Source organism: Nonomuraea sp. NPDC050022 (assembly GCF_044460705.1).
GTDB lineage: Bacteria > Actinomycetota > Actinomycetes > Streptosporangiales > Streptosporangiaceae > Nonomuraea.
In genome coordinates, this window is sequence record NZ_JBITKE010000002.1 from 1 (window position 1) to 57,671 (window position 57,671).

At 68.9% G+C, this 57,671-nt stretch carries 48 protein-coding genes and 1 tRNA gene (1 of these 49 running past the window's edge); 27 read left to right on the plus strand and 22 right to left on the minus strand.

Going from position 1 to position 57,671, the window contains the following annotated elements; genetic code table 11:
* The 3 genes from iscB to ACIBO2_RS06570 all read left to right on the plus strand — a co-directional run.
* Positions 1-1,114: RNA-guided endonuclease IscB (iscB, locus tag ACIBO2_RS06560; protein WP_397295736.1), on the plus strand; the 1,114-nt coding region annotated here is incomplete at its 5' end.
* Positions 1,115-1,201: 87 nt separating this feature from the next.
* On the plus strand, positions 1,202-2,101 hold the full coding sequence (locus ACIBO2_RS06565) for a choline kinase family protein (protein ID WP_358538012.1): 900 nt from the start codon (positions 1,202-1,204) through the stop codon (positions 2,099-2,101).
* Between the two features lie 4 nt (positions 2,102-2,105).
* The gene (locus ACIBO2_RS06570; RefSeq protein WP_358538014.1) at positions 2,106-2,711 is read left to right on the plus strand and encodes a DUF4126 domain-containing protein; all 606 of its coding nucleotides are present in this window, start codon (positions 2,106-2,108) and stop codon (positions 2,709-2,711) included.
* Between the two features lie 54 nt (positions 2,712-2,765).
* Here ACIBO2_RS06570 and ACIBO2_RS06575 read toward each other — a convergent pair whose 3' ends face one another.
* From ACIBO2_RS06575 to ACIBO2_RS06585, 3 genes are read right to left on the minus strand one after another with little or no spacing between them, the layout of a single operon-like run.
* Positions 2,766-3,563, minus strand: a complete 798-nt coding sequence (locus ACIBO2_RS06575; RefSeq protein ID WP_358538016.1) for an alpha/beta hydrolase — start codon at positions 3,561-3,563, stop codon at positions 2,766-2,768.
* A gap of 3 nt (positions 3,564-3,566) precedes the next feature.
* Positions 3,567-4,487, minus strand: coding sequence for an alpha/beta hydrolase (locus ACIBO2_RS06580; protein WP_358538018.1), 921 nt, complete (start codon positions 4,485-4,487; stop codon positions 3,567-3,569).
* A gap of 3 nt (positions 4,488-4,490) precedes the next feature.
* The gene (locus ACIBO2_RS06585; RefSeq protein ID WP_358538020.1) at positions 4,491-5,249 is read right to left on the minus strand and encodes a glucose 1-dehydrogenase; all 759 of its coding nucleotides are present in this window, start codon (positions 5,247-5,249) and stop codon (positions 4,491-4,493) included.
* Between the two features lie 238 nt (positions 5,250-5,487).
* Between ACIBO2_RS06585 and ACIBO2_RS06590 the strand changes: the two genes are divergently transcribed.
* Both ACIBO2_RS06590 and ACIBO2_RS06595 read left to right on the plus strand, forming a co-directional pair.
* Complete coding sequence (locus ACIBO2_RS06590; RefSeq protein ID WP_358538022.1) at positions 5,488-6,084, plus strand: hypothetical protein; 597 nt, start codon at positions 5,488-5,490, stop codon at positions 6,082-6,084.
* Between the two features lie 58 nt (positions 6,085-6,142).
* Positions 6,143-6,730, plus strand: coding sequence for a Uma2 family endonuclease (locus tag ACIBO2_RS06595; protein WP_397295739.1), 588 nt, complete (start codon positions 6,143-6,145; stop codon positions 6,728-6,730).
* On the opposite strand, the gene ACIBO2_RS06600 is transcribed toward ACIBO2_RS06595, so the two are convergent.
* Both ACIBO2_RS06600 and ACIBO2_RS06605 read right to left on the minus strand, forming a co-directional pair.
* On the minus strand, positions 6,723-7,289 hold the full coding sequence (locus ACIBO2_RS06600; RefSeq protein WP_358538027.1) for a hypothetical protein: 567 nt from the start codon (positions 7,287-7,289) through the stop codon (positions 6,723-6,725). The two genes, ACIBO2_RS06595 and ACIBO2_RS06600, sit on opposite strands and share 8 nt — an antisense overlap.
* 274 nt (positions 7,290-7,563) lie before the next feature.
* On the minus strand, positions 7,564-8,622 hold the full coding sequence (locus ACIBO2_RS06605; RefSeq protein WP_397295741.1) for a WD40 repeat domain-containing protein: 1,059 nt from the start codon (positions 8,620-8,622) through the stop codon (positions 7,564-7,566).
* A 316-nt stretch (positions 8,623-8,938) separates the two neighbouring features.
* Here ACIBO2_RS06605 and ACIBO2_RS06610 point away from each other — a divergent pair, with 316 nt between their 5' ends.
* Positions 8,939-10,681, plus strand: coding sequence for a leucine-rich repeat domain-containing protein (locus ACIBO2_RS06610; protein ID WP_358538033.1), 1,743 nt, complete (start codon positions 8,939-8,941; stop codon positions 10,679-10,681).
* A gap of 50 nt (positions 10,682-10,731) precedes the next feature.
* On the opposite strand, the gene ACIBO2_RS06615 is transcribed toward ACIBO2_RS06610, so the two are convergent.
* Positions 10,732-11,427 (minus strand): IS5 family transposase, encoded by a 696-nt coding sequence (locus tag ACIBO2_RS06615; protein ID WP_358538035.1) that lies wholly within the window; start codon positions 11,425-11,427, stop codon positions 10,732-10,734.
* A gap of 317 nt (positions 11,428-11,744) precedes the next feature.
* Between ACIBO2_RS06615 and ACIBO2_RS06620 the strand changes: the two genes are divergently transcribed.
* From ACIBO2_RS06620 to ACIBO2_RS06630, 3 genes are all read left to right on the plus strand, one after another.
* The gene (locus tag ACIBO2_RS06620) at positions 11,745-12,614 is read left to right on the plus strand and encodes an RIO1 family regulatory kinase/ATPase (RefSeq protein WP_358538037.1); all 870 of its coding nucleotides are present in this window, start codon (positions 11,745-11,747) and stop codon (positions 12,612-12,614) included.
* A gap of 682 nt (positions 12,615-13,296) precedes the next feature.
* Positions 13,297-14,496 (plus strand): MFS transporter, encoded by a 1,200-nt coding sequence (locus ACIBO2_RS06625; protein ID WP_358538039.1) that lies wholly within the window; start codon positions 13,297-13,299, stop codon positions 14,494-14,496.
* Positions 14,493-15,338: a methyltransferase domain-containing protein gene (locus ACIBO2_RS06630; RefSeq protein ID WP_358538041.1), complete on the plus strand. Its 846-nt coding sequence runs from the start codon at positions 14,493-14,495 to the stop codon at positions 15,336-15,338. Before ACIBO2_RS06625 ends, ACIBO2_RS06630 begins: the two co-directional genes overlap by 4 nt.
* A 537-nt stretch (positions 15,339-15,875) precedes the next feature.
* Here ACIBO2_RS06630 and uvrB read toward each other — a convergent pair.
* Positions 15,876-17,984: an excinuclease ABC subunit UvrB gene (uvrB, locus tag ACIBO2_RS06635; protein ID WP_357946355.1), complete on the minus strand. Its 2,109-nt coding sequence runs from the start codon at positions 17,982-17,984 to the stop codon at positions 15,876-15,878.
* Positions 17,985-18,201: 217 nt separating this feature from the next.
* On the opposite strand from uvrB, the gene ACIBO2_RS06640 reads away from it, so the two are divergent.
* The 4 genes from ACIBO2_RS06640 to ACIBO2_RS06655 all read left to right on the plus strand — a co-directional run bounded on the left by ACIBO2_RS06640 (position 18,202) and on the right by ACIBO2_RS06655 (position 22,445).
* Complete coding sequence (locus tag ACIBO2_RS06640) at positions 18,202-18,744, plus strand: hypothetical protein (protein WP_358538043.1); 543 nt, start codon at positions 18,202-18,204, stop codon at positions 18,742-18,744.
* A gap of 117 nt (positions 18,745-18,861) precedes the next feature.
* Positions 18,862-20,439, plus strand: coding sequence for an SPFH domain-containing protein (locus tag ACIBO2_RS06645; protein ID WP_358538045.1), 1,578 nt, complete (start codon positions 18,862-18,864; stop codon positions 20,437-20,439).
* Positions 20,436-21,665 (plus strand): SPFH domain-containing protein, encoded by a 1,230-nt coding sequence (locus ACIBO2_RS06650; RefSeq protein ID WP_357945627.1) that lies wholly within the window; start codon positions 20,436-20,438, stop codon positions 21,663-21,665. The genes ACIBO2_RS06645 and ACIBO2_RS06650 overlap by 4 nt, the downstream gene beginning before the upstream one ends.
* Positions 21,666-21,674: 9 nt before the next feature.
* The gene (locus tag ACIBO2_RS06655) at positions 21,675-22,445 is read left to right on the plus strand and encodes a sporulation protein (RefSeq protein WP_358538047.1); all 771 of its coding nucleotides are present in this window, start codon (positions 21,675-21,677) and stop codon (positions 22,443-22,445) included.
* A gap of 91 nt (positions 22,446-22,536) precedes the next feature.
* Here the strand turns inward: ACIBO2_RS06655 and ACIBO2_RS06660 are convergent, their stop codons facing one another.
* Positions 22,537-23,397: a PIG-L family deacetylase gene (locus ACIBO2_RS06660; protein ID WP_358538049.1), complete on the minus strand. Its 861-nt coding sequence runs from the start codon at positions 23,395-23,397 to the stop codon at positions 22,537-22,539.
* A gap of 210 nt (positions 23,398-23,607) precedes the next feature.
* Here ACIBO2_RS06660 and ACIBO2_RS06665 point away from each other — a divergent pair, with 210 nt between their 5' ends.
* From ACIBO2_RS06665 to ACIBO2_RS06675, 3 genes are read left to right on the plus strand one after another with little or no spacing between them, the layout of a single operon-like run.
* On the plus strand, positions 23,608-24,648 hold the full coding sequence (locus ACIBO2_RS06665) for a hypothetical protein (protein ID WP_358538051.1): 1,041 nt from the start codon (positions 23,608-23,610) through the stop codon (positions 24,646-24,648).
* A 56-nt stretch (positions 24,649-24,704) separates the two neighbouring features.
* Positions 24,705-25,322 (plus strand): hypothetical protein, encoded by a 618-nt coding sequence (locus ACIBO2_RS06670; protein WP_358538053.1) that lies wholly within the window; start codon positions 24,705-24,707, stop codon positions 25,320-25,322.
* Positions 25,323-25,332: 10 nt separating this feature from the next.
* Complete coding sequence (locus ACIBO2_RS06675; RefSeq protein ID WP_358538056.1) at positions 25,333-26,157, plus strand: inositol monophosphatase family protein; 825 nt, start codon at positions 25,333-25,335, stop codon at positions 26,155-26,157.
* Here the strand turns inward: ACIBO2_RS06675 and ACIBO2_RS06680 are convergent.
* Positions 26,144-27,310 carry an SLC13 family permease gene (locus tag ACIBO2_RS06680; protein WP_358538059.1) on the minus strand — a complete coding sequence of 389 codons (1,167 nt, stop codon included), beginning with the start codon at positions 27,308-27,310 and terminating at the stop codon, positions 26,144-26,146. The genes ACIBO2_RS06675 and ACIBO2_RS06680 overlap by 14 nt on opposite strands.
* Positions 27,311-27,480: 170 nt before the next feature.
* Between ACIBO2_RS06680 and ACIBO2_RS06685 the strand changes: the two genes are divergently transcribed.
* Positions 27,481-33,048, plus strand: coding sequence for a TIR domain-containing protein (locus ACIBO2_RS06685; protein WP_397295748.1), 5,568 nt, complete (start codon positions 27,481-27,483; stop codon positions 33,046-33,048).
* A gap of 62 nt (positions 33,049-33,110) precedes the next feature.
* On the opposite strand, the gene coaE is transcribed toward ACIBO2_RS06685, so the two are convergent.
* From coaE to polA, 6 genes are all read right to left on the minus strand, one after another.
* Positions 33,111-33,713 (minus strand): dephospho-CoA kinase, encoded by a 603-nt coding sequence (gene coaE, locus ACIBO2_RS06690; RefSeq protein ID WP_358538063.1) that lies wholly within the window; start codon positions 33,711-33,713, stop codon positions 33,111-33,113.
* Between the two features lie 26 nt (positions 33,714-33,739).
* On the minus strand, positions 33,740-34,186 hold the full coding sequence (locus ACIBO2_RS06695) for a GNAT family N-acetyltransferase (protein WP_358538065.1): 447 nt from the start codon (positions 34,184-34,186) through the stop codon (positions 33,740-33,742).
* Between the two features lie 125 nt (positions 34,187-34,311).
* Positions 34,312-35,493, minus strand: a complete 1,182-nt coding sequence (locus tag ACIBO2_RS06700) for an epoxide hydrolase family protein (RefSeq protein ID WP_358538067.1) — start codon at positions 35,491-35,493, stop codon at positions 34,312-34,314.
* Positions 35,494-35,600: 107 nt separating this feature from the next.
* Positions 35,601-37,088 (minus strand): 30S ribosomal protein S1, encoded by a 1,488-nt coding sequence (gene rpsA, locus ACIBO2_RS06705; RefSeq protein WP_225291707.1) that lies wholly within the window; start codon positions 37,086-37,088, stop codon positions 35,601-35,603.
* Positions 37,089-37,288: 200 nt separating this feature from the next.
* Positions 37,289-38,344, minus strand: a complete 1,056-nt coding sequence (locus ACIBO2_RS06710; RefSeq protein ID WP_358538070.1) for a polysaccharide deacetylase family protein — start codon at positions 38,342-38,344, stop codon at positions 37,289-37,291.
* A 330-nt stretch (positions 38,345-38,674) separates the two neighbouring features.
* Positions 38,675-41,365: a DNA polymerase I gene (gene polA / locus ACIBO2_RS06715; protein ID WP_358538072.1), complete on the minus strand. Its 2,691-nt coding sequence runs from the start codon at positions 41,363-41,365 to the stop codon at positions 38,675-38,677.
* A 131-nt stretch (positions 41,366-41,496) separates the two neighbouring features.
* Between polA and ACIBO2_RS06720 the strand changes: the two genes are divergently transcribed.
* The 6 genes from ACIBO2_RS06720 to ACIBO2_RS06745 all read left to right on the plus strand — a co-directional run bounded on the left by ACIBO2_RS06720 (position 41,497) and on the right by ACIBO2_RS06745 (position 46,768).
* Positions 41,497-41,841 (plus strand): PaaI family thioesterase, encoded by a 345-nt coding sequence (locus ACIBO2_RS06720; RefSeq protein ID WP_225291836.1) that lies wholly within the window; start codon positions 41,497-41,499, stop codon positions 41,839-41,841.
* Positions 41,842-42,255: 414 nt separating this feature from the next.
* Positions 42,256-43,545 (plus strand): branched-chain amino acid ABC transporter permease, encoded by a 1,290-nt coding sequence (locus tag ACIBO2_RS06725; RefSeq protein ID WP_358538074.1) that lies wholly within the window; start codon positions 42,256-42,258, stop codon positions 43,543-43,545.
* Positions 43,546-43,558: 13 nt separating this feature from the next.
* The gene (locus tag ACIBO2_RS06730) at positions 43,559-44,545 is read left to right on the plus strand and encodes a branched-chain amino acid ABC transporter permease (protein WP_358538076.1); all 987 of its coding nucleotides are present in this window, start codon (positions 43,559-43,561) and stop codon (positions 44,543-44,545) included.
* Positions 44,535-45,500 (plus strand): ABC transporter ATP-binding protein, encoded by a 966-nt coding sequence (locus tag ACIBO2_RS06735; protein WP_358538078.1) that lies wholly within the window; start codon positions 44,535-44,537, stop codon positions 45,498-45,500. Before ACIBO2_RS06730 ends, ACIBO2_RS06735 begins: the two co-directional genes overlap by 11 nt.
* Complete coding sequence (locus ACIBO2_RS06740) at positions 45,497-46,306, plus strand: ABC transporter ATP-binding protein (protein WP_397295753.1); 810 nt, start codon at positions 45,497-45,499, stop codon at positions 46,304-46,306. Before ACIBO2_RS06735 ends, ACIBO2_RS06740 begins: the two co-directional genes overlap by 4 nt.
* 60 nt (positions 46,307-46,366) lie before the next feature.
* Positions 46,367-46,768, plus strand: coding sequence for a hypothetical protein (locus ACIBO2_RS06745; RefSeq protein ID WP_357945579.1), 402 nt, complete (start codon positions 46,367-46,369; stop codon positions 46,766-46,768).
* Between the two features lie 96 nt (positions 46,769-46,864).
* Here the strand turns inward: ACIBO2_RS06745 and ACIBO2_RS06750 are convergent, their stop codons facing one another.
* The gene (locus tag ACIBO2_RS06750) at positions 46,865-48,160 is read right to left on the minus strand and encodes an ABC transporter substrate-binding protein (protein ID WP_397295755.1); all 1,296 of its coding nucleotides are present in this window, start codon (positions 48,158-48,160) and stop codon (positions 46,865-46,867) included.
* A 188-nt stretch (positions 48,161-48,348) separates the two neighbouring features.
* Between ACIBO2_RS06750 and ACIBO2_RS06755 the strand changes: the two genes are divergently transcribed.
* A complete protein-coding gene (locus ACIBO2_RS06755) occupies positions 48,349-49,209 on the plus strand; it encodes a hypothetical protein (protein WP_397295757.1) in 861 nt (286 codons plus the stop codon).
* 26 nt (positions 49,210-49,235) lie between these two features.
* Here the strand turns inward: ACIBO2_RS06755 and ACIBO2_RS06760 are convergent, their stop codons facing one another.
* From ACIBO2_RS06760 to ACIBO2_RS06770, 3 genes are all read right to left on the minus strand, one after another.
* Complete coding sequence (locus ACIBO2_RS06760) at positions 49,236-50,519, minus strand: ABC transporter substrate-binding protein (RefSeq protein ID WP_397295759.1); 1,284 nt, start codon at positions 50,517-50,519, stop codon at positions 49,236-49,238.
* Between the two features lie 294 nt (positions 50,520-50,813).
* Positions 50,814-52,109, minus strand: coding sequence for an ABC transporter substrate-binding protein (locus ACIBO2_RS06765; protein WP_358538087.1), 1,296 nt, complete (start codon positions 52,107-52,109; stop codon positions 50,814-50,816).
* Positions 52,110-52,258: 149 nt separating this feature from the next.
* Complete coding sequence (locus ACIBO2_RS06770) at positions 52,259-52,843, minus strand: response regulator (protein ID WP_357945566.1); 585 nt, start codon at positions 52,841-52,843, stop codon at positions 52,259-52,261.
* 116 nt (positions 52,844-52,959) lie between these two features.
* On the opposite strand from ACIBO2_RS06770, the gene ACIBO2_RS06775 reads away from it, so the two are divergent.
* A tRNA-Leu gene (locus tag ACIBO2_RS06775) sits at positions 52,960-53,033 on the plus strand.
* A 252-nt stretch (positions 53,034-53,285) separates the two neighbouring features.
* On the opposite strand, the gene ACIBO2_RS06780 is transcribed toward ACIBO2_RS06775, so the two are convergent.
* The gene (locus ACIBO2_RS06780; RefSeq protein WP_358538089.1) at positions 53,286-53,882 is read right to left on the minus strand and encodes a TIGR03086 family metal-binding protein; all 597 of its coding nucleotides are present in this window, start codon (positions 53,880-53,882) and stop codon (positions 53,286-53,288) included.
* Positions 53,876-54,811, minus strand: coding sequence for an SDR family NAD(P)-dependent oxidoreductase (locus ACIBO2_RS06785; RefSeq protein ID WP_358538091.1), 936 nt, complete (start codon positions 54,809-54,811; stop codon positions 53,876-53,878). Before ACIBO2_RS06785 ends, ACIBO2_RS06780 begins: the two co-directional genes overlap by 7 nt.
* 70 nt (positions 54,812-54,881) lie before the next feature.
* Here ACIBO2_RS06785 and ACIBO2_RS06790 point away from each other — a divergent pair, with 70 nt between their 5' ends.
* Together ACIBO2_RS06790 and dapD are read left to right on the plus strand one after the other, a co-directional pair.
* A complete protein-coding gene (locus ACIBO2_RS06790) occupies positions 54,882-55,952 on the plus strand; it encodes a LysR family transcriptional regulator (protein ID WP_397295763.1) in 1,071 nt (356 codons plus the stop codon).
* Between the two features lie 90 nt (positions 55,953-56,042).
* Entirely contained in the window at positions 56,043-57,005 is a 963-nt protein-coding gene (dapD, locus tag ACIBO2_RS06795; protein WP_358438795.1) for a 2,3,4,5-tetrahydropyridine-2,6-dicarboxylate N-succinyltransferase, read from the plus strand.
* 553 nt (positions 57,006-57,558) lie between these two features.
* On the opposite strand, the gene pyk is transcribed toward dapD, so the two are convergent.
* Positions 57,559-57,671: the end of a pyruvate kinase gene (gene pyk, locus ACIBO2_RS06800; protein ID WP_225291721.1), read on the minus strand. It continues 1,315 nt past the right edge of the window; 113 of the gene's 1,428 nt are visible here — the last part of the coding sequence; the start codon falls outside the window, past its right edge — the gene reads right to left on this strand; the stop codon is at positions 57,559-57,561.

Genomic DNA, 57,671 nt, shown 5'->3' on the forward strand with positions numbered 1-57,671 from the left:
TCGGGGCGCGGCGATCCGCGACAAGCTCACCGCCCGCTCCAACTACCGGCGCAGCAGAAGGTCGCGCAAGCTGCGCTACCGCGCGCCTCGATTCCGCAACCGCACCAGGCCCAAGGGCTGGCTCGCGCCGTCCCTGCGGCACCGCCTGGACACCACCATGTCGTGGCTGGCCCGGCTGGCCCGGCTGGCCCGGCTGGCCCGGCTGGCCCGGCTGGCCCGGCTGGCCCGGCTGGCCCGGCTGGGCCGGTGGGCACCCGTGCGCGCCATCCACGTCGAACGCGTCGCCTTCGACACCCACGCCATCTCGGCGGGCAAGCCCCTGGAAGGCACCGACTACCAGCACGGGACACTGGCCGGATACGAGGCCCGCCAATACCTGCTGGAGAAATGGGGCCGGACCTGCGCCTACTGCGGCAAGGCGGGTACGCCGTTGCAGGTCGAGCACATCCACCCCAAAGCGCGCGGCGGCTCCGACCGGATCGCCAACCTGACATTGGCGTGCCGGCCGTGCAACCAGGCCAAGAACACCACGCCCGTCGAACAGTTCCTGCGCAGCAAGCCCGCACTGCTGGCGCGCATCCTCAAGCAGGCCAAGGCCCCGCTCCGAGACGCCGCAGCGGTCAACGCCACCCGCTGGGCGCTGTGGCGGGCGCTCACAGAGACGACTCTGCCCGTGGCCACCGGATCGGGCGGGCGCACCAAATGGAACCGCTCCCGCACGAACGCGCCGAAGTCCCACACCCTGGACGCCCTGCACGTCGGCGAACTCGAGCAGGTGACCGGATGGCCAGACCGCATCCTGGTCGTCAAGGCCACCGGACGCGGCACCTACGGCCGAACCCGCACCGACCGATACGAGTTCCCCCGCCTGCGACTTCCCCGCATCAAGCACGTCCACGGATTCGCCACCGGCGACCTCGTCCGCGCCACCCTCACCAAAGGCAAGCACACCGGAGTCCACACCGGACGCGTCGCCGTCCGCACCACAGGCTCCTTCAACATCACCACCGCGACCGGCACCCACCAAGGCATCAACCACAAACACATCCGCCTGCTCCAAAGAGCCGACGGCTACGGCTACACCACGAGTCAGGAGACCACCATTGAACGGTGAACCTCAGGGCACATTCAGGCCCTTGAGGGCCCTCCCGCTCCCGATTCCTCTCCGGCTCGAACGCCGGGGAATCCACGGGTGGTTCTGATGACCGAGATCCTCGACCGCATCCCCCTGCTGTCCGGCGTGCCGCGTTCCGTCGAGGAGCTGCCCGGCGGGCTGACCAACCACAACTACAAGGTGACCGTTCCCGGCGGGGCCTATGTGGCGCGGGTGTCGGCCAGTGAGGGATCGCTGCTGGCGATCGATCGGGACGTCGAGCACTCCTGCTCGCTGGCCGCCGCGCGGATCGGGGTGGGGGCGCCGGTGCACGACTATCTGCCGGAGCTCGGGGTGCTGATCGTGGGTTTCCTGCCGGGCCGGACGTTCACGGAGGCCGATCTGCGCGATCCGGCGAACCTGCGGCGGCTGGCCGAGGTGTGCGGTCGGCTGCACGCGGGGCCCCGGTTCGAGCGGGACTTCGACATGTTCGAGATTCAGCGGGGGTATCTGGAGATCGTCCAGAGCCGCGGATACCGCCTTCCGGCGAAATATCTCGACTTCATGCCCGAGGTCGAGCGGATTAGGAAATGTCTGGATATTCGGGATGTGGGGCGGGTGCCGTGTCACAACGATCTGCTGCCCGGCAACATCATCGACGACGGCGAGCGGCTCTGGCTGATCGACTACGAGTACGCCGGCAACAACGACCCCTGCTTCGAGCTCGGCAACATCTGGAGCGAGTCGGACCTGTCCCTGGACCTGCTGGACGAGCTCGTCACGGCCTACTACGGCCGCCGCCTGCGCCACAAGATCGCGCGGGCGCGGCTGCTCGGGCTCATGTCCAAGTACGGCTGGACGCTGTGGGCCTCGATCCAGGACGGCGCCAACCAGAGCATCGACTTCGACTTCTGGTCGTGGGGCATGGAGAAGTACGAGCGGGCGGTGGCCGAGTTCACCGGATCCGATCTGCCCCGCCTCATGGACGAGGCGACCCGGGCAGACTAGAAACATGTTCGCCGCACTGACAGGGCTTGGACTGTCCACCGCCGCCGGGCTGAACGCCTACATCCCGCTCCTCGTGGTGGGCATCGTGGCCAACTTCACCGACAAGGTGAAGCTGCCCGACGGCTACGGGTGGCTGTCCAACTGGGGCGTGCTCGCCATCATCGCGGTGCTGCTGGTCGCGGAGATGGTGCTCGACAAGGTCCCGGCCGTCGACAGCATCAACGACGCCATTCAGACAGCCGTACGACCGGCGGCCGGCGGCGTGGTCTTCAGCGCCACGAACGCGGCGTCGGAACTGGACCACTCGACCTGGATGGCCGAGCACCCGTGGGCGGGATGGCTGCTGGGCATCCTGGTGGCGCTGGCCGTACACGCGCTGAAGGCGACGGCCCGTCCGATGATCAATGTGGGGACGGGGGGCGTGGGCGCGCCCGTCGCCAGCACGGTGGAGGACGTCGGGTCGCTCGGCATGAGCTTGATCGCGGTGTTCCTGCCTCTGCTGGTCATCGTCGCACTGCTGGCGCTGGCCCTGCTCGCCTGGTGGACGATCAGGAGGGTACGCCGCTACCGCGCCGCCCGCCGGGCCAGACGGACGTCAGGAAGCCCGTAGCGGTTGGGTGGCCCGTAGCGGTTAGGAGGCCCGTAACGACCGGCACGAAACGGATCAGGATGCCCGTAACCAGCGGCGCAGGACGAGGAGGAACTCGCCGGGGCGCTCCTCGTGCAGCCGGTGGCTGGATCCCTCCCAGCACACCACTTTCGAGGCCGGATGCTTGCAGAGCCCCGACTCCCAGGCCGCGCGTTCCGGGTCGGACCAGATCGACAGCACCGGGCACTCCCTGCGGGCCAGGTAGTCGTCGCTCGCCGGCCGCATCCCGACCGCGTCGGGCTCCGTGAACATGGCCTCGAACGCCTGGAGCAGCACGTGCGGCGCCATGCCGTACAGCCGGCGCTTGTGCCAGCGCCTGATGACGGCCGGGGTGGCGGCGTTGGTGCACCACTCGTCGAGCCGCTCGGCGGCGGCGTGCGCGTGCGGACCGCGCAGCGCGGCGACCGTCTCCGGGAAGGTCCGCGCGACGTCCGCCGTGATGCCGTAACCGGGATCGAGGGCGACCAGCTTGCGTACCTTGTCCGGATGCTCGACGGCCAGGATGGAGACGACCTGCCCGCCCATGGAGTGGCCGATCGCGATCACCTCGGGGATGGCGAGCCCGTCCAGCAGCGCGGCGAGGTCGGCGGCCATCTGGCGCGGCGTGTTGCCCTCGTCGGGCACCGAGGAGTAGCCGTGCCCGCGCAGGTCCACCGCGATCACCCGGTGCTTGCCGGCGAGCGCGTCGATGTGCCAGGACCACTGGTGGGAGTCCGTACCCCAGCCGTGGACGAGCAGCAGCGGCGGCCCGTCACCCTTGCCGTCGTCGGTGTAAAAGAGCCGAATGTCCTGCCCTAAATCGGCATAAGGCATCTTTTACCCCACCCGCTCCTTGATCGTGGCGCAGACCCGCCCCTCGGCCTCCTTGGCGACGGGCAGCATGGCGCCCAGCCCGAAGGACCCGTGGAACATCCCGGAGTAACGCACGCTCTGCGTGTCCACCCCGGCCGCGCGCAGCCGCTCCGCGTACGCCTCGCCCTCGTCCCTGAGCGGATCGTGCTCCGCCGTGATCACCAGCGCGGGCGGCAGCCCGCTCACGTCCGCGTTGATCGGCGAGCTGTACGGCTCGGCGCGCCTCGCGTGGTCGGGCTGGTAGCAGTCCCAGTACCACCGCATGTGCGCCGCGGTCAGGAAGTATCCCTCCGCGTTCTCCGCGTGCGAGGGCGCGTCCTGGGCGGCGTCGGTGACGGGATAGACCAGCACCTGCAGCGCGATCGGCGGCCCACCCTCGTCCCTGGCCTTCAAGCAGGTCACGGTCGCCAGATTCCCGCCCGCGCTGTCACCGGCGACCACCAGCCTGCCGGGATCCGCGCCCAGCTCGCGGGCGTGCTCGTACACCCAGCGGGTCGCGGCGTAGGCGTCCTCGACGGCGGCCGGATACGGATGCTCCGGCGCCAGCCGGTAGTCGACGGACACCACGATCACGTCGGCGTCCGTGCAGATCAGTCGGCAGACGGGGTCGTGCGTGTCCAAGGTGCACAGCGTGAACCCACCGCCGTGGAAGTACACGACCACCGGCCGCGTCGCTCGCCCCGTCGGCGGCCAGTAGACACGCACGGGCAGGTCCCCCGCCATGCGGTTCTCCACCCGGCCCACCTTGTACGGTTCCGCCTCCGGCTGGGGCATCTCGGCCAGGATCCGCCGGGCCTCGGCGGCGTCCGTCACCTCGGTGCCCACCTTGGGGAAGACCGCCGTCATCACGTCGATGACCGCCCTGGTGACCTCGTCGATCGCCATCGTTCACTCAGCCTCCGTCCGCGGGAGCATGGCGGTCTCGCCCGCCGTCCAGCCGCCGTCCACCGCCAGCTCGGCGCCCGTCACGTATGAGGCGGCGTCGGACAGCAGAAACGCGATGGCCTCCGCCACCTCCTCGGGCTCACCGCATCGCCCAGCCGCGGCCAGCGGAAACGCGCCTTCGCCTGAGACTGCGCCGTGCCGGAGCGTCATCGGGGTGACGATCATCCCGGGATGTACGGAGTTGACCCTGATCCGGTGGGGGGCGTACTCGATCGCGGCAATCTTGGTGAGGCCGCGGACACCCCATTTGGACGCACCGTAGCCGCCGGTGCCGGGCAGCGCCGTCAGCCCGGCCGCCGACGACAGGTTCACGATCGACCCGCCGCCTGACGCGCGCATCGGCGCGACCACGGACTTGAGCCCGAGGAAGACGCCGACGAGGTTCACCTTGAGCACGCGCTCGAAGTCATCGAGCGTGTACTGCTCCAGGAGCGCCGAGCGGGCGATGCCCGCGTTGTTGACCAGCCCGTCGATCCGGCCGTATCCGTCCAGGACTTCCTCGACCACATCAGCCCACTGATCCTCTTTCGTCACATCGTGCGGGATGAATCGCGATTCGAGGTCTTTCGCGGTGGCGGTGCCGTCCTCCACCAGGACATCGGTGATCACGACGCTCGCTCCCGCCGCGACGCAGCGGCGGGCCGTCGCGGCCCCCATGCCCCTGGCGCCGCCGGTGATGAGCACTACCTTGCCGTCAAGCATGCGTGGCTCCTTCGCGGTAGGTGAACTGAATCACGCACCGGCGGCAACAATCAAGAGCTTGCTTGGTAGTGCGGAGCCCGCATGGCTACTCGCGGAGTCCGTGCCGCTACGCGAGGCCCGCCTGAGGAGCCCGCGTCGCTACGTGGAGCATGTTCGGAGAGCCTGCTCGGCCACGCACCCGCCCCGCGCTCGCACTATCCTCTAGGAAACGGCCGATCAGCAGGAGGTGGCGAGGGCGATGATGGAGGTCATTCTCATCATCCTGGCGATCCTGGCCTTCCTCGGCCTGGTGGCCGGCGTCGGCATCTACTTCCTGGTCAAGCTGGGCCAGAAGGCGGCGATCAAGGCCAAGCAGGCGGCGACCCAGCTGACCACGCACGTCAACGCCATGGGCGCCGGCGACGCAGGGGAGGTCGAACGCCTCCGTCTCGACCTGCGCCGTGAGGTCTCGATCACCCGCCAGGCCGTCGAACAGGCCCAACGCCAGGGCTGGGGCCTCGGCGACCTCCCCCGGCTCCTGGCCGACCTGTCCGCGCAGGCCGACGTACATGACGGGCAACTCGCCATGTACGCCCAGCAACGCCGCGCCTCGCCGTACGTCGACCACGTCACGCTCGATCGCCTACGCGAGCACCAGGCAAAGCTGACCGCCATGTGCGCCCGCATCCGCGCCGACCTCCTCGGCGACCAGCTTCAGCACGCCTCGGCCGGAATCGACGACCTCCACTCCCGCACGGAGCTGGAGATCGAGGCCCGCCGCCGTCCCCCGGACCCGCTCGACGAGATCGACGAGCTCTATCGCAAGAGCACTCAGGAACGCCGAGACCTCACCTGACGGTTACCTGACGTGGCATAATGGCTTCGTTAAGTGAGCTTCTTTGAGGAGACGTGTGATGACCGCGGCATTTCCTGAGTGGTTCTATCCCGGCCCTCCCGGCGGATGGACCGCCGACATGCTCGATCACCTTCCCCCCGACGCGCCCAAGCACGTCGAGCTGATCGATGGGTCACTCATCTTGATGTCGCCACAGGCGGGCTTCCACATGCTCGCCGTCAACTTGCTCATCGACCGCACCCTCGGGATTAAAACCCCTCTCGGTCTCATGACCGCCCGTGAGATGACCATAACTCTGGGCATGCGGCAGCGGCCGGAACCGGATGTTCTCGTGGTCAACAGTTCCGCGTTCGCCAGCCGAGTCACCTCCTTCGCTCCCGACGACGTCCATCTGGTCGTTGAAGTGGTCTCCACAGAGTCGAGGGAAAGAGATAGGACCACCAAGCCAATCAAGTACTCGGACGCGGGCATCAAGCACTTCTGGCGGGTGGAGGAAGAAGAAGAACTGGTTCCCGTCGTCTACACGTTCGAGCTCGAGCCAACGGTCCGCGCCTATGTGCCCACCGGCATCCATCGCAAGCGTCTACAGGCCGACATCGGTTTCCCCGTGGACATCGACCTCGATCTGGGCAAGTTCATCAGCTGACGTCGCGCCCCCAGACTCGGTGGATGAACGCGTCATACTCCTCCGCGCTGGCACCGTTGTTGAGCATGGCGCGTGCCGCCTGTGCCTGCCGCGTCGTGGGCAGCCGCCCTTCGAGCAGGATCGGCAGCGAGAGCCGCCGCGCCAGCAGTTCAACGGCCGAGATCCCATAGGGCCTGCGCACCACGGCCACGTTGACGCGCAACGCGTGCTCGTTCCCAGGCGCGACTCCCGGCCGATCGATCTCGATCGCGACATAACGGAAGCCATTGGCCACGTCACACGGCCCACACCCGGCCGGGCCCCGGCTCAGCCGACCACCGCATTCGGGGCAGGTGAGGCGGTCGTAGGCCGCATCGACCACCCGCCATGGGTGCCTGTCGGGCTCGTCGACCACCATCTCGGCGATGGCCCGCTCGTCCGGCTGCTCGGCCGTACCGAACTCCTGCTCCAGGAACGCCCGCCAACCCTCCTCGACGATCAGGTCCACCAGCCGGGCGCATCGAACACACTCCGACGCCCCGGCCGGTTCCCAATGGAAGCACTCCTCGCATCGTCGCACTCCAGCACCATACGAGCGACGGCGAACGGCCTCACCTGATTATTCAGTCATGGCCCGAGAGCCTGCCGGAGCGAAGGACGGCAGGGCATGTGGTGAGTGATGCGGCTGCTGTGCGGCTGCTGTGCGGCAGATCCGCCTGTGTGACGACGCGTGTAGCTGCCAGCGCCTTACCGAATGGCAGGACTGCCCATGATGGTCCCGCCAGGCTCCGGCCGCCTGATCTCGACTGATGTGAGGGTCCCGCCGCCGGACGGCTCCGATCAGCGGGTCGGCGTCAGGTCCCACAGATGGACGGCGCTGTCCGACCTCGAAGTGACGGCGGCCGGCGTGCCCGCGACCTCGGTGGCCGACTCGAGGGAGTGGCCGGTGAGCGGCTCGCCGATCTGCTCTCCGCGCGCCAGGTCCCACACGAGGGTCTCGCGGTCGCCCCGGTCAGGGCGATTGCGCGGCCGCCCACGGTCGTGGTGACCACGCGCTCGATGTCGCCGGTGTGCCCGGTCAGCGGCGCCCCGATCGGCTCCTGGGCCGCGAGGTCCCAGGCGCGCAGGCGGGGGCCGTCGGCGGCCAGTACCACTGTGCGGCCCGCCACCTCGGTGATCGCGATGCCGCCGACGGGAGACTCCAGCCCCGGCAAGTCCGCGCCGAGCTGCTCGCCGCTCAGAACGTCCCAGGCCTGGAGGAACGGGTCATCCCCGCCGGTCACGGCGACAGGGTGGCCGTCTACCACGGCGGCGGCCATCTCCCCGTTGTAGGCGCCCTGCCGCTCGATCACCTTCACACCGGTGGTCAGCTCCCAGGCCAGCAGCAGGCCCGTCTCGCAGCTACTGACAGCGAGGAGGCCGCGCTCGGACCGGACGGTCGTGAGCGAGCAGACCGCGAGCACGTGACCGATCATGACCGAGCCGATCCGCCGCCCGGTACGCAGGTCCCAGGCCCGCACGATCCCGCCGCTGATGTCGTCGCCGTCCTCGTAGCGGAAGTCGAACCGGCCACCGCCGGTGACGACCACGGGCCGCCCGTCGACCTCCGCCACGGCCACGCGTGTGGCGATGAGGGAGGGCTCGGTGACGAGCCTTCTCCGCTCGTCCTCAGGATCGTCGTCGTCCCAGTGCCCGTTCTCGATATACCAGTTGTCATCGGGCCCGGCCGCGTCGAGGTCCAGCGGGCGGCTGACGCATCTGCCGCCTCGGAGATCACACGTCCACAGCACCCCCTCCTCATCGACGCTGACCGTGACGGGGGAGCCGTCCAGTTCGATCACCGGCGTACCGGAATAGGTGGCACGGCCATGCGAATGGCCCACATAACCGCGCATCATGCGCTCATCGGACATACACCGAACCCTAATGATCTGCACTGACGAGACCCCCAGATAACATCGTTCAGCAGACGGGCGGCCGCAATGATGGCCTGGGTCCGCCGGCGCGCCGACGCGATCTCACCCCTCGCCTAGGGCGCGTTTTAGAACGCTGTCGCGTTGATCGCGCCACGCCGGGATGATCTCGGTGTGGCGCGTGGGGATCTCACCGATGAACAGTGGGCTGTGTTGAACTTCTGCTACCGGTATCGACGGCGGGGCGGCCAGCAGCCTCACGACGGCGCTGGACTTTCCCGTAGGGCTGTCACAGCGCGGACCTATGCTCGTCGCCATGTCGCTATCCGCCACCCCCGCATCCCTGTCCTATGCCGACGCCGACGCCCGTCTGAGCGGCGCGTTGTCCGCCGCGTTCGAGAGTGAAGGAGAGTCGTCCGACTATGACAGCGTGCTGTTCTTCGACGGCGATCTCGCGGTCGACGGGGACTTCCTGGACGCCGTCAATGCCCTGCGAAGCGGGGACGACGAGGACGACGTCGAGCTGATCGTGATCACCGGCAATCTGACGGTCAACGGCCCGATCGCGCTCTATGAGGACCAGCCCGGACTCTACGTCGGCGGTCGCACCGAGGCCGAGACCCTGGAGGCCGGCGACTGCGAGATCTACATCCACGACGGCGCCTTCACGCACCTCGTCTACGGCTATTACAACCACGGCTGGCTACGGACCGGGACCGTCGAGACCCCTTGGGTGATCGACTTCGAACACGCCATGGACGTGGACGCCGTCGGCGGGCGCTGGGTGGACAACTTCGGCGACGCCAAGGACGCCGACTACGCCAAGCCGGGCATCATCGAGGCGTTCGTGCCCGAGGTCGTCGACGCGGAGGACCGCTGTCTGGACATCGATGCGTTCCTGGACCGGCTGCGGGCCGGGCTGCCGGTCCTGCGGCCCGGAGCCCGGACGGCGGCCGAGTCGGCCGACGCCGACGTGTCCCGGTCCCGGGCCGACCGGGTGGAAAACCTCGACCTGACCGGTCGCAACCTCAAGGAGTTTCCCGCCGAGGTGCTCCAGATGCCGTGGCTTCGTACCCTGATCCTGGACGGCAACCCGATCGGCGAGCTGCCCGAGGCGCTCGGGACGCTCACCCGGCTGGAGCACCTGTCGGTGCGCAACTGCGAGCTGACCGCCCTGCCGGAATCGATCGGCGACCTGGCCGCGCTCCGGGTGCTGTGCGTCGCCAGCAACCGGGACACGGACCGGGACACGGTCGAGTTCACCCTGCCGGCCGCCATCGGCCGGCTCACCGCCCTGGAGGAACTCGACATCTCCTACCTGTCCGTCTCCGTCGACACGGAGTCGGAGTCGGAGTGGAACCTGCCGGAGGTGACGCGGTTCGTCCTGCCGGACGCCTTCGGCGACCTGGTCGCGCTGCGCAAGCTGGTCGCCGACGGGACCGACGTCGTGTTCCCCGACTCCGCGCACGGGCTGGCCGCCGTCGAGGAGGTGTCCATAACCGGCGGGAGCCACTACTTCCTGCGGACCTTCCCCGAGGCCGTCACTACCTTCCCGAACCTGCGCCGGCTCGACCTGAGCGGCAACTACTTCGACACCGTCCCCGACAGCCTGCTGCGGTTGACCCGCCTCGAAGAGCTCGACCTCGGCGACAGCCTCGGTCTGCTGCGCGACCCGCTGCCCGACCTCGGCCGCCTGCCCGCGCTGCGGGTCCTCGGCTTCGGCGGACACAGCCGCCGCGCTAGCACGCCCCTGCCGTCGCATGATTTCCTGCGGGAGCTGTTCGCCATGGAGCTGCCCGGACTGGAGGAGCTCCGGATCAGCCAGTGGCAGCGGAACACCAAGCGCCTCAAGCTCAAGCCCGAGCACTTCGCCGGGATCGGGACGTTTCGTCGACTGCGGATCGTCGACCTGAGGTTCAATCAGCTCAACGACCTGCCGGCGGATTTCGACACGCTCCCCGATCTGGCGGTGGCCAACTTGTACGGCAACCTGTTCCCAGAGGCGGTCCGCGACCGGATCACCGCCGCACACCCGACCGCCCAGATCGACTTCGAGTAGGCGTTCGAGGTCGGCGTGGCCGGCATGACAGTGGAGCCGGTCACCGGGGATCACAGCCACTCACCAATCGCCGCGATCTGTACGGTGGCCAAGTAGCGGACGGCGAGCTTGTCGTATCGGGTGGCCACGGCCCGGTGCCGCTTGAGCCGGTTGATCCCGCACTCCACGGCGTGCCGCAGCTTGTAGTCCTCCCGGTCGAATACCGGCGGTCGACCGCCGGCGCTGCCGCGGCGTTTCCGCCCGGCAATCTGGTCGCGGCGCTCCGGGATCGTGGCCCGGATGCCCCGACGTCGCAGGTAGACGCGGTTGGCCTTCGAGCAGTACGCCTTGTCGGCCCGCACCCGATCCGGGCGGCAGCGGGGACGGCCAGCACCCAGGCGGGGCACCCGAATCGCCTCCAACACGGGCACGAACTGTGGACTGTCGCCCCGCTGCCCAGCGGTGACGACCAGGGACAACAGGCGCTGTCCGTGTTCGCAGGCCAGATGAATCTTGCTGGTCAGGCCGCCGCGGGAGCGGCCCAGGCCGTGGTCGGCCGGTTCGATGTCCACCCCGCCCGGCGGCTCCTTCTGGGCTGCGCCGTCGCGGCGGGCGCCGGCGGCGTGCTGATGGGCCCGGCTGATCGTGGAGTCCACCGACACGTCCCAGATAATCCGCCCGGCAGCATCGGCCCTGGTCTGCAGCTTGATGAGCAGCATGGCCCACACGCTCGCTGTGACCGGGCGAGATGTGCGGCAGGATCTCATCCGGCACGTCTCGATCCTGGTACCGCAGCTCCAGCACCGCTCTGGTGGGTCGGCGTGCGGGAGGAGGCCGAAAATTCAGTTGCCGTGGCCAGGCCCCGCTCGGCATACTCAGCCAGGCTGACCACAGCGCGTTACGCAACCGTGTAATCAGTGCATTTCACAGCGCGTATCGCAGCCTGTGCATGGAGGGCGAAGGGAGGTTGAGACCGTGATGACGACTGTTCGCGTGCCGTTTTCCGCGTCCTCTGACCTCCCCACCGGGATCTCGCCAAGCTGATCGCTGCGCCGGTGGGCCTCATTTCTGGAGAAATCCCGCCGTGCCTAAGCACTCCTCGCCCCGCCGCCGGGGCAAGTACGCCCTCGACGCCGACGATCTCGAATGGCTCGACAGCGCCCCCATCGACGACGGACCACCCACTGGCGACCGCTGGTCGACCTGGGATCAGAGCACGCCCACCGAGCGCGGCCCGAAGCCGCACCCGGACTGGCTCATCACCGAGCTCGCCGCCGTGGACACCGAGCTGGGCATCCTCAAAACCGGCAAGGAAGCCGACGTCCACCTGCTCTCCCGCGGTGTGCCGGACACCGACCGCGTCTGCCTGCTGGCCGCCAAGCGCTACCGCTCAGCGGAGCACCGGTTGTTCCACCGGGACGCCGGCTACCTGGAAGGCCGCAGCACCCGCGAAAGCCGCATGAATCGGGCCATGGCCAACCGGACCGCCTTCGGCAAACAGCTCATCGCCGGCCAGTGGGCCGCGGCCGAATTCGGCGCTTTGTGTCGCTTGACCGAACTCGGCCTGCCAGTCCCCTATCCGGTCCAGATCGTCGGCACCGAGATCCTCCAAGAGTTTGTCGGTACCCCGGACGGCTACGCGGCACCCCGTCTCGCCAACGTCTCGGATGATCTGGACGATCTATGGGCGCAGCTGGTGGAGGCGCTGGTGGTCCTGGCCAGAGAGGGTCTGGCCCACGGCGACCTGTCGGCGTACAACCTGCTGGTCCACGAAGGCAGGCTGGTCATCATCGACCTTCCCCAGATCGTCGACGTGATCTCCCACCCCACGGGCCCGCACTTCCTCGACCGGGACGCCCGCAACGTGGCCACCTGGTTCGCCTCGAAGGGCGTCGCGTCGGCAGACCCCGACGCCCTCTCCGTCCTGCTCCAGTCGGAGGCCGGGATGCTCTGACGCCCGCCAAAAGGCGAGGGCCGGAGACGGCAGCGTAGCGACGCTAAAGAGATGCTACAGAAAGATCAGCGGACGAGGCGTCGCCGGCAAATGATCGCGTCAGCAAGCGTCATGTATGCCCAGCGAATGTCGTAACGGACCGTCCAGCGGATACGCAGGCGACCAGGCTCGGCCCGATTATGGGCCGCCCTTGAGCGCCCGGACGCGGGAGCTGTCGATCACGCTTGGGACCAGTCGAGCTGGACTCTGACGGATCGGGAGCCAAGCACTTGCACTACCACTTCGCCCGGTAACAAGCACGTGTCCACCAGAACCGCTACCAGGCGAGATATGCCCTCACCGTTTGATCGCTCCGGTCGCAGAGGCGAGCAACACCTTTACCATTTGGGGCTTTGGTCACGAGGACGGAGACATTCGGCGGTTGCCGAAAAAGTGGAACATATGACTATATGATCTAGTCGCTTGGGATGCTGAGCGATCAGCATGCCGAAGAGCCGAGAGGGAGGTGCTTCATGACCCGCAAGGACACCGTCTGGGATTGATCCAAGATGAGCTGACAGCGGCCGGCACACAGCCTTCGGCGGTGAGCCGGCCCTCTTCATGAGCGCATTGCGGAGAATGGATGAGGCGTCCAGCGACGGATGAGGAACGGCCGGCGGGCTATCGGGATCTGTTCGTTCTGGTGGAGTACCGTGCAGTCTTCACCGCGAGCGTGCTCTCCTGGATCGGGGACTATCTGTGCAAGGCCGCGGTAGCGCTGCTGGTCTTCGATCGCACCGGCTCGGTGCTGGCCTCGGCAGCGGCCTTCGCCGTGGGGTATCTGCCATGGCTCACCGCAGGGCCCTTACTCGCGGCAGTGGCCGAACGGTATCCCTCGCGCTCAGTGATGATCTTCTGCGATCTGGTCAGAGCGGCGCTCATCGGGCTGATCGCGATCCCCGGCGTGCCTGTGGCGGTCCTGCTGGTGCTGCTGTTCGCCAGTGGGTTGTTCGCCCCACCGTTCGAGGCCGCCCGTTCCTCTCAGCTCCCGCACATCCTGACCGGCGACCTGTACCCGCTCGGCATCGCCTTCAACAACGCCATCTTCCACCTGGCCCAGGTCTTCGGGTACGCCTCCGGCGGAATGATCGCCGGCTACAACCCGCATGCCGCGCTACTGCTGAACGCCGGTACCTTCGTCGGCTCGGCGTTCCTGCTGCGCCGTTACGTCAAGCTCCGGCCGGCGACACTCGGGGCCACCCACCGCCCTGGCCTGTGGCGGGAGACTGGACAAGGGTACGCCGTCGTCTTCGGCGACCCAGTGATGCGGGCCATCGCGCTCATAACCTTCGCAACGGTCACCTTCGTCATCGTTCCGGAGGGCCTGGCGGCGGCCTGGGCGTCCGAAATCGACGGCGGCGGCGCGGCACAGGGGTTCATCATGGCCGCGAACCCTCTTGGTGTCGCCATCGGCGGCCTGATACTGACCCGGCTGCTGCGCTCGCGTACCAAGACCCGGCTGATCCGCCCCCTAGCGGTCCTGGCCCCCCTCACGCTGGTCCCCGCGCTGCTCGACCCGCCGCTCGCCGGCGTACTGCTCCTGGCCGCCGCTTCCGGCGTGGTCATGTCGCTGCTGCTGCCCGCCGCTCAGGCGCTGTTCAAGAGCGTGCTTCCCACCGAATACCGGGCCCGGGCGTTCGGCGTCATGAACAGCGGCATCCAGATCGCCCAGGGCACCGCGATCCTGGCCACCGGCGCCCTCAGCGAACGCTTTTCCACCTCTACTGTCATCGGGGCATGGTGTGGCGCCGGGGTTGTCCTGATGATCTTCGTCACATTCCGGCCGCTCGTGCGCCCCGAACCATCGGCTCCTTCACCCGATCCAGCAGAGAGAACACGATGAACGCTCCCACCGTCCGCGCCCTCGGCGACGTCGCAGATGAGGCCGGCGACAAGGCAACGGAAGAAGGCCAGCAGGCAGAACGGACGGCATTTGGTCCCCGTAAGGGGGACGCGATCGGGGACATGCTGCGCGATGCCTACCAGGCATCGCTGGAGTCGGCTGCCACCCCGGTCTTCCATATCGCGGAACGCAGCGACGGGCTGGTGAAGCCCGTGCCCGTCGAACCATGGATCGCCCCGGTCGACCAATGGCCGGACAGTGAGCGCCAAGCGCTGGACTTGCTCAAGGGCAGAGTTCTGGACGTCGGCGCCGGCGGAGGACGGGCCGCACGCGCGTTGCTCGATCGGGGCCACGCCGTTACAGCGATCGACATCTCACCGGGCGCGCTCGAAGTGTGCCGGCGGCAAGGGGTACGTTCCGCCGTTCTTGGCACGGTCCACGAGCATGCCGCGACGGGAGAGCGATACGACAGCTTCCTGCTCCTGGGCGCCAACCTCGGTTTGCTGGAGAGCCGGGAAAGGGCGCCGGAATTCCTGCGGGCGCTAGCAGCGATGGCCGCGCCCGGCGCCATCATCGTCGGCCAAGCCCGGAACCTGACGGACTCCGCCGATCCTCTGCACCTGCCCTACAACGAACAGAACCTACGGGCGGGCCGCATAGCCGGACATCGCACCATGCGGGTCCGCTACCGCGACGTCGCGACGCCCTGGTTCGACTACCTCAGCCTGGCACCACGCGAACTCGCCGAACTCGCCAACGGAACCGGCTGGGAACTCGCCGACATCGTCTCCTTCGAGAGCTCAACGGCCGTATACCTCGCGACCCTCCGCCAACGGAAATGACCGGGCGACGGAAGCACGAGCGTTGACCCCTGACAGCCCGCGCCTACCCCGGTGCGCCGGACCAGACGGCTGAACTTGTCATGGTCGTCGTACAGGCACTCGAGTCGCTTGCGGGGCCGCCCTACTCGGCCCCGCGCTGGCGGGATCGCTTGGATCAGGGACACGACCCTAGATCATTTAGTTGGGCCCCTATAACCCACTTTCCGGCCCCTGTCACAGCGGCCGGTAAGCCCGCTCTCCGGCCGCTGTGACAGCTGCGGCCGTGGGCTCGGGGCCGGAGCGGTGGAGAGTATGTGCAGGTCTCGATGGTGGTGCCGCCAAGGAAGCTCGCTCCGGCCAGCTGGCCCGGCGAAGCGTGCTTGGGAAGGCGTCCGAGCGCAGCGAGGCCCCTCAGGGGGCGGGCGTCAGCCCGCCTGGGAGGACGTCCGGAGCGAAGCGGAGGCCCATTGTGGGCGGGCGGGCATCAGACGGCCAACCACCGAATCGGGTGGGGAGAAAGAACGCCCGCAGCGAAGCGGACGCCCTTTCTCCGGTCGGCTACTGGACGCCTGCCTCCCGCATGTCGCGCAGCTCCCGCTTGAGCTCCTTGATCTCGTCGCGCAGTCGGGCGGCCACCTCGAACTGCAGGTCGGCCGCCGACTGGTGCATCTGCTCGGTCAGCGACTCGATCAACGACTCCATCTGTGCCCGGGGCATCTCCCCCGCGATGGTCTTGGCGTGCTGCCCGGCCTGGCGGGCGGCGAACCCGGGCACGGGTGCCTTGCCGCGCGACTGCTGGCGGCCGCCGCCGAGGAGGCGGTCGGTGTCGGCGTCCTCGCGCTGCAGCGAGTCGAGGATGTCGGCGATCTTCTTGCGGAGTGGCTGCGGGTCGATGCCGTTGGCCTGGTTGTAGGCGATCTGCTTGGCCCGCCGCCGGTTGGTCTCGTCGATGGCCCGCTCCATCGACGGGGTGACCTTGTCGGCGTACATGTGGACCTGTCCTGAGACGTTTCGGGCGGCCCGGCCGATGGTCTGGATCAGGGAGGTCTCCGAGCGGAGGAAGCCTTCCTTGTCGGCGTCGAGGATGGCCACCAGCGACACCTCGGGCAGGTCGAGGCCCTCGCGCAGGAGGTTGATGCCGACCAGCACGTCGTATTCGCCGGAGCGGAGCTCGCGCAGCAGCTCGATGCGGCGCAGCGTGTCGACCTCGCTGTGCAGGTAGCGGACCCGGATGCCCAGCTCGAGCAGGTAGTCGGTGAGGTCTTCCGACATCTTCTTGGTCAGCGTGGTGACCAGGACCCGCTCGTCGCGGTCGGCGCGCTCGCGGATCTCGTGGACCAGGTCGTCGATCTGCCCCTTGGTGGGCTTGACGATCACTTCGGGGTCGACCAGCCCGGTCGGCCGGATGACCTGCTCGACCACGTCGCCCTTGACCCGGCCCAGCTCGTAGGAGCCGGGCGTGGCCGACAGGTAGACGGTCTGGCCGATGCGCTCCAGGAACTCCTCCCACTTCAGCGGCCGGTTGTCGAGCGCCGACGGCAGGCGGAAGCCGTGGTCGACCAGGGTGCGCTTGCGGGAGGCGTCGCCCTCGTACATGGCGCCGATCTGCGGCACGGTCTGGTGGGACTCGTCGAGGACCAGCAGGAAGTCTTCCGGGAAGTAGTCGAGCAGCGTGTTGGGCGCGCTGCCCGCCTCGCGGCCGTCCATGTGGCGCGAGTAGTTTTCGATGCCCGAGCAGGTGCCGATCTGGCGCATCATCTCGATGTCGTAGGTGGTGCGCATGCGCAGCCGCTGCGCCTCCAGCAGTTTGCCCTGCCGCTCCAGCTCCGACAGCCGCTCGGCCAGCTCCGCCTCGATGCCGTTGACGGCCATCGCCATCCGCGCCTCGCCGGCGACGTAGTGGGAGGCGGGGAAGATGTAGAGCTCCTCGTCCTCGGTGATGACCTCGCCGGTCAGCGGGTGCATGGTGGACAGCTTCTCGATCTCGTCGCCGAACATCTCGATGCGTACGGCCAGCTCTTCGTACTTCGGGATGATCTCGATCGTGTCGCCGCGCACCCGGAAGGTGCCCCGCGTGAAGGCGAGGTCGTTGCGGGTGTACTGCATGTCGACCAGGCGGCGCAGCAGCTGGTCGCGGTCGACGTCCATGCCGACCCGGAGCCTGGCCATGCGGTCGACGTATTCCTGCGGCGTGCCCAGGCCGTAGATGCAGGACACGGAGGCCACCACGATCGTGTCGCGGCGGGTCAGCAGCGAGTTGGTCGCCGAGTGGCGCAACCGCTCGACCTCGTCGTTGATCGAGGAGTCCTTCTCGATGTACGTGTCGCTCTGCGGGACATACGCCTCAGGCTGGTAGTAATCGTAGTAAGAGACGAAATATTCAACCGCGTTGTTGGGCAGCATCTCCCGCAGCTCGTTGGCGAACTGCGCGGCGAGTGTCTTGTTGGGCTGCATGACCAGCGCGGGCCGCTGCAGCCGCTCGATCAGCCAGGCGATCGAGGCCGTCTTGCCGGTGCCCGTGGCGCCCAGCAGGACGTTGTCCTTCTCCCCGGCCTTGACGCGGCGCTCCAGCTCGGCGATGGCCGTCGGCTGGTCGCCGGAGGGAGTCATCTCGGTGACGACCTCGAAGGGCGCCACCTTCCGCTGCAAATCAGTGACCGGTCGCATGATGCCACTGTAGGCGGCGCCACTGACAGAAACCGTCACCTGGTCAGGGGGGCCCTTCAGAAGGCTGCGGGTGACACCGCGTTCGGCGCGCAGCGACGCGATGCGGTTGGGGACGATCTCACTCATCGCCGCCGTCTTCTCAGCCGATGCGCTGCCGTGTTCGGTCACGGCGCAGGCACTGTACGTGAAAACGCTTCCTCACTATGGTGATCCCCTAATGAGGGGAATCATTGCGATATTTGCGGTCCTGCTGTTGACGGGGTGTCCGACGGAGGAGCCGAAGGACTGGCTGCTCAAGGATCCGAGCCGCTGGCCACTGGCCGCGTTGCTGGGTTCGGCATCCAGGTCGGGGATACCGGACGGGGCGGAGAGGGTGCTGGCACGGATCCAGGTCGCGAAGTACGACCTGGTCCCCTGGATCCACAGCAAGGGCGTGTGCGGGCTCGCCGATCAGGGGTCCTCCGGCTACACCTTCAACATGAGCCAAGACCTGACGAAGTCCGAGGGGAACGTCACCACAACGGAGGAGGGTTTCGCGGGGCCCAAGGAACTCATGACCGGAAGCAACATGGAGAGCAGCGTGACGCTGTGGTGCTCCCCCACCCGGATGTTCGTCATCGTCGAGGCCAAGGACCTCGGAAAGGTGCGGATTTACGGGAACGCGGCGGCCAAGACGACCAAAGGGAAGCTGACGGTCGTGGTGGGCACGCCGGAGGCGGTCAAGCAGTCACTCCCCGACGCGACCATGATCGGTCGCTAGCCCCGTTTCCGCATGTGAGCGCCAAGCACCTCACCCTGGAGCAGCTCCACCTTGCAAGCGAACCGAAAGCGACACCCGATACGGTCGAATCCGCCCGTAGCGGAAGAGGAAGGTGCAATGTCACGACCCAGAGAGGCGTTGATCCAGGCAGGTCAGGGCATAGCCCAGGCGGTCGTACAAGGCGGTGATGTCCGTCAAGCCGTCGGCCAGGCGGTGGACCAGGCGGGCCAGCTGGCCGGTCAGGTCCAGGTTCAGGGCTTCGCGCTGAACCCGTACGACTTCGCGGCGGCCCGTGACGGCGGCGTGTCGGTGGGCACGCTGATCGAGGCCCGGTCCGCGTCGCTGAACGAGGCCGGCGAGATCATCAACCGCAGCTTCGCCGAGAACGGCATGCACGTGATCTCGCCGGTGGTGATCCCCAAGGGGACCACCGCGAAGGTGGTCGTGCCGCTGGGCATCCTGGTGGTGCTCGGCCTGATCGGCGCGCTCGGCAACGTCATCCCCCGAACCGATGTGTTCTTCGGCCCGCACTACTGGATCGTCCTGGTCCTGGCGGCCGCCTTCCTGTGGTGGCGCCGCAGCGTGGTGATGGTGCCCGAGGGCTGCAAGGCGCTGATCACCAAGTTCGGCAAGCTGGTGCAGATCGCCGACCCCGGCCGGGTGACGCTGTTCAACCCGTGGAAGCGGGTCAGCTACATCGTCAACACCACCCGTGAATACCCGTTCAACGCCCCCATCAGCGAGGCCCCCACGCAACAGGGCGTCAAGGCGAGCGTCGACCTGTTCCTGCAGTTCAGGATCGAGAACCCGGCGGAGTTCATCTTCGTGCTCGGCTCGGTCAGCGGCTTCCAGTCCAAGCTGCAGAACGCCATCAGCGAGGTCACGCGCTCCCTCATCTACGCCCAGCGGGCCGAGGACATCTACGACCTCGTGGGCGAGAGCACGCTGGGCATGCTGGACAACCTCAACCAGCAGTTCCTGCCCGCCGTACGCCTCACCGACGTGAACATCACGCACGCCGAGCCGTCCAGCCAGGAGTACCGGATGGACCTGGCCGCCCCCGAGATGGTGCGCGTCGCCAAGGAGGCCTACACCTACGAGTACGAGCTGCAGCTGCGCAAGGAGCAGAACGAGGGCGACCTGATCAAGGAGCTGGCCGGACTGCAGGAGACGCTGAGCGCGATCCAGGCGGAGATCGCCGGCTACCAGGCGCGCATGGACACGGCGCTGGAGCGGGCCTCCCACCAGGCCAAGGCGCAGGCCAGGCAGCGCCTGGTCGAGGCGGAGTCCTCCGCCAACGCCAACTCGGCGCTGCTGGAGGCGCAGGCGCTCGACATCAGGGCGCTCAGCGCGGCCGAGGCGCCGGAGATCCTCGACTACCGCTTCCAGCAGGACCTGCTGGACAAGCTGGAGTCGGTCGCGACCCGGCTGCCGCAGGTGGTGCAGGTGGGCGAGCACACTGACATCGACTTCCTGGCGCTGGCCCAGCAACTGGTCGGCGGCAAGGGGGCGGCGCTGTTCTCGGCCGAGGACATGGCCGCGATCCGGGGCCGGCTGGCCGAGATCGGCGAGCGCGTGGCGGGCAGGGAGGCGGAGATCACCGCACTGCTCAAGAAGGTCGCCGAAGAGGTGAGCGAGGCGCCCGAGCCCGCGCTCGCCGCCACGCTGCCGACCATCGAGGGTGAGGTCCGATGAGCCGCGAGTTCTCGAAGATCAAGGAGTCGCTGGCCTCCTGGTCCGACATCCGCCAGCTGCTGCGCGGCGGTGAGCAGGGCCAGCTCGTGCCGGTCGTGATCCCCAAGGACAGGCGCGGCTTCGCCTGGATGGCTCTGGTCTTCATCGCCGTCTACTTCGCCGGGATGGCGGTGATGGGCAACCTCGTCGTGACGGCCTCGCTGGGCGCGTTGTTCTTCCTCGCCGTCGCGCTGGTGTGGATGTGGCGCCGGGCGATCATCGAGATCGAGGAGGGCACCACCGGCGTACGCAGCCGCTGGGGCGCCATCACCGGCACGCTCCCGCCGGGCCGCCACTACCTGTGGCTGCCGTGGGACCGGGTGGACGCGGTCGTCGACACCTCCACCGAGATCCCGTACTCGGCGCCGATCGTGGCCTGCCCGACGGCGGAGAACGTACCGCTGAAGTCGATCGAGTTCTTCCTCAAGTTCCGCATCGTGGACCCGGTCGCGTTCGTCCGCACGATCGGCGCGGGCAACTTCGACCTGGTGTTGTCGAGCGCCGTACAGGACGCGATCAGGCAGCGCAGCCGCAAGGTCAACACCGAGCGCGCGTACGACCTGCGCGGCTCCGACGTAGGCGACATGCAGGAGGCGCTCAACCGCCAGCTCGGCCGCTACGGGGTGCGCATCACCGGCGCGAACATCCCCGACGTGCAGCTGCCCGACCAGTACCAGCAGCACCTGGCCACCCGCGAGAAGGTGGCCAAGGAGCTGTCGGCCTACGAGCGCGAGTGGGAGCTGACCCGCAAGCGCCGCATCGACACCCTGCTCATGGAGATCGAGCGCTCCAAGAAGACCCGCGACGCCCGCGTGGTCGAGGTCAAGGCCGCGCACAACACCGCGCGCAAGGACGTGGCGCGCATGCTGGAAGAGCAGGAGACGGAGGCCCAGCGGGTGCGCTGGGAGATCGAGGCGCGCGGCCGCGCCGAGCTGACCGCGGCCGAGAACGAGGCCAAGGCCCTGCGCAGGCTGGCCGACTCCTACCGCGACAACCGGGCCGTGCTGCAGTACGAGCTGGCCCGCAGGCGCCTGGACGTGGGTGCCAAACTGGCGGAGAACGCCCCGCAACCCCTGGTGGTCCGCACCCAGCAGGGATCCGGCGACTCCGCGCTGTCGACCTTGCTCCTGGCCCAGTTGCTCCCCCGCTTCTCGGGCCATCACAACGGAGAGACCCCCGGGTCATAGGAGAACCCCATGGTGTTCCGCAAACTGATGGCCGCGTTCGGCGCGGGCGTCGAAGTAGACACGGTCCTGGCCGGCAGCGGTGTACGGCCCGGTGAGACGTTACGCGGAGTGGTGAACTTCCGCGGCGGCGGCGCCGACTACAAGGTCGAGGGCATCTACCTCGACCTGACCGCGGTGGTCGAGGTGGAGCGTGGCGACGAGGAGTACAAGACCACCTACGGCTTCCTTCGCCAGCAGGTCGCCGGGACCTTCCAGCTCAGCGCCGGCGCGCAGCACAGCCAGCCGTTCGAGATCGTCATCCCCTGGGAGACGCCGATCAGCGCCATCGGCGGTCATCCGCTGCACGGCATGCGGCTGGGCGTGCAGACGGAGCTGGCGCTGGCCGGCGCGATGGACAAGGGCGACCTCGACCCGCTGTTCGTCAACCCGCTGCCCGCGCAGGAGCACGTCATCGCCGCGCTCGACCGCCTGGGTTTCGGCTTCAAGAAGGCCGACCTCGAACGCGGCACGCTGCGCGGCTCGACGATGCCGTTCTTCCAGGAGATCGAGTACTACGCGGGCGGGGAGTGGCGGCGGCACTTCAACGAGCTGGAGCTGACGTTCATCGCCGGGCCGCGGCAGATGGACGTCATCCTGGAGGCCGACAAGCGCGGCGGCTTCCTGACCTCCAGCCACGACGCCTACAACCGGTTCACGGTCCGCTACGACGACCCGAGCGGGGCCGACCAGGCGCTCCGGCACGCTCTGGAGCAGATGGCGCGCCGGCGCGGCTGGCTCTAGGCCACGTAGCGGCCGACAGCCACCTCCGGACGCCGGGCGGCGTGGAGCGACAGCTCACGCCGCCCGGCGTCGGCGTCCTGGAGCCTGGACATCAGTGGCGATGGCTGTGGGTCGTGACCTTGTACATCCGGTCGTACCAGGCCCGGTAGTGCCAGCCGGACCTGGCCCGGTAGTCGTGGCGCCGGTAGACGCCGAAGATCTCCCGCTTGAGCTCCCGCCACCGCTGCGGCACGTTGGGCGCCCAGGTCGTCATCGGGTAGCCACGGTAGGCCACCAGGCGCACCCGCCGATCCGCGGCAGCGGCGGCGGCGAAGCGGGCCGAGGCCACGTGGTCGGGGTGGTCGCACAGGCGGCAGCGCGGCGGCGGGTCGGGGTCCAGGGTGCGGATGACGTTCGCCTGATATCTGGCGTAGACGGCACGCAGCATCGCCACCACGTTCTCCCGGCTCACGCACCGCCGCTCGGCGGGGTCGAAGACGCGTACGCAGCCACGCCCGGCCCACAGCCGGGTCAGCGCGTCACGGCCGCCGTCGGCCCGCGGGTCGCCGCCGTCCGGCAGCCCGGCATAGATCAGGATCACCTTCGGCCGCTCGACCAGGGAGTCCACCTTGACGGGCAGCCCCCCGGCGGTGATCACCGTGCTGCGCCATTCGTCGCGCACCCCCGCCAGGTGGGCGTACGCGGCGCGCAGGCCCTCGACGCGGTCGCGTGCGTACATGTACGGGTCATGATGGTCGTCCAGCCCCGCGGTGCCCTCGCCCGCGGTGAGGTAGACGGTCACGCTCGGCCGCTCCCCCAGCACCCCGCCGTAGAGGTCGGGGCTCATGAACAGCAGATCGTCGTCCGGATGGGCGACGACCTGCACGAACCGTTCCCCCAGGACCAGCTCGTCGGACACCGTGGCGGCGATGGCCGGCGGCACGGGACACACCGTGTAGACGACCAGCGCCATCGCCAAAGAACCCGAGCGCAAGCTCGGTATTAACCCCTTCATCCCCACCCCCCGTCCAGTAAGCGTAAAGATCTCGCGATCTCCACGCCCTACCTTTAAGGGGGATATGTCAGGTCATACTCAGGGAGGAGGCCTGCTCTTTCCGCGCACTTGGCGGGGTCGTTACCATGATTTCGGGAACTGACTGATCGTCGGATGCGGGGCAATGCGATGGCACGGTTCACGGCGGCGCTGAAGCGGATCGCCCCATGGGCGGCGCAGAACGCCGACGGCGCGATCGCACTCGGTCTGGCCATTGTAGTCGGCGTGCTCGGGATCATGCCGGACGGCATCTTCGGCAAGGAAGGCGACAAGGTCCAGGATCAGCTGGTCAGCGCCGCGACCCTGGTGATCCTGGCACTGGTGGCCACCGCGCTGCTGCGCGACCGGGTGCGTCAGGCGCCGTTGGAGGAGACCGTCACCTCCGGCGCGCTCGCCCAGCTGCCCGTGCGGCTGGCCCGGCTCGAGGCGATCGAGGACCTGGTCACCGGCACGCGGCGGGCTCTCGACTCGCTCCAGCTGGTCAGGGTGCTCGGCAGCAGGCAGGAGATCGCGCAGGCGCACGCCGACGCCCGCAAGGACACCACGCGGTGGAGCTTCAAGGGCGGCACCGGCACCTACCTGCGCGCGGTCACGCTGCCCGAGTGCGTGGCGGCGGCCAGGAAGGTCAAGCGCCACCTCACGGTCAGGGTCGAGATCATCGACCCGGCCAACGTCGAGGTGTGCGAGACCTACGCCCACTACCGCCGCTCCCTGTCCGACGCGCCCGACGGCACCGGCGAGACCTGGACGGCCGACCGGGTCAGGAAGGAGTCGTACGCCACGATCCTGGCCGCCTTCTGGCACCGCCAGCGCTACGGGCTGCTCGACATCGGCATCGGCCTGTCCTCCACGATGACGACCTTCCGCTGGGACCTGTCGGCCACCCGCCTGATCATGACGGTCGAGGACCCCAACCGGGCGATGACCGCGCTGGCCGACACCTTCTACTACGAGAACTGCGACACCGAACTGCGGCTCAGCTTCGAGCAGGCCCGGCTGGTGCCGCTGGAGATGTACAAGAAGGTGCCGCTGAGCGACGAGCCCACGGTCGAGGAGGTGCAGGAGCTGTTCACCCGGATCTCGATCCCGCTGCCTAGGTCCTACGACGACCGCGACGTCGTCGACATCGCCCGCAAGGCGCTGCGCGCCAGGAATCCGTACGACGCATGAGCCGTCGCGATATGAGCAGTCGTGATATGAGCAGTCGTGATATGAGCAGTCGTGATATGAGCAGTCACGGTGCCTACCAGCAGCTCGCCCAAGGACAGGCGCGGCCGTGGGCGCTGGCGGCACTGTCGGGCACCGGCATCAGGGCCGTACGCCACCCGCTCGGTTTCGTCTGCCTGCCGCTGGAGCGTGACGGCGGCGAGGGGGTATGTCTCCATCTGTGGTCGGCCAGGTTCACGCACGCGCGGAGCACCACGTCGGGCATCCACTGCCACAGCTGGGACCTGCTCAGCCATGTGCTCTACGGGCAGGTGCGCAACGTGCACGCGGTGGTCACCGACGCGGTGCGCGACCCGACCCACCGGGTGTTCGAGGTGGTCAGCGGCGCCGACGGCGACCGCATCACGCCCACCCGCCGGACCGTACGTCAGGAGACAGGGCTGGTGGAGGAGTTCGGCCCCGGCGACACCTACACGCTGGCGGCCGGCCGGTTCCACAGCAGCGTCGTGCCGGCGGGCGGCGAGGCGGCCACGATCGCGCTCGGCCGCGGCCGGCCGGGCAGCCGCGACCTGTCGCTGGGCCCGCTCGGCACCGGCGACCACCATGTGTCCAGGCAACCGCTCGACGACGAGGAGACGGCACTCGCCGTCAGCCTGATAGCCGCCCACCTGAGTTGAGGGGCCCCGAATGGATCTGGATCACGCTCGCGCGGTCGCCGTCACCGCCGCCGAGGCCGCGGGCGAACTACTCGTGTCCGGCACCCGCGGCGTGCTCGGCGCCCGGCCGAAGGGCGGTTCGGGCGACGTCGTCACCGAGCTCGACCTGGCCTCGGAGAAACTGCTGGTCGAGCACATCCTCACCGCCTTCCCGGCGCACTCCGTCATCGCCGAGGAGTCGGGCCTGCTCGGCGCCGCCGACGGTGAGTGGACGTGGCTGATCGACCCGCTCGACGGCACCAACAACGTGGTGATCGGCCTGCCCGCCTACGTCGTCGGCCTGGCCCTGTGCCGCTCGGGACGCCCCATGCTGGGCGTGGTGCACGACCCGGTCTCGGCTCAGACCTGGTCGGCGATCCGCGACCGCGGCGCGATCACGTCCTCCGGGATGCGGCTGGCCCCGCCGCACAACCCCTCGCCGCACGGCCCGCTGCTGGCGTGGACCCAGGGCTACTCGGTGTCCAGGGGCGACGCGACCGTACGGGCCATCAAGTACGCCCTGGAGCTGAGCGCCCGTCGGATGCTGCAACTGTGGGCCCCGCTGCTGGCCTGGGCGATGCTGGCCAGGGGAGACATCGACGGCATCGTCGGCTACCGGGCCGAGGCGGTGGATCTGCCCGCGGGCGCGCTGCTCGCGCGGGAGGCGGGCATCGAGATCCGGGCGCTCGACGGCGGGCCGTTCGAGGAGGGGATCGACGGCACGCCCGACGACCGCAGCTTCGTCGCCACCCACCCGAGCGCCATGCCCGGCCTCCTCGATGTGCTCCGCGGGAGTGGAGCGGTCAGCCGAACGTGACAAGGGCCCACACGCTGGCGAGCAGGCCGACGATCGCCAGCCCTGTGCCGGTGGCCAGGAAGCGGCGCATCGGTACGGACACGTCGTGACGGCGGCACGACTCGAACCAGAGCAGCGTCGCCAGTGACGCCCACGGCGTGACGACCGGCCCCACGTTGGTGCCGACCAGCAGGGCCAGCAACCGGTCCTGGTCGCTCGACGGGATGACCTCGGCGATGGCCTGGAAGGCGGGCAGGTTGTTGATCAGGTTGGACAGCCCGGCACCCACCGCCGCCGTCCGGTAGGGGTCACCCTCGGCGCCGATCATCCAGCGCATCAGGTCGGCCAGGCCGTAGCGGCTGAGGGTGGGCACCACCAGGAACAGGCCCGTCACGAAGATGAGCAGCTGCCAGGGGATCAGGCTCCAGGTCAGCCGGGCGCGGTCGCGTACCAAGAAGGCCACCACGATGACCAGCGCCGCCACCGAGGCGGCCACGCCGACCTGGACCTTGACCAGCAGCGCGCCGATGAACAGTAAGCAGCCCACGGCCGCGGCGGCGAACAGCACGCGGTCGGCGACCGGCTCCAGCAGCGGCGGCGTGTAGCGCAGATCGCGACGCTGGCCCCGGCGCCAGAAGAAGACCCACAGGAAGGCCATCGTCACGGCGATCGAGACGATCTGCGGCACCCACATCCGCCCGGCGAACTGCTGGGTGTCGAGCGCGATCTTGTTGATGCCGAGCAGGTTCGTCAGGTTGGAGACCGGGAGCAGCAGGCTGGCGGTATTGGCCAGCCAGATCGTGGTCATCGCCAGGGGCAGGGCGGCGATGCGCGCCCTGGGGGCCAGCGCCAGCATGACCGGGGTGAGCAGCACCGCGGTCGTATCGAGATTCAGAAATATCGTAATAAATGAGGCGAAGGCTGTGCACAGGAAGAAGAGCGCGACGTAGTTGCCCCGCCCCAAGACCGCCATCCGCGCCGCGATGGCGTCGAAGACCTGGGCCTCCTTGGTCAGCTCCGCCAGCACGATGATGCCCACCAGGAAGACGAGCAACGGCCCGATCTCATCCAGGCTGTCCACGGCTTCGCGCCACGGCAGCAGCCCGGTCGCCACGAAGACGAGGCCGAGCCCGAGCAGCCCAATCCTGATCCAGTCGAGCACACCAAGACGCACCTGTCGATGATCGCACAACCCTGTTTATGGCCTCACTCCGTGAGGCGGGCTCGGTCGCCCAATGCCGCCGTCTTCCCCCGTCGCTCTGGTCGCTACGCTCCCGGCGCTCCTCCTCCAGACGACGGCGCTCCCTCGCCTGAAAGCACGCCCCCACAGGGGATACTGAGGGAATGGCACGTGACGGCAAGCCGACAGAGATCTTCGTCAGCTACTCCCCCGCCGACACGGCTTGGGCGACCTGGATCGCCTGGGAGTTGGAGGCGGCTGGCTACCGGACCATGATCCAGGCGTGGGACTTCGTGCCCGGCACGAACTTCATCGACTTCATGGACCGCGGCGTCAGCGAGGCGCAGGTGGTGGTGGCCGTGCTCTCGCGCAACTACCTGACCTCGCGCTACGGCCGCATGGAGTGGCAGGCCGCGCTCCGCGCCGACCCCGACAACCCGTCCAACAAGCTGATCACGATCCGGCTCGAGGACGTACGCCTCGAAGGGCTGCTGTCCACGATCACCTGGGTGGACCTGCTCGGCGTCACCGATTCCGGCCAGGCCAGGGCGCTGCTGCTGGGCCGGGTCAGGGAGGCCATGTCGGGCCGGGCCAAGCCGGAGGCGGCGCCCGCCTTCCCGACGGGCGCGGGCCTGCCGCTGCCCGCGCCGACCCTGCCGCCGCCTGGCGAGCGCTCGCGGGCCCGGCGTACCCCGGTGTCGGCGCCGAAGTTCCCGCCGTCGGCCACCGCCGACCACGGCCGCGAGTCGCTGACCGTGCTGCACATCGGCGGCCCCCGGTTCGGCCGGGCGCTGCCCGATCCGGGCGAGCCGTTCACGCCCGAGGACATGCAGGCACGGATCTGGGCGGATCTCACCGAGATGTACGACAGGGGCATGCCACGCCCGGATCTCATGGTGGTCACCGGCGACCTGACCGAGTCGGGCAGCCTGGGGCAGTTCGGGCAGGCGACCCGCTTCATCACCGACCTGCGGCTGCTGGTCGGCCTGGAGCCGCACCGGCTGGTGATCGTGCCGGGCCCGCGTGACGTCACCAAGGCCGCGGCCAGCGCCTACTTCCTCACCTGCGAGGCCGACGACGTCTCCCCGCAGCCGCCCTACTGGCCGAAGTGGCGGCATTTCGCGGGCCTGTTCGGCGAGGTGTACCAAGGTCTGGACGACCGGGTGTTCGACGGCGGCCAGCCGTGGACGCTGTTCGAGGTGCCCGACCTGAAGGTGGTCGTCGCCGGGCTCAACTCGACGATGGCCATGAGCCACCTCGAACGCGACGCCTATCCCCTGCTCGGCGAGGGGCAGGCCGCCTGGTTCGCCGAGCGGCTGCGCCCCTACGAGGAGAGCGCCTGGCTGCGGCTCGGCGCGATCGGGCACCCGCCGTCGGCCCTGCGCGACGCGCCGACCTACGACCGGATCCTCGCCCGGCGGCTCAACCTGCTCTTCCAGGGCGCGGGAGAGGCCGGTGAGGCCGCCGTCGCCGCGCCGCGCTCCGGCCATCACCAGGTCGTCGAGATCACCGCCGGCGGCCTGCGCACCTGGCTGCCCGGCGCCGACCGACCCGAGCGCGTCTCCCACAGCTGGCGGGCCGCCCAGGCCACCTTCACCGGAGAGGCCCCTGCCGCCCGCGCCCCCGAACCCGCGCCGGTCGAGCGCGAGCCGGGCCCGGTGGACCTGCTGCTCGATCGGATCACCGAGGTCTGCGAGGCCCGGCACGAGCGGGCCAGGATCCGCCGGTTCACCACCCACCTGGTCGTCACGCATCCCGAGGACGGGTTCGTCCGGCAGACGATGATCGGCGCGCACGTGGGCGAGCTGACCGCCGCCGAAGCCGATGATTTCGTCCGGCGGGCGCACGCCGCCGACCTCGCCGCCGAGCTCGTCTACCAGGGGCCGCCCCCGGCCAGGTCGCTGCGCGACGAGCTCATGCGCAGAGGGGTGCGGCTGCGCAGCTTCACCGAATTCCAGGGCCTGCTGGACCTGTCGGGTTATGTCGCCGAGCAGACGGCCCGGCTCACCAACGACCGCCGCTACCCGCCCAGCCTGTACGTCCCCCAGCGCTACCGCGAGCTCGACCGCCCCGGACACCAGGTCAGAGAGGGCCTGACCGACGAGCTGATGCGGCTGCTGGCCGCCGACCACGGCCGGTTCCTGCTGCTGCTGGGCGATTTCGGCCACGGCAAGACGTTCGCGCTGCGCGAGCTGGCCAGGCGCATCCCCGCCGAGCTGCCGCACCTGACGCCGATCCTGATCGAGCTGCGGGCGCTGGACAAGGCGCACTCCGTGGACGCGCTGGTCGCCGCCCACCTGGCCGGCCACGGGGAGGAGTTCATCGACCTCAAGGCGTTCCGTTACCTGCTGCGGCAGGGGCGGATCGTGCTGCTGTTCGACGGGTTCGACGAGCTGGTCACCCGGCTCACCTATGACCGGGCGGCCGATCACCTGTCGACGTTACTCGCCGCGGCCGAGGACAAGGCGAAGATCGTGGTCGCCAGCCGTACCCAGCACTTCAAGTCGCACTCCCAGGTGCTCACCTCGCTCGGCGAGATGGTCGGCGTGCTGCCGCAGCGGCGGGTGCTCAGCGTCGAGGACTTCACGCACGACCAGATCCGCGCCTACCTGGCCAACCGCTTCGTCGACGGCGACGCGGCGGCGGCGCGCATGTCGCTGATGGAGAGCATCACGGACCTGCTCGACCTGGCCCAGAACCCTCGGATGCTGAGCTTCATCGCCGATCTCGACGCCGACCGCCTCCGTACGGTGGCCGGCGCCCGCCACACGATCAGCCCGGCGCTGCTGTATGAGGAGATCCTCGGCTCGTGGCTGGCCTTCGAGGAGCGGCGGGCCAGGGTGCCGGGGTCGCCGACCCCCCTGACCACCGAGGAGCTGTGGCAGGTCGTGACGGGGCTCGCGCTGCGGCTCTGGGACTCGGGCGAGTCGCTGCTGGGCGTCGACGAGCTGACCGAGTACGCCGAGACGCTGACCGGCCTGGCCGGCGGCCAGCTGTCCGCCGAGCACGCCGCCCACGCGGTGGGCTCAGGGAGCCTGCTGGTACGCACCGAGGAGGGCATGTTCGGATTCATCCACTCCTCGGTCATGGAGTGGCTGATCGCCCGGCACATCGCCGCCACGATCGAGGCGCCGGTGGGGCTGTCGCGCCGGCCGCTGTCGGCGCTGACCGTCGAGTTCCTGTGCGACCTGGCCGACGTACGGGCGCTGCGGGCGTGGGTGGCCGACCCGCCCGCCGACGACGTGTCCCGGGCGAACGCGGTCAAGATCTCGGCGCGGCTGCGTACCCCCGCCAGGGCCGACCTGCGGGGCGCGAACCTCAAGGGCGAGGACCTGTCGGCCAGGGACCTGCAGGAGGTCGACCTGACCGGGGCCGACCTGACCGACGCCACGCTCGTCGGCACGAACCTGTCCCGAGCCGTCCTGCGCGACGCCAAACTGGCCGGGGCCCGGCTCGACGGCGCCAAGCTCGCGGGCGCCGACCTGACCGGGGCCGACCTGTCGGGCGCGCGGCTGGCCCACACGGACCTGAGCGACGTCTCCGCCGAGGGCGCCCGGTGGCACCGGGCCACGCTGATCAACGTGACGGGCACGCTGCCGGACCTGCCGGGCGCCTCCGTGGTGCCGGGCCAGCCGGTGGAGATCCAGCTCGCGCCCGCCGCGATCGGCGTGCCGTACGGCTATCACTTCCAGACCAGCCGGCTCCCGGAGCCCATCGCGTACACCCCCGACGGGTCCACGCTCGCGGTCGGCCACGAGGACGGCGGCGTGCTGCTGTGCGTGGCCGGCGCGCCCGTGCGGACGCTGCAGGGGCACGCGGGCCGCGTGTACGCGGTCTCGTTCGCCGGGAGTCTGCTGGCCACCGGCGCGAGCGACGGCCTGGTCGTGCTCTGGGACGCCCTCACCGGCGCGCACCTGCGCGAGCTGCGCGGCCACGCCGACGGGGTCTGGCCGGTACGCCTCAGCCCGTCGGGCGAGCTGGTCGCGGCGGGCGGCGGCGACGGCGTCATCCGTGTCTGGGACACCGCCACCGGCCGGCTCGTCCACGAGCTCGCGGGCCACCAGGCACCCGTCTACACGGTGTCGTTCGGCGACTCGGTGCTGGTCAGCGGCGACTCGGCGGGCGTGGTACGCCTCTGGGACCTGGCGTCCGGGCAGGTGACGGGCACGCTCGACGGCCACCGCGGCTCGGTCTACCGTGCGGTCCACAGCCCGGACCGGTCGCTGCTGGCCACCGGCGACGAGGCGGGGACGGTACGCCTGTGGGACGCGGCCTCCTGGGCCCTGCGGCACGAGCTGAAGGGCCATTCCGGCAGCGTCTACTGCCTGACCTTCACCCCCGACGGCTCCCTGCTGGCCAGCGGCGACACGGCCGGGGCCGTACGACTGTGGGACCCGGCCGGCCAGGCCCACGGCGTCCACACCAGCCACGCCGGGTCCGTCTACCAGGTGCTCTTCTCCCCCGACGGCCGCACGCTGGCCAGCGGCGACTCCAACGGCGTCGTCCGGCTGCAGGAGGTGGGCGGCGGCCGGCGGGTCGAGCTGACCGGGCATCGCAGCTCGGTCTGGCCGTTCGTGTTCCGGCCCGACGGCGAGCAGCTGGCCACCAGCAGCAACGACGGGACGGTACGCCTCTGGGATCCGGTCAGCGGCCAGTGCCAGCGGGTGCTGCGCGGCCACGGCAGGCGGATCTCCTCGGTCAGGTTCAGCGCCGACGGCTCGATGCTGGCCACCAGCGGCAACGACGGCGTCGTCCGCGTCTGGGAGCCGCGCACGGGCCGCCGACTGCGCGAGGTCGCCGGCACCGCCGACCGGCTCATCTCGGCCCTGTTCTCACCTGCCGGGCCGGTCCTGGCCACCTCCAGCAACGACGGCGGCGTACATTTCTGGAACGCCGTCACCGGCGACTACGAGCGCGAGCTCAACGCCGAGACCGACCACGTGTGGGCCGAGGCGTTCAGCCCCGACGGCACGCTGCTGGCCACGGCCAACGACGACGACAGCGTACGCATCTGGTATCGGCCGACCAGCCGCCTGGTGAGCAACCTGGCCGACCACCGGGGCCGCGTCCGCTCGATCGCCTTCAGCCCCGACGGCCGTTACGTGGCCACGGGCTGCGACGACCGGCTCGTACGCATCTGGCACGTCGAGTCCGGCGGCCGGATCGCTACCTTGGAAGGCCATACCGACCGGGTCTACTCGGTCGTGTTCTCGCCCTCGGGCAAGCACCTGGCCAGCGCCGGCAACGACGGGCTCGCCATGCTCTGGGAGCTGCGGCCCGGCCAGCCCTGGCAGCCACGCCTGCGGCACACGCTCGACCGGCACGCGGGGCGGCTGTGGAGCGTCGCGTTCGACGCCACGGGCGAGCGGCTGGCGACCGGCGGCGACGACCTCATGGTGCGGGTCTGGGACACCGCGACGGGGCGGCCGCTGCACACGCTGGCGGGGCACTCGCGGCGGGTGTGGTCGGTGGCGTTCAGCCCCTCGGCGGACCTGCTGGCCAGTGCCGGGGACGACGGGGTGGTGATCCTCTGGGCGGGGACGGAACGACGGGCCACCCTGCTGGGCCTGCCGGAGGGGTGGGCGGCGCTGTCCCCGGACGGCAGGTACAAGATTCAGGGGGAGGTTTCCGGGCAGTTCTGGCACGTCATCGGGATGTCGCGGTTCGAGCTGGGTGAGCTGGACCCGTATCTGCCCGGGGTCCGCCAGGTGCCGCTCGACTCCCCGTTCTGAGTTTTCCTCCCGACCCGCCGGAAACCTGGCCGGCGGGTGTCCGGGCGAAGGCCGTCAGCCGGTCAGCCGCGCCCGGCTCGGGTCAGCAGGTCGTCCCAGACCTGGGCGACCCTGGTCTCCAGGTCGTCCAGGTCGCCCTCGTTGTCGATCACGATGTCGGCGATCGCCAGCCGGTCCTGGCGGGTCGCCTGCGCCGCGATGCGGGCCTTGGCGTCGTGCTCCGGCATGCCCCGGTGCTCGGCCAGGCGGGCGATGCGCACCTCGTCGGCGGCGTCCACGACGATCACCACGTCGTACATCGGCGCCAGCCGGTTCTCCGCGAGCAGCGGCACGTCGTAGACCATGATCGCGTCGTCGGCCGTCCGGCTCTGCAGGTCGGCGACCCGCTCCCCCACCAGCGGATGCACGATGCCGTTGAGCGTCGCCAGCTTGTCGGGGTCAGCGAAGACGATGGCGCCCAGCTTCTCCCGGTTGAGTGAGCCGTCAGGGTGGAGCACCTCGTCGCCGAACACGGCCACCACGCGAGCCAGGCCCGGAGTGCCGGGCTCCACCACCTCGCGGGCGATCTTGTCGGCGTCGATCACGACGGCGCCCCGCGCCGCGAGGCGCTTGGAGACCTCGCTCTTGCCCGATCCGATGCCGCCGGTGAGGCCGATTTTCAGCACGCGGAAAGCCTATCCGCGATCGTGGATCAGCGGCGCATGTGGACCAAGGTGAGATGGTCGTCCATGCGCTCCCTGTGGGTCTCGCGGTAGCCCAGGCTGCGGTAGAGGCGCAGGTTGCCGTCGGACAGGTGGCCGGTGAACAGGTCGAAGGCCGTCGCCTCCGGCATCCGCTGGTGCAGCGTCCGCATCAGCGCCCGGCCCAGGCCCTGACGCTGCCGGTCCGGGGCCACCACCAGGCGGCCGACCAGGCAGGTGGTGCCGGCCAGCTGGCCGCGTACGGCTCCCACGATCCGGCCGGCGTCGGTGGCCTTGAGCACGAGGCCGGTCTCGATGACCTTGCGGACCTGCTCCACGGACTCCAGGAGCGGCGGCAGGAAGGGGTCGCCGTACAGCTGGGCCTCGCTCACGTACGCGGCCCGCTGCAGGGTGAGGATCTCACCGGCGTCCTCCGGCAGCGCACGCTCGATTTCCACGCGAGCACCCTACTGCGCCTCACTCCGCACCGCAGCCTCACCCCACGCCCTTACCGCACCCGCCCGGACCTCCTTCTCGCGCCCCAACCAGAAGCCCCACCCACGCCCCTTGAGAAAGCCAGCTCCTACCGCGCCCCTTCCAGAGCTCCTTCCGGCGTCCCTCCCACTCGCCCTTCCAAGGTTCCGAAGAACGTGCGGATGCTCCGTACCAGCGGCTCGGGCGAGTTCATCGCCACCATGTGACTGTCGCCGTGCTCGCCCGCCCAGTGGACCACCCGATTCCCGCGCTCGGCGATGCGCCGCAGCAGCGGAGAACCGCCGTGTGACACCCCGCTCGGCACCACGGTCTGGTTGATCGGCATGCCCGCCGCACCCTCGTAGTACGTCCACGACGACGAGCCGCCCGTCGCGGTCAGCCAGTAGAGGCTCGCGTTCGTGAGCACCAGGTCACGGTCGATGGGCTCGGCGGCCTCCTCGTCGGGCCAGCCGTCGAACTCCTTGAACCGCTCCACCAGGTAGGCCAGCTGCGCCACCGGCGAGTCGGTGAAGCCGAAGCTCAGCGTCTGCGGCCGCTTGGCAAGGTAGGGGCCGTAGCCGCTGCCTCCGGCGAAGCGCTGGGTCAGGTCCGCCAGCTCGGCCAGCTCCGCCTCGGTGGCGTCGGCGAGCTCGGCCGGGTCGCCGGTGGGGATGCCGAGCCCGGCGGTGATGTGCGAGCCGATCACGTGATCGCTGTCGATGGCCGCCAGTTGCGGGGTGACCAGGGCCCCGGCGTCGTTGCCGTGCGCGCCGTACCGCTCGTACCCGAGCCGTCCCATCAGCTCGGCCCAGGTCCGCGCCACTCGTACGATGCTCCAGGGCCGCTCGTCGGCGGGCTCGGGGAACGGTGAGAAGCCGAAGCCGGGCAGCGAGGGGGCCACCACGTGGAAGGCCGTGGCCGGGTCGAGGCCGTGGGCGCGCGGGTCGGTGAGCGGGCCGATGACGTTCAGGAATTCGGCGACGGTGTTCGGCCAGCTGTGCGTGAGGATCAGCGGCAGCGCGCCGGGTTCCGGGGAGCGTACGTGCATAAAATGCACACTCTGCCCGTCGATGTCCGTGGTGAACTGCGGGAAGGCGTTGAGCTTGGCCTCCTGCGCCCGCCAGTCGAACCCCTCGGCCCAGTACGCGGCCAGCTCACGCAGGTAGCCGACCGGGACGCCCCGGCTCCAGCCGCCGCCGGGCAGTGTCCGCGGCCAGCGGGTACGCGTGAGCCGGTCCTTCAGGTCGTCGAGGTCGGCTTGCGGAATGGTGATGCGGAAGGGTTCGATCATGTGGCAACCCTAGGAAGCATCGCGGAAAGGGACGTTCCGCATTAACCAAAAAGAAAAACCCCGCACCGGATGGTGCGGGGTCTTTCTCTGTCAGCTAGTCAACCAGGTCAGCTCTGGCCGCCCGCGAGCTTCTCACGCAGAGCCGCGAGAGCCTCGTCGGAGGCGAGGGCGCCGGCCGCCGGAGCGGACGAGCCCGAGCTGCTGGCCGGAGCCGCGGTCTCACCGGTGTAGGACGAGGGAGCGGCTTCGCCCGCCTCGGCCTCCGCCTTGCGAGCCTCTTCGATCTGCTTCTTGTGCGCCTCGAAGCGGGTCTGGGCCTCGGCGTACTGCCGCTCCCACTCCTCGCGCTGCTTGTCGAAGCCCTCGAGCCACTCACCGGTCTCCGAGTCGAAGCCCTCGGGATAGATGTAGTTGCCCTGGTCGTCGTAGGTCGCCGCCATGCCGTAGAGCGTCGGGTCGAACTCGACCTCGGCGCCGCTGACACCCTCGTTGGCCTGCTTCAGCGAGAGGCTGATGCGACGCCGGTCGAGGTCGATGTCGATGATCTTGACGAAGATCTCGTCGCCGACCTGGACGACCTGCTCCGGGATCTCCACGTGGCGCTCGGCCAGCTCGGAGATGTGGACCAGGCCCTCGATGCCCTCCTCGACCCGGACGAACGCGCCGAACGGCACCAGCTTGGTGACGCGACCCGGCACGACCTGGCCGATCTGGTGGGTGCGGGCGAACTGCTGCCACGGGTCTTCCTGAGTGGCCTTGAGCGACAGGGAGACGCGCTCGCGCTCCATGTCGACATCGAGGACCTCGACCGTGACCTCCTGGCCGACCTCGACAACCTCGGAGGGGTGGTCGATGTGCTTCCAGGACAGCTCGGACACGTGGACCAGGCCGTCGACGCCGCCGAGATCCACGAACGCACCGAAGTTGACGATCGAGGAGACGACGCCCTTGCGGACCTGCCCCTTCTGGAGGGTGTTGAGGAACGTCTGGCGAACCTCGGACTGCGTCTGCTCGAGCCAGGCGCGGCGGGACAGGACCACGTTGTTGCGGTTCTTGTCCAGCTCGATGATCTTCGCCTCGAGCTCGCGGCCGACGTACGGCTGCAGGTCGCGGACACGGCGCATCTCGACCAGGGACGCCGGCAGGAAGCCACGGAGGCCGATGTCGAGGATGAGTCCACCCTTGACGACCTCGATGACGGTGCCGGTGACGATGCCGTCCTCGTCCTTGATCTTTTCGATCGTGCCCCAGGCGCGCTCGTACTGAGCGCGCTTCTTGGACAGGATCAGGCGGCCCTCTTTGTCCTCCTTCTGGAGAACGAGGGCTTCGACGTGTTCGCCGACCTCCACGACGTCCGCTGGGTCGACATCGTGCTTGATCGAAAGCTCACGCGAGGGGATGACACCCTCGGTCTTGTAGCCGATATCGAGAAGGACCTCGTCTCGATCGACCTTGACGACGGTGCCCTCGACGATGTCGCCGTCGTTGAAGTACTTGATGGTCTCGTCGATCGCTGCGAGGAAGGCTTCCTCGGACCCGATGTCGTTGACCGCTACCTGCGGGGTGCTCGAGGTGGCCTCAGTGCTGGACGTCATGTGTGGAATTGCTCCGAACGCGGACAGGATGTCGATGTGGCGGACGCGCGGCAGGCCCTCTTCCGCATCAAGCCGAGAAATAACGACATCGACGTGACCGAGCGCGAGCCCGCTCCGTCTGAGGCGCGCGCGAGCCCACAGCGCAGCGATCAGCATATGAGACGTTGAGCGTGGGGTCAATCCAACCGGCCCCGCACTGGTCAGTAAACGATCAGCTGATCTTTCCGCTTCGGGGCGATATTACCCTGAAGACGCTGCGGGATGGAGATCTTCGTGGGATCGCCGTCGGACACGTAGCGCTCGCCTGGGTGCTTGTTCAGCCACTCCAGCCAGTACTGCGAGCACCATTTGCGGCATTCGCCCTTTTTGCCGTTGCTCTGGATGCGCTGGATGGCCACGGGGTCAAATTTTTTCGCAAAGGGCGAAAGCGACGGCTCGGCCCCGGCCAGGAAGACCCCGGCGAAGTCGTAGGACGTGCCGTCCCACTCACCGTGCCGGGCGATCTTCTTCGGGTGCGGCATCGCCCCGAACGGCAGGGCCATGGTGACGGCGGGCCCGGCGCCGAGCTTCTTCAGCAGCCGTTCGAGCCGGACGATCTGCTCCTTGACCTTCTTCTTCCGCATGGCGGCCAGATTGGGGTGGGACCAGGTGTGGTTGGCCACCTCGAACCCGTGCTCGACCAGCCACCGCACGGCCGCCGCCTGCTGGTCGGGCTGCCGCAGCCCGAACGGGTAGTGGTTGATCCACAGCGTGGCGACCGGGCGGAACTCGGGATAGCGCCGGGCCACGTCGAGGAGCACCCCGACCGCGGTGTCCGGCGCGGGGTTGCCGCTCGCGTCGAGCCTGAAGTGACTCTCGTGCCCGTCGTCGAAGGTCAGCACCACGGGGAAGCGGCCGGCGGGCACCCGGATGTCACCGGTGGCGAACTCCTTGGCGGTGATCGGCGCGTAGCCCTGCTTGGCCAGCTTCTCCAGCTCTTTGCGCAGCTGGTCGGGCGTGCGGTCGATGGAGGCGATCCGCTTCTTGAGTATCCGGTGGTACATCAGCACCGGCACCAGCCCAAGCTCGTTGGCCTTGACCTGCTTGGCGAACTCCGGCGTGGACACCACCCCGGGCGGCTCGGCGAACGTCGGCACGGGCTCGGCGGGGGTGGGCTGCGCGGACTGCTCGATCTTGGCCACCGCCGGCGGCCCGGGCACGGACCGGCCGGAGGAGGACTGCAGCATCAGCCCGATGACCGCCACTGACACGACCATGACGTTCGCGAGGGCGATTAACCGGGGGAAGGACGCTGACGATCGCACAAGGCTCCCGTGCCACTCGGGGGAAATTACCCTCAGGGTAGTCCAGAACCCCGTATTGGCCGCCGTTCGCGACCCGCCGGACCACCCTGCTTCACGGTGTGGGACCGCCGCCGCTCAGCGCCGGAGGGTCCCACCGGACAAAGATCGACTTGCCCCACCGTACGGGGATAAACGTCCAGTACGACGAGACCGGGCACGCGGCCCCTCACGCTCACCCTCACGAACGCAGGAGCCCGGTCAGCCGGATCGGCCGCGCGGACCGTCACGAGCGTCGGCGGGCGGTCAGTGGCCCGCGTCCTCCCAGGTGCGGCCTACGCCCACGGAGACCTCCAGCGGGACCCGCAGGTGGTAGGCGGCGTTCATCTGGTCGCACACGAGGGCGCGGAGCCGGTCGAGCTCGCCGGGGGCCACCTCGAACACCAGCTCGTCGTGGACCTGCAGCAGCATCCGCGAGCCCAGCCCTTCCTCCCTCATCGCCTGGGAGACGTTGAGCATGGCCACCTTGATGATGTCGGCCGCCGAGCCTTGGATGGGCGCGTTGAGCGCCATGCGCTCGGCCATCTCGCGGCGCTGCCGGTTGTCGCTGGTCAGGTCGGGCAGGTAACGGCGGCGGCCCATGATGGTCTCGGTGTAGCCGTCGGTGCGCGCCTGCTGGACGATGGCCTGCAGGAAGTCGCGGACGCCGCCGAACTCCTGGAAGTATTCCTCCTTGAGCGCCCGCGCCTCGGCCACCGGGATGTTGAGCTGCCCGGACAGCCCGAAGTCGGACAGCCCGTAGGCGAGGCCGTAGTTCATCGCCTTGATGCGCGCCCGCAGCTCGCCGTCGATCTGCTCGGGCGGCAGGTCGAACACCCGGGCGGCGGTCGCCTGGTGGAAGTCGTGGCCCGACTCGAAGGAAGCGATCAGCGCCTCGTCGCCCGACAGGTGGGCCATGATGCGCAGCTCGATCTGGCTGTAGTCGGCCGTGAGCAGCGTCTCGTAGCCCGCGCCGACCACGAAGCCCTGCCGGATGCGGCGGCCCTCGGAGGTGCGGATCGGGATGTTCTGGAGATTGGGCTTCTCCGACGACAGGCGGCCCGTGGCCGCGATGATCTGGTTGAACGTGGTGTGGATGCGCCCGTCGTCGGAGACCTCCTTGATCAGGCCCTCAACGGTGGTGCGCAGCTTGGTCTGGTCGCGGTGGCGCAGCATGATGACCGGCAGCTCGTGCTCGGTCTGCGTGGCGAGCCAGGCGAGCTGGTCGGCGTCGGTGCTGTAGCCGGTCTTGATCTTCTTCGTCTTGGGCAGGTTGAGCTTGGTGAACAGGATCTCCTGCAGCTGCTTGGGCGAGCCCAGGTTGAACTGCTCGCCGACGGCCGCGTGCGCCTCCTCGACCGCGTGCTTGACCGCGGCGCCGAACTCGGCCTCCAGAGCGGCGAAATATTCGCTGTCGACGGCGATGCCCGCGCGCTCGATCTCCGCCAGCACGCTCAGCAGCGGGAGCTCCACGTCGGTCAGCAGCTGGGTGCCGCCGCGGCCGGTCAGGAAGGTCTCCAGCGCCTCGGCCAGCTCGCGCACGGCGTGGGCACGCAGCGCCAGGTCCTTGGCGGGGGCGTCCTCGTCGTCGCCGAACAGCGCGGCCTGCCCGCTGGACTCCTCCTCGGCGCGCAGGTCGCGGTTGAGGTAGCGCCGGGCCAGGTCTTCGAGGGCGAAGGTGCGCTGGCCGGGCATCGCCAGGTAGGCCGCCAGGGCCGTGTCGCAGGTCAAGCCCTTGAGGCTCATGCCCTGCGCCCAGAGCGCCAGGATCGGGCCCTTGGCGTCGTGGACGGCCTTGGGCCGGTCGGCGTCGGCCAGCCAGGCCCGCAGCGCGACCTCGTCGGACTCAGTGAGCTTGACCGGGTCGATGAAGGCGGCCGTGCCATCGGGCGAGGCGATCGCGAGGGCGTCGATGCGCCCGGTGCCGCTGCCGTAGGCGCCCTTGAAGGCCAGGCCGGCCCGGCCGGCGGGCAGCGCGGACAGCCAGCCAGCGACCCGGTCGGGGCCGAGGATGATGGTCTCCACCTCGAAGCCCTGGTCGGGCTCCTGCTCGCCGGTGCCGAGCACCTTGAAGACGCGCTCGCGCAGCTCGCCGCGGATCTGCAGGGTGTCGAAGAGCTTGTTGACCTCTTCGCGCTCCCAGACGCCCTGCTTGAGCTCGCCCAGGTCGACCTCCATCGGGACGTCGCGCAGCAGCTCGGTGAGCCGGCGGTTCATCAGCACCTGGGCGACGTGCTCGCGCAGCTTGTCGCCGACCTTGCCCTTGACCTCGTCGACCCGGTCGACCAGCGCGGTCAGCGAGCCGAACTCGCGAACCCATTTGGCGGCGGTCTTCTCGCCGACGCTGGGGATGCTGAGCAGGTTGTCGCTGGGGTCGCCGCGCAGCGCCGCGAAGTCGGGATATTGGACGGGGGTCAGGCCGTATTTCTCCTCGACGGCCGCGGGCGTGAACCTGGTCATGTCGCTGATGCCACGGCGCGTCATCAGGACCGTGACGTGCTCGTCGACCAGCTGGAGCGCGTCGCGATCGCCGGTGACGATCAGCACGTTCATGCCCTCGGCGCTGGCCCGGGTGGCGAGCGTGGCGATGAGGTCGTCGGCCTCGAACCCGGCCTTGGACAAGTGCGGGACGCGCAGCGTGTCGAGGAGCTCGTAGATGAGCTGCATCTGACCCCGGAAGTCTTCGGGGGTCTCGCTCCTGTTGGCCTTGTAGTCGGCGTACTCCTCGTGCCGGAACGTCGGCTCCGACCGGTCGAACGCGACGGCCACGTGCGACGGCTGCTCGTCGCGCAGGATGTTGGTCAGCATCGAGGTGAACCCGTAGACCGCCTCGGTGTGCTGACCGTCGGTGGTCATGAGGTTGGCGTCCTTGAGCGCGTAGAACGCGCGATAGGCCAGGGAATGCCCGTCGAGCAGCAACAGGCACGGGCGGCTGGGGGTCACTTCACTCTTCGGCACACAAGCAGCCTAGTCTCCATCTCCGACAGAAAACCTGAGCTCGGAAGACTGGAGGACTCCCCTTGACGCGGATCGACCCGGTGGATTTCCAGACGTTGAACGCCGTCCACGAAGGCACGCTCCCCGACCGGATGGGCATCGAGTTCGTCGAGGCCAGCGCGGAGCGGGTCGTGGGCCGGATGCCGGTCGCGGGCAACACCCAGCCGTACGGCCTGCTGCACGGCGGCGCGTCCGTCGTGCTCGCCGAGACGCTGGGCTCGACCGGCGCGGCCATCCACGCCGGCGCGGACCGCATCGCCGTCGGCATCGAGATCAACGCCACCCACCACCGCTCGGCCACCTCCGGCTTCGTCACCGGCGTGGCGACCCGGCTGCACGGCGGCCGCTCGCTGGCCACGTACGAGATCGAGATCACCGACGAGCAGGGGCGGCGCGTGTGCACCTCCCGGCTGACCTGCATGCTGCGCGATCGCTGACGTCACGACTGAACGCCACGCGACTTTCCGGCTCTCTTTGCACACGAGCCCCGTGGGTCGCTACGGTTGTCCAAGCGGAGCCCGCGGGGAGGCCGAGTAGATAACGTGTGAGGCCGGGGAAGCCCTACATGGTCCCAAAGGTCCTCTTCCGCGGGCTCGTTCACGTTCTGCAGCGATGGTTATGCATTAGCGCCCCTGAAGCGCCAGGCGTCTAGCGGCATTTAGCCCCTGACCTGGCGTCTTGGTTCCTCACGCGAGCGACACGCACGTGTCACTAATTGGTGACGAACGATACTGAACCGGGCGCGACCAGAATAAGCTCCCGCCACAGCATCCAGTTTTGTTGTGCCTGCGATGCCCACGTGTCGAGATGGAGGGGCACAACCCCGCCTTGACCTATTTGAGGGAGCACCATTGCGCAGAGCCGTGATCGCGTTCACGGCCTTCCTGGGTGGACTCATCTTCCTGCTCGCGGTCCCCGCCCAGGCGGCGGCCCCCGATCAGGGTTTGAAGGGAACACTCAAACTCCAAGGCCAACCAGTGAACGGCGTGAAAATCGTCGTGACCACCGAAGGCGGACAACCCGTCAAGGAGGTCACAAGCAACGCCCAGGGCGCGTGGGAAGTCCCGGTCGACAAACCGGGCAAGTACAAGGTCACGCTGGATGTCAAGACGCTCCCTGCCAACGCGGCGATCCGGGGCGGCAACGCCGTCCGCACCCCGACCGTCTTTTCCGGCAACATGTCCACCGTCTTGTTCGCCTTGCAGCCGAAGGGCGCGGCGGGTCAACCGGCCCCGGACGAGGGGGCCGAGACCAGCCCCTTCTTGGACCAGGCGGCACAGCTCACCTTCGAGGGCCTGAACCTCGGCCTGATCATCGCGCTGGCCGCGCTCGGCCTCTCGCTGATCTACGGCACCACGGGCCTGACCAACTTCGCCCACGGTGAGCTCGTCACGATGGGCGCGCTGCTCGCCTACATGTTCAACGTGGGCTTCGGCCTGCATCTGATCCCCGCGGCCGTGATCGCGGTGATCGCGGGAGGCGCGCTCGGTTACCTTCAGGACCGCTTCTTCTGGGGGCAGCTGCGCAGGCGTGGCACCGGCACCATCGCCATGATGATCATCTCGATCGGTGTGGCGCTCTTCCTGCGCTATGTCTTCCTGATCCTGTTCGGCGGGCAGAACGAGTCGTTCGCCCAATACACCGCCCAGCCGGGCATCGAGATCGGCCCGATCTCCGCGGCTCCGAAGAACTTCGTCGCCATGGGCATCGAGCTGGTGGTCCTCATCATCGTCGGCATGGCGCTGCTGCGCACCCGCACCGGCAAGGCGGCCCGCGCGGTCGCCGACAACCCGGCGCTGGCCGCCTCCTCGGGCATCAACGTCGACCGGGTCATCCGCATCATCTGGACCACGGGCGGCGCCATCGCCGCGCTGGCCGGCATCATGCTCGGCCTGTCGCAAAACCTGAAATACACCATGGGCCAAGACATCCTGCTGCTCATCTTCGCCGGTGTGACGCTCGGCGGGCTCGGCACCGCGTTCGGCGCCCTGGTGGGCTCGCTCGTGGTCGGCCTGTTCATCCAGGTCTCCACGCTGTGGGTGCCGCCGGAGCTCAAGAGCGTCGGCGCGCTGGCCGTACTCATCATCGTGCTCCTCTTCCGGCCACAGGGCATCCTGGGCCGCCGAGAGCGGATCGGCTGACGGGGGGAGTCACATGGACTGGATCACGATCATCAGCACCACCGTCAAGTCCGCCATCGGCGTCGAGACGGTGCTCTACGCGCTAGCCGCGATCGGCATCAACATCCATTTCGGCTACACGGGCCTGCTCAACTTCGGGCAGGCGGCGTTCATGGGCGTCGCCGGCTACGGCCTGGCCGTCACGGTCACCGTCCTGGGCCTGCCCTTCTGGATCGGCATCGCGGTCGGCCTCATCGCCGCGGTGCTCCTGGCGTTGCTCCTGGGCGCGCCAACACTGCGCCTGCGGGCCGACTACCTGGCCATCGTCACCATCGCGGCGGCCGAGATCGTCAGGCTCATCTTCCGTTCGGTGGCGTTCAAGAGCGTGTTCGGCGGCTCCGACGGGCAGCGCGGCTTCTCCGACGGCTTCTACGCGCTCAACCCCTTTCCCGAGGGCGAGTACGGCATCGGCTGGTTCACCTTCAACCACCGGATCCTGTGGATCATGCTCGTCGGCTGGGTGCTGGTCGCCCTCTCCTGCGGCATCGTCTACCTGCTCATGCGCAGCCCGTGGGGCCGTGTGCTCAAGGCCATCCGCGAGGACGAGGACGCCGTACGCAGCCTCGGCAAGAACGTCTTCTCCTACAAGATGCAGTCGCTCATCCTCGGCGGCGTCATCGGCAGCCTGGGCGGCTTCGTGTACGGCCTGGCGTACGCCTCGGTGCAGCCCGACGTCTTCGGCACCGAGACCACCTTCTTCGCCTACACGATCGTGATCCTCGGTGGCGCGGCCCGCGTGCTCGGCCCCGTCGTCGGATCCATGATCTTCTGGGTGCTGCTGGTCCTGGTCAACGGTGTGCTCAGTGAAGCGGTTCAGGCGGGGTACATCCCGTTCATGACCTCGATCCAGGTCGGCCCGGTGCGCTACATCCTGGTTGGTCTCGGGTTGATCCTGTTGCTCATCTTCCGGCCACAGGGCATCTTCGGTGACAAGAGGGAGATAGCTTTCGATGTCCGCTAACCCGTCGTCCGCTGAAACAACCGCCGCCACCACGATCTCCGAGCGCAAGGCCGCGGCTCTGGCCGCTTTCAAGGACCTGGCTCGCGATCCCGGCGTGCCCAAGCCCGACCCGATCCTCGTGGTCGACGGCGTCGTACGCCGCTTCGGCGGTCTGACCGCCGTCGAGGTGGACCACGTCGAGATCCAGCGCGGCTCCATCACCGCCCTGATCGGCCCCAACGGCGCCGGCAAGACGACGTTCTTCAACCAGCTCACCGGCTTCGACACCGCCGACGCCGGCAAGTGGACGTTCAACGGCAACAACATGAGCGGAGTGCCCGCCCATCGGGTGGCCCGCGCCGGCATGGTCCGTACCTTCCAGCTCACCAAGGCCCTGTCCAGGCTGACGGTGATGGAGAACATGCGGCTCGGCGCCCAGCAGCAGCGCGGCGAGAACTTCTGGAGGGCGCTGGTGCCCGGCTCCTGGCGGGCCCAGGAGGAGGCGATCACCGAGCAGGCCGAGGATCTGCTGGCCAGGTTCAAGCTCGACGCCAAGCGTGAGGACTTCGCCGGGTCGCTGTCCGGCGGCCAGCGCAAGCTGCTGGAGATGGCCCGCGCGCTCATGGTCAAGCCCGAGCTGGTCATGCTCGACGAGCCGATGGCGGGCGTCAACCCGGCGCTTACCCAGTCACTGCTCGGTCACGTCAAGGACCTGCGCGATCAGGGCATGACCGTGCTGTTCGTCGAACACGACATGGACATGGTCCGCGACATCAGCGACTGGGTGATCGTCATGGCCCAGGGCGCCATCATCGCCGAGGGGCCACCGGACACGATCATGTCCGACTCCCGCGTCATCGACGCCTACCTGGGCGCCCACCACGACGCGCCGCTGTCGGACAGCGAGCTCGAAGAGCAGCTGCACCAGGCGGAGGCGGCGCTGGAGGCCGAGATCGAAGAGGAGACGCAGAAGTGAACGCCGTCCCCGAGTCCGCATCGGGCTCCGAGCCCGAGTCGAAGGCGGCCATCACCGACCGCGGCGCCCACCTGGCGGGGGCCGCGAACGCCGTGCTGCGGTGCGACGAGCTCATCGCCGGCTACCTGCCGGGCGTCAACATCCTCAACGGCTCCGACCTGTACGTTGGCGAGGGTGAGCTGATCGGCATCATCGGCCCCAACGGCGCCGGTAAGTCGACGCTGCTCAAGGCCATGTTCGGACTCGTCAACATCCGCAGCGGCACCGTGGTGCTCAAGGGTGAGGACATCACGAACATGAAGGCGCACTCGCTGGTCTCCCGCGGGGTCGGCTACGTCCCGCAGACCAACAACGTCTTCCCCAGCCTCACCATCGAGGAGAACCTCGAGATGGGCGCCTTCCAGGTGCCCGGCAAGTTCAAGGAGCGCTTCGAGTTCGTCGCCGAGCTGTTCCCGGCGCTCAAGGAGCGGCGCAAGCAGCGGGCCGGCTCGCTGTCGGGCGGCGAGCGGCAGATGGTGGCGATGGCCAGGGCGCTCATGACCGAGCCGTCGGTGCTGCTGCTGGACGAGCCGTCGGCGGGCCTGTCGCCCATGCTGCAGGACCTGGTGTTCATCCAGGCCCAGCAGATCAACAAGGCGGGCGTGACGGTCATCATGGTCGAGCAGAACGCCCGGCGCTGCCTGCAGATCTGCCACCGCGGCTACGTGCTGGACCAGGGCCGCAACGCCTACACCGGTACCGGCCGCCAGCTGGCCAACGACCCCAAGGTGATCGAGCTCTACCTCGGCACCCTGGCCAAGGCCTAGAAGATCTCAAAACGGCGAAGGGGCTCCCCAGGGGCCCCTTCGCCGTTTTTAATGAGCGCTGTGAGACGAATTGCGACAATCGCGCTCCTGCTGCCCATCCTCGTCGCGTGTCAGAACGGCGCCGCCTCGGCCGGCAAGTACAGCACCGGCGGCGACCCCACCGACGACCCCTGCGCGCGCGTGGTCTCCGCGATCGGCTACGTCGGCCTCATGCTGAAGCCGAAGGGCCAGGAGAACACCCAGAACTTCGAGGACGCGCTGCTCGGCCGCCTCGCTGAGGCGCGCGGCATCACGCTGCAGTTCGGCCCGCGCCTGCCCGAGTCGCTGGGTACGGCCGTGCGCACGGTCGAGTCCACGACGGCGGGCCTGTCCAGGGCCGACGTTCCGCGTGAGCGGCAGGTGGCGCTGCTCGCCCAGTACCGGATCGCCGCCGACGAGATCGTGGCGGGCTGCGGCCAATAGGCCGATAGCCGGGGAACGGTTCGCGGCGAACAGCCGTGGAACAGCCGAAAGGCCCGATCCAGTGGACCGGGCCTTCCAGGGTGTGCGGCGTACGGACTAGCCGGCGATGTTGCCGGTGCGGTACTCGAGCGCCTTGGTCGGGTACTTGTTGTCGGCGCCGTACTCGTAGATGCCGATGGTGGCGACCGCCGGGTCACCGGCCTCGTTGAACTCGACCGGACCGCTCACGCCGTCGTAGTCGATGTCCTTGCCGGCCTTGAGCAGGTCGACGCACGACTTGAAGTTGTTGCACTTCTCGCCGCCCTTGCTGACCTCGGCCAGCTTGGCGCCGATGTCGACACCCGCGTCGCTCTTGGCGGCCTCGGCGGCCAGCGCGATCAGGTTCATGGCGTCGTAGGACTCAGGCGCGTAGCTGAAGTCCTCCAGCTTGGGGTTGACCGCCATGAGCTTGGCCTTGAAGTCATCCGGAGCGGCGGCACCCGGGATCGTGCCCTTGACGCCCTTGAGGGTGTTCTTGGGCATCTTGGCGTAGTTGGTGTTGGAGGTGTTGCCGTCCACCATGTACCACTTGTGCTTGCTGGCCGGCAGACCCTGCTTGACCAGCTCCTGGATGACCTTGGCGGTCTCCTCGAAGCCGATCAGCACGATGGCCTTGGGGGCCTTCGCCTTGATCTTCGCGACGTCGGCGGAGAAGTCGGCGGCCTTCGGGTCGTAGTCCACGCGCTCGACGACCTCGGCGCCACCGTCGGTGACGGTCTTGGCCACCTGGTCGGCCAGGCCGGTGCCGTAGGAGTCCTGCATGGCCAGGATGCCGACCGTGTCGCTGCCGTCGGCGATGATCAGGTCGCCCAGCACGCGGCCCTGCAGCTTGTCCGGCGGCGCCGTACGGAAGTAGAGGCCGTTGTCCTTGATCGTGGTGAACTTGTCAGAGGTGTTGGCGGGCGAGAAGTGAACCACGCCGGCACCCGTGATCTTGTCGACCACCGACTCCGACACCGAGGAGGACGCGGCGCCGATGATGGCGTCGGCCTTCTGCGCGAGCAGCTTGTCCACCGACTGCGAAGCGATGTTCGTGGTGGTGTCACCGGAGTCGGTGTCATATTTGGTCACCGGCTTGCCAAGCACGCCACCGGCTTCGTTGATTTCCTTGATCGCGGCGTCCACACCGGCGAACTCGGGCGGGCCGAGGAAGGCAAGCGAACCGGTCTGCGGCAGCAGCGTGCCAACAGTCAAGGTCCCGTCGCCCTTGGCAGCCGGGGCAGCCGCACTGGATGGCGCGGCCGAGGACGAGGCCGGCGCAGCGGTGTTACCGCCACCACCGCAGGCTGTCAGGGCCAGGCTCGTGGCAGCCACGACAGCCAGCGCCCGTCCCGCGGGAGCAATGCGGATCATGAAGTGTCTCCTTCATCTCCAGGCCGGGTGAGGTCAGCACCGCCGACGTTCCCGAATCGAATGACGGAAAGCTATAGAACGTAAGGCCAGTTCAACAGATGCAAGGGAGAACTGTCGGTACTTGGATGCGGAGTCGTAATCACTCCTCAACTTACGGGAGCCTGAGGATCACGCCTAATGTTCGACTGGTGAAGCGCACAGCGGCCTTCCTCGCTATGGCGATCCTGCCCATTGCTCTTCTGGCGGGCTGTGGTGCCCCGGAGGCGCCCGCCGCGCCCCCTGCCGACCCTCCCAAGGGGGTGTCGGTCTCGCTGGCCCAGTGGCGCTCTGACGAGCCTGTGCACGCCCTCGAAGTGGCGGTCACCAATGCGACGGACACGCCGGTCTATTTCTCCGACGTTCAGCTTGTCACACCGTCGTTCAAGACACTGCCTCCCGAACGCGCCGACGCGCTCCTGAAGCGGACGCCCCGCACCGACCTACGCATCCCGTACGGCGCGGCCAACTGCTCGCCCAAGGGCCTGCCGTCGCTGCAGCCGGCCACGGTCGTGGCCCACCTGCGCACCGGGTCCGAGCCGCTGCGCAGGGTGGTCTTCAAGGTGCCGCACCCGGACCCGCTGCTGACCCGGCTGCTGCGCGACGAGTGCTCCGCGTTCCTGATCACGGAGGCGGCCGACATCGAGTTCGGCGACGACTGGACGCAGGTCGGCAAGGTGATGCGCGGCAGCCTCGTCCTGACCCGCCGCAGCGCGGGCGTGGTGGCCGTACAGGACGTGGGCGGCACCACCCACTACATCGCCACCCCCGTCAAGAAGAGCAGGCCACTGGCGACCCTGGACGCCGGAGCGCAGCGGGCGCGACTCGCCCTCGAGCTCACCCCCGGCCGCTGCGACCCGCACGCGTTCGCTGAGGGCAAGAAGGCGTTCCTGTTCCCCGTGCGGGCCACCATCGACGGCGGCGATGAACGCGTGGTCATCGTCGTGCCGCCCAAACCGCTCCAGGAGCGGCTGACCGCCTACGCGCTCAAGACGTGCGGGCTGGGCGGCTGAGACTCAGCCGCCCAGCCCGCTGAGACTCAGCCCGCGATCTTGCCGGTGCGATATTCCAGCGCCTTCGTGGCGTCGTACTCGTTGTTCTCGCCGTACTGGTAGACGCCGATCGTCGCGACCGACGGGTCACCGGCGGCGTTGAACTCGACCGGGCCGCTCACGCCGTCGTAGTCGATGTCCTTGCCGGTCTTGAGCAGTTCGTCGCAGGACTTGAAGGTCTTGCACTTCTCGCCGCCCTCGCTCACCTCGGGCAGCTTGGCGGCGATCGACCGGCCGCTGTCGTCCTTGGCCGCCTCGGCGGCCAGCGCGATGAGGATCGTGGCGTCGTACGACTCCGCGGCGTAGGTGTAGCTGGTCAGCTTGGGATTGATCGCCAGCAGTTTCTTCCGGAAGTCGGTGGGCGCCGCGGCGCCGGGAATGGTGCCCTTGACGCCCGCCAGCGTGCCCTTGGGCATCTTCACGTAGTTGCTGTTGGACATGTTTCCGTCGACCATGTACCACTTGACCTTGTCGGCCGTCACGCCCTGCTTGACGAGCTCCGCCACCACCTTGGCGCTCTCCTCGAAGCCGATCAGCACGACCGCCTTCGGGTTCGCCGCCTTGATCTTGGCCACGTCGGCGGAGAAGTCGGCGGCCTTCGGGTCGTAGTCCACCCGCTGCACCACCGAGGCCCCGGCATCCTGCGCGGTCTTCGTGACCTGGTCGGCCAGGCCCGAGCCGTAGGAGTCCTGCATGGCCAGGATGCCGATCGTGTCGTTGCCGTCGGCCACGATCAGATCGCCCAGCACCCGGCCCTGCAGTTTGTCCGGCGGCGCCGTACGGAAGTACAGGCCGTTGTCCTTGATCGTGGTGAACTTGTCGGAGGTGTTGGCCGGCGAGAACTGGACCACCCCGGCACCCGTGATCTTGTCGATCACCGACTCCGACACCGAGCTCGACGCGGCGCCGATGATGGCGTCCGCCTTCTGCGCGAGCAGTTTGTCCACCGACTGCGAGGCGATGTTCGTCGTCGTGTCGCCCGAGTCCGTATCGATCTTAGTAACCGGCTTGCCGAGCACCCCGCCCGCGTCGTTGATCTCCTTCACGGCCGCGTCGACCCCCGCGAACTCAGGCGGCCCGAGGAAGGCCAGCGAACCCGTCTGCGGCAGCAGGGTGCCGATCGTCAACGTGCCGTCGCCCTTGGCCTCGGCGGTGGCCGAGGGCGGAGCGGCCGACGTCGCGCCCTTGGCTCCTGTGTCACCGCCGCCGCCACAGGCCGTCAATGCCAGGCTCGAGACCGCCGCGGCCGTCAGCAGGCGTTTGCGCATCATGTGACTCCCCCTCTGTGTCAGCGAAGGGAACGATCTACCTCGCCGCGTTTCCCAAGCTCAGCATGCACGTCTGGGGAGGGGGCGTGGAGTTCTGACAGCCTTTTTATACCCATTTGTAATGTCTCAGTCAGTGGCGATGGTCCGCGATCCTCGATTCGGGGCTGTCCGCTGCGGAGGGCGTTCGTAAGGTCTCTGTCAGTCGCCGCGAGGCCGTCGTCGCGGGGGGCGTTCGCAACGTCTCCGCCAGTCACGGACGGCCCCGATCCTCGGATCGGGGCCGTCGCTGCTGGGGCTTCAGCCAGAGATGTCGCCCTTGCGATATTCGAGCGCCTTGGCGGCGTTGTACTTGTTGTCGGCGCCGTACTGGTAGACGCCGATCGTCGCGACCGACGGATCGCCCGCGTCGTTGAAGTCGACCGGCCCGCTCACGCCGTCGTAGTCGATGTCCTTGCCGGCCTTGAGCAGCTCGTCGCAGGACTTGAAGTCCTTGCACTTCTCGCCGCCCTTGCTGACGTCCACGAGCTTGGCCGCGATCGCCGCGCCCGCGTCGTCCTTGGCCGCCTCGGCGGCCAGCGCGATGAGGTTCGCCGCGTCGTACGACTCCGCGGCGTAGGTGTAGTTGGTCAGCTTCGGGTTGACGCCCAGGAGCCGCTTCTGGAAAGCCTCGGGTGCCGCCGCGCCGGGGATGGTGCCCTTGACGCCCTTCAGCGTGCCCTTGGGCATCTTCAGGAAGTTGGTGTTCGACATGTTGCCGTCGACCATGTACCACTTGTACTTGTCCGTCGTCAGGCCCTGCTTGACGAGCTCCGCCACGACCTTGGCGCTCTCCTCGAAGCCGATGAGCACGATGCCCTTCGGGTTCGCCGCCTTGATCTTCGCCACGTCGGCGGAGAACTCGGGCGCCTTGGGGTCGTAGTCCACCCGCTCGACCACCTTGGCGCCGCCCGCCTCGGCGGTCTGCGTGACCTGATCGGCCAGGCCGGTGCCATAGGAGTCCTGCATGGCCAGGATGCCGACGGTGTCGTTGCCGTCGGACACCACCAGGTCGCCCAGGACCCGCCCCTGAAGTTTGTCCGGCGGGGCCGTACGGAAGTAGAGGCCGTCGTCCTTGATCGTGGTGAACTTGTCGGAGGTGTTGGCCGGCGAGAACTCCACGACGCCCGCCCGCGTGATCTTGTCGATGATCGACTCCGATACCGACGAGGACGCGGCGCCGATGATGGCGTCGGCCTTCTGCGCGAGCAGTTTGTCGACCGACTGCGAGGCGATGTTCGTGGTGGTGTCGCCCGAGTCGGTATGGATTTTGGTGACCGGCTTGCCGAGCACCCCGCCGGCGTCGTTGATCTCCTTGATGGCCAGGTCGACGCCGGCGTACTCGGGCGGGCCGAGATAGGCCAGCGACCCCGTCTGCGGCAGCACCGAGCCGATGGTCAGGGTGCCGTCGCCCTTGGCCGCGCTCCCAGTCGCCGTCGCCTGAGCGGTGGCCGTATTCGCGGAGGTCGGCGCGGTGGTGGTGCCTCCCGTGGAACAGGCCGCCAGTGCCATGGCCGCCGCGGTGGCGACGGCCATGGCCCGGGAAATGCGGATCATCGAAGCGTCTCCGTCCAGGTGAGCGGATCTTCAGTCCGCCCATCAGCATGCGACCGGGACGCCTCAGGCGAAGGAAACCGAGGCCGGTTGGATGCCCACTCGTAATCGCGCCACAACCCGAGGGGACAAATCCGGTGATATACGGCCCCTCAGGCGCGCTCCGCCGTGTCATCTATAACGATCTGGGCAACCTCGCGCATGCTCAGCCGGCGATCCATCGACGCCTTCTGGATCCACCGGAACGCCTGCGGCTCGCTCCAGCCGTGCGCGGACATCAGCTGCCCCTTCGCCCGCTCCACCAGCTTCCTGGTCTCCAGCCTGTCGGACAGGCTCGACACCTCGGCGGCCAGCGCCACCATCTCCTCGTGCCTGCTGACCGCCATCTCGATCGCGGGCACCAGGTCGGCCTTGGTGAAGGGCTTGACCAGATAGGCCATGGCCCCCGCGTCCCTGGCGCGTTCGACCAGGTCGCGCTGGGAGAAGGCGGTCAGGATGAGGCACGGAGCGATCCGCTCCGCCACGATCCGCTCGGCCGCCGAGATGCCGTCGAGGACGGGCATCTTGACGTCGAGAATCACCAGATCCGGCCTCAGCTCGGTGGCCAGCTGGATCGCCCGCTCGCCGTCACCGGCCTCGCCCGCGACGATATAGCCGTCTTCCTCGAGCATCTCCTTGAGATCGAGGCGGATCAGGGCCTCGTCTTCCGCGATCACCACTCGCCGCTGCGTACTCACGAGCAAGAGAGTACCGATGTCCGCTAGATTAGAGCGACGCCGGTGGTGGGTGGCTGCGAATTTCGGCTACCCTTTCGCCGTGCGATAAGGACGGATCCGGATATTTCCGGATCCTCGCCTCGGTATCCCAATTGGCAGAGGAAGCGGATTCAAAACCCGCACAGTGTGGGTTCGAGTCCCACCCGGGGCACTTCGATCAGTCGCCCGGCCACTTCGGCCGGGCGCTGTTCCTTGTCTGGGCGCCGTTTCCAGGACGGACGCTATCTCCGGGACAGGTGGCGTCTCCGGGACGGGCCCCTCTTCTCGGGACGGCCCGGCCAGCCGCTTCGCCCCCCACTAGGTCGGCGAGCCGCTTCGCCCGCCGACCAACTCGGCGTACCGCTTCAGCTCGCCGACCAGCCCGGCGAGCCGCTTCGCCCGCCGACCAGCCCGGCCTACCGCTTCAGCTCGCCGACCAGCCCGGCGAGCGGCCGAGTAGCGCCACCACCCGGTCCAGAGCCGGGGCGTCGTCCGCCGCCGGCACCCCCGCCACGAACGCCCTGCCCTCCCCACGCGTCTCCGGTGTGTCGGGCACCTTGGCGGCCACCGGCAGCGCGGCCTCGGCCAGATCCTCCTCCACGTTCGCGGGAACGCCCAGCGCCTTGGCGAAATCCCAGTCGTGGACCACGCAGTCGACGAAGTGGAACCCGATCGCCATCCGCGCGGGGAAGGGACCTCCGTCGCGGATCTCCGGCAGATAGAACCCCCGATCAAGTACGCCGTCCGCGGCGAAGGCGTCCATCACCGCCCGCGCCGACGCCGCGTACTCCTCCACTGGATCGTCACCCACCGGACTCGGCTCCCACCTGTCCAGATCGGACCGCGCACCGGAGGCGGCGAAGGCGAAGCCATGGTTCTGCACGATCTGGTGGGCGAGCAGGTCGCGCACCGCCCAGCCGGCGCACGGTGTCGGCCGGTCCAGGTCGCCCGGCTTGATGGTCGCCACCAGGTCGACGGTCGCCTGCACAGACCGGCGGTTGAGCTCAATGATGTCTACCAAGGCACTGTCCCGTCATCGTCGAAGAATCCGCCCGTCGGCCCGTCGGGGCCGAGGGTGGCCAATCTGACGATAACGGCCGCTCCGTCGGCCGCTGTGCGGGTGATGGGCAACCCGAGGTCCTTGGTGAAGTCCGTGGCACAGGCTCCGGGCGCTGCGGCGTTGACCAGGATGCCGTCCTCACGCAGCTCCTTGGCGTACTGGACCGTCAGCGCGTTGAGCGCCGTCTTGGACGGCGGATACACCGCCGACGCCGGAAGTCCTGACAGGTGGTGATCCGGGTTCGTGTGATGGCCCAGGGAGCCCACCCCGCTGGAGACGTTCACGATGCGGGCGGCGGGCGCGCGCCTGAGCAGGGGCAGGAACGCGTTCGTCACCATGAGCACGCCGACGACGTTCGTCTCGAACACCTGTCGCACCAGCTCGGGCCGGGTGGTGCTGGGTGCCTCGCCTGCGTGGTGGCCGGAGATGCCGGCGTTGTTCACGAGTACGTCCAGACGGCCGTAGCGGTCTGACAGGTGGGCGGCGGCCGCCTGAATGGTGACGGGGTCGGTGACGTCTAGGACGATCGGATGGATGTCGACGCCAGCGGCTCTGTACGTTCCGCCGGGACTGGCACTGTACGTTCCGCCGGACCGGGGTCTGTACGTTCCGCCGGATCCTGGCCCGTTCGCTCCCCCGGAAGCTGGCCCGTCCATGGTGGCGGAGTCCGACTCGTCCATAGTGGCGAAGCCAGGCCGGTCCATGGTGGCGGAGTCAGGCGCGGCCGCGTCTGTGGCGCTCGCGCGTAGCCTGGCGGCTGCCGCCTCACCTCTGCGTGCGTCGCGGGCGGCGAGCAGCACCGTCATGCCCCTGGCGGCCAGCTGCGCGGCGACCTCGAAACCTATGCCCTTGTTCGCCCCGGTCACCAGGGCGATCGTCGATGTGGTCATTCCCCGAGCACACCACCGGCGATCGTGAACGGGCCAACACCAGCTGGGTCAGGATCGATACCCTGCGGGTATGGAGACGCGTGAGCTGGCCTACTTCGCCGCCGTCGCCGAGGAGCTGCACTTCGGCCGGGCGGCCGCGCGACTGGGAATCGCGCAGCCGCCGCTGTCGAGGGCGATCCAGAAGCTCGAACGACGGCTCGGGGTGACCCTCTTCGACCGCTCGGGCCGCCGGGTGGCGCTCACTCCGGCGGGCGAGGTACTGGCCAGGGAGGCCGCCAAGGCCCTGGACGCGGTGGCGGCGGCCGAACACCGTACGCGCAGGGCGGGGCGGACCGAGCCGCGGCTCGTGGTGGCCCTGAAGCCGGGCGGCGACGGCGCGCTGCTCCCGGACATCCTGGCCGCCTACCAGTCGCGCCCGGACGCCCTGCCGGTGGAGGTGCTGCTGTGCGGGGTGGCGGAGCGGACCCGGCTGTTGCGTGACGGTACGGCGGACGTGGCGTTCCTGCACCACCCTCGGGAGGACATGACGGGGTTCGACACGGAGCCGCTGCTGGTGGAGGGCAGTGTGGCCGTCGTACCTGCCCGGCACCCGCTGGCCGGACGGCCGTTCGTCCACCTCGCCGACCTGGACGCCGACCCGACCTCGCGCTGGCCTGATCCCCGCACCCCCGATCCTGGCGCCTCCGAGCCGCACGTCTCTGGGCCGCACGTCTCCGGGCCGCACCTCCCCGGGCCGCACGTCTCCGGGCCGCACGTCTCCGGGCCGCAGGTTTCTGGACGGCAGGTCGCGTCCAAGCCGCTGGGCGGGTCCGAGCCACATGTCGCGGCCGGGCTGCGGGCGGGCGATGCCGCTCAGATCATGCAGTTAATCGCCCTCGGCAGGCTGATCGCCGTCGTCCCCGAATCGGCCAAGGAGCAGGTACGGCGCGACCTGGTCTGCATACCGGTCGTGGACGCCGCCCCCACCACGGTCGTCCTGGCCTGGCCCGAGCAGACTCGCTCCCCCGCCCTTGCCGCCTTCGTCCGCACCGCCGCAGACATCGTCGCGAACACCGCGCCTGCGGGTGTCGCGGCTGGAGACGTGGCACGCTGGCTCGCGGCTGAGCCAGGCGACCAGGTGATCGACCATGGGCTCGCGTGACCTGTGGAATGCGGTCCGGTGGACCGGCGAGGTGATGACACGGACGACTCCCAGCTCTGGGGTCGGAGCGGAAGACGATAGTTTGTGCCAGTGACAGCTATCGATCCCACCGTGACCGGCGCTTACGCCATCGGGCTCGCGACCATCGCCGCCGACGGCACCGTACTTGACACCTGGTTCCCCGCTCCGCAGCTGGGCGACCCGCCCGTTACGGGCACCGAGCGGCTCTCCGCCGAGGAGGCCGGCGAGCTGGCCTCGCTGGTGGGTCCCGACCCGGCCAGGGGCGTCGAGGTGGTGGCCGTGCGCACCGGCATCGCCAAGCTCTCCGAGCCGCCGGCGGACACCCACGACGCCTACCTCAGGCTGCACCTGCTCTCCAGCCGCCTGGTCCAGCCGCATGGACTGAGTCTCGACAACCTGTTCTCCTTGCTGGCGAACGTCGTGTGGACCAACTTCGGGCCGTGTCCGGTGGAGGGGTTCGAGCAGACCCGGCTGCGGTTGCGGGCCCGGGGGGCGGTGTCGGTGTATGGGGTGGACAAGTTCCCGCGGATGGTCGACTACGTGCTGCCGGCGGGTGTCCGGATCGCCGACGCCGACCGGGTACGCCTCGGCGCGCACCTGGCCACCGGCACCACGGTGATGCACGAGGGCTTCGTGAACTTCAACGCGGGCACGCTGGGCGCCTCGATGGTCGAGGGCCGCGTCTCGGCGGGCGTGATCGTCGGCGACGGCTCCGATGTGGGCGGCGGCTCCTCGATCATGGGTACGCTCTCGGGCGGCGGCAAGGAGGTCATCTCCATCGGCGAACGCTGCCTGCTGGGCGCGAACGCCGGCATCGGCATCTCGCTGGGCGACGACTGCGTGGTGGAGGCGGGCCTCTACGTGACGGCCGGCACCAAGGTCGCCCTCCCGGACGGCCGCGTCGTCAAGGCCAAGTCACTGTCCGGTACGAACGGCCTCCTGTTCCGCCGCAACTCCCAAACCGGCGCCGTGGAAGCCGCCCCCCGCGCGGGCGGCCCTGTCGAGCTCAACGCCTCGCTCCACGCCAACTGACCCTCCGAGATCCACAAGCCCAAGATCTGTTACGGCCGGCCCGGTGGGCGCCACCCGCCACACGGGGCCGGCGCCCGTCCAGGGACACGCTCCTGGGGTGGAGCCGGCTGAGCGCCGTGACGTGCGCATGGTGGGCCGTGGCTTCCGTGTGGCCGGACCGAGGCCGCGGTCCTGTCCACCACACAGCCAGGAGATCCCGTCCAGGCCCTCCGGCAGGCAGACCTAGGCGCCATAACGAAGACGCCAACAGACCTGGCCGTCATGGTGCGCAGGGCCACAGACCTGGGCATTATCGCGGGCACGCCCGCCCTTGGCAGCGTGGCGGACATGCCCACCGTGGCGGGCACACACCCTTGGCTGCGCTCCGCCCACCAACCGTGACCCACCACCCACCTGCGCCGCACTGCCCACGGAGACGGTCAAGAACGCGCACGTCACGGCGGCGAGCCGGGGAAGCGGAGGAGCGTTCCCCTGGAGGGCCGTCAGCGGGCCGTCCAGGGTGGGTCCTCCCGTGCTTGCCGTAAAAAAATCCTAAAGAAGGTTTTGCCGGAAATTAGCTGTGGGAGACCGCGGAGCCGATGGTGTGGACGCGGAGGGCGTTGGTGGAGCCCGGGGTGCCGGGAGGCGAGCCGGCCACGATGACCACCTTGTCGCCCTTCTCCAGGC

Coding starts and splice junctions, on each gene's coding strand:
- ACIBO2_RS06565 (WP_358538012.1), top strand. CDS start 1,202: ATGACCGAGATCCTCGACCGCATCCCCCTGCTGTCCGGCGTGCCGCGT.
- ACIBO2_RS06570 (WP_358538014.1), top strand. CDS start 2,106: ATGTTCGCCGCACTGACAGGGCTTGGACTGTCCACCGCCGCCGGGCTG.
- ACIBO2_RS06575 (WP_358538016.1), bottom strand. CDS start 3,563: ATGCCTTATGCCGATTTAGGGCAGGACATTCGGCTCTTTTACACCGAC.
- ACIBO2_RS06580 (WP_358538018.1), bottom strand. CDS start 4,487: ATGGCGATCGACGAGGTCACCAGGGCGGTCATCGACGTGATGACGGCG.
- ACIBO2_RS06585 (WP_358538020.1), bottom strand. CDS start 5,249: ATGCTTGACGGCAAGGTAGTGCTCATCACCGGCGGCGCCAGGGGCATG.
- ACIBO2_RS06590 (WP_358538022.1), top strand. CDS start 5,488: ATGATGGAGGTCATTCTCATCATCCTGGCGATCCTGGCCTTCCTCGGC.
- ACIBO2_RS06595 (WP_397295739.1), top strand. CDS start 6,143: ATGACCGCGGCATTTCCTGAGTGGTTCTATCCCGGCCCTCCCGGCGGA.
- ACIBO2_RS06605 (WP_397295741.1), bottom strand. CDS start 8,622: ATGTCCGATGAGCGCATGATGCGCGGTTATGTGGGCCATTCGCATGGC.
- ACIBO2_RS06610 (WP_358538033.1), top strand. CDS start 8,939: ATGTCGCTATCCGCCACCCCCGCATCCCTGTCCTATGCCGACGCCGAC.
- ACIBO2_RS06615 (WP_358538035.1), bottom strand. CDS start 11,427: ATGAGATCCTGCCGCACATCTCGCCCGGTCACAGCGAGCGTGTGGGCC.
- ACIBO2_RS06630 (WP_358538041.1), top strand. CDS start 14,493: ATGAACGCTCCCACCGTCCGCGCCCTCGGCGACGTCGCAGATGAGGCC.
- uvrB (WP_357946355.1), bottom strand. CDS start 17,984: ATGCGACCGGTCACTGATTTGCAGCGGAAGGTGGCGCCCTTCGAGGTC.
- ACIBO2_RS06640 (WP_358538043.1), top strand. CDS start 18,202: ATGAGGGGAATCATTGCGATATTTGCGGTCCTGCTGTTGACGGGGTGT.
- ACIBO2_RS06645 (WP_358538045.1), top strand. CDS start 18,862: ATGTCACGACCCAGAGAGGCGTTGATCCAGGCAGGTCAGGGCATAGCC.
- ACIBO2_RS06650 (WP_357945627.1), top strand. CDS start 20,436: ATGAGCCGCGAGTTCTCGAAGATCAAGGAGTCGCTGGCCTCCTGGTCC.
- ACIBO2_RS06655 (WP_358538047.1), top strand. CDS start 21,675: ATGGTGTTCCGCAAACTGATGGCCGCGTTCGGCGCGGGCGTCGAAGTA.
- ACIBO2_RS06660 (WP_358538049.1), bottom strand. CDS start 23,397: ATGGCGCTGGTCGTCTACACGGTGTGTCCCGTGCCGCCGGCCATCGCC.
- ACIBO2_RS06665 (WP_358538051.1), top strand. CDS start 23,608: ATGGCACGGTTCACGGCGGCGCTGAAGCGGATCGCCCCATGGGCGGCG.
- ACIBO2_RS06670 (WP_358538053.1), top strand. CDS start 24,705: ATGAGCAGTCACGGTGCCTACCAGCAGCTCGCCCAAGGACAGGCGCGG.
- ACIBO2_RS06675 (WP_358538056.1), top strand. CDS start 25,333: ATGGATCTGGATCACGCTCGCGCGGTCGCCGTCACCGCCGCCGAGGCC.
- ACIBO2_RS06685 (WP_397295748.1), top strand. CDS start 27,481: ATGGCACGTGACGGCAAGCCGACAGAGATCTTCGTCAGCTACTCCCCC.
- ACIBO2_RS06700 (WP_358538067.1), bottom strand. CDS start 35,493: ATGATCGAACCCTTCCGCATCACCATTCCGCAAGCCGACCTCGACGAC.
- rpsA (WP_225291707.1), bottom strand. CDS start 37,088: ATGACGTCCAGCACTGAGGCCACCTCGAGCACCCCGCAGGTAGCGGTC.
- ACIBO2_RS06710 (WP_358538070.1), bottom strand. CDS start 38,344: ATGGTCGTGTCAGTGGCGGTCATCGGGCTGATGCTGCAGTCCTCCTCC.
- ACIBO2_RS06720 (WP_225291836.1), top strand. CDS start 41,497: ATGGGCATCGAGTTCGTCGAGGCCAGCGCGGAGCGGGTCGTGGGCCGG.
- ACIBO2_RS06730 (WP_358538076.1), top strand. CDS start 43,559: ATGGACTGGATCACGATCATCAGCACCACCGTCAAGTCCGCCATCGGC.
- ACIBO2_RS06735 (WP_358538078.1), top strand. CDS start 44,535: ATGTCCGCTAACCCGTCGTCCGCTGAAACAACCGCCGCCACCACGATC.
- ACIBO2_RS06750 (WP_397295755.1), bottom strand. CDS start 48,160: ATGATCCGCATTGCTCCCGCGGGACGGGCGCTGGCTGTCGTGGCTGCC.
- ACIBO2_RS06760 (WP_397295759.1), bottom strand. CDS start 50,519: ATGATGCGCAAACGCCTGCTGACGGCCGCGGCGGTCTCGAGCCTGGCA.
- ACIBO2_RS06765 (WP_358538087.1), bottom strand. CDS start 52,109: ATGATCCGCATTTCCCGGGCCATGGCCGTCGCCACCGCGGCGGCCATG.
- ACIBO2_RS06785 (WP_358538091.1), bottom strand. CDS start 54,811: ATGACCACATCGACGATCGCCCTGGTGACCGGGGCGAACAAGGGCATA.
- ACIBO2_RS06790 (WP_397295763.1), top strand. CDS start 54,882: ATGGAGACGCGTGAGCTGGCCTACTTCGCCGCCGTCGCCGAGGAGCTG.